The following is a 57,671-nucleotide window of genomic DNA, read 5'->3' as shown; positions in this document are numbered from 1 at the left end:
TTCCCGACTGGATTACCCCGGGGCCAATGGCCCGGCGGGGACCTGTTTGTCTTGTCTAATGCTGTTCCTGCGTTGTCGCTGGAGAGGACCGAGATGTCGCCCCACTACACCGACCAGGGCCGCTGCATGCCGCGCCGCCCGCCTCCCTGACCCACCTGTGGTCTGCTGGCGTCTTCGATACGCCCCGCCGGTTGTCGCAATGTCGGCCCGTCTGCCTCTGCTGCAATGGCTGGCCATGTGCTGCGGCGCGTCCCGACGCCTTTCTGTACCGAAAAAGCGGCAGTAATCCGTTTTATTTCGGCCCTTGAGACTTCAATGACCCCGAGGAAGCTTCGTCCTTTTCGTGGGCGGAATTCCTGTGGCGTTGTCGTGCTCGTCTAGTGAGTTTTTCGCGGTGAAGTGCCGGCATGCGTTCGCATGAACCGTCGCTCGCCTGTGTTCCACCAACAAGAGAATTGCCCTTGAATAGCGCCTCCCTCCACCAGTTTTCGACCCTGACGGTCATCCTGTTGATGATCGCTTTTTATGGCGGCACCTACCTGCTGACCCTGAGCATCCGCAAGAAGAAGGAAGACGCCGACGCCTTCATGGTCTCGAACCACCGGGTCGGCTTCGGCATCGGTGCCGCCAGCATGACGGCCACCTGGATCTGGGCCGCTTCTTTCTACGCCGCTGCCACTTCCGGCTATACCTATGGTGTGTCCGGCCCGATCCACTACGGGCTGTGGGGCGCGCTGATGATCCTGTTCATCTATCCGTTCGGCCGCCGCTTCCGGCGGCTGGCGCCCAACGCCCACACCCTGGGCGAACTGATCCACGCTCGCCACGGCTCCTCCAGCCAGCTGATCCTGGCGCTATCGAACCTGCTGGGCAGCATCATCAGCCTGATGGTCAACTTCACCGCCGCCGGGGCGCTGGTATCGGTGCTGTCGCCGCTGTCGTTCCAGGCCGGCGTCATCATCGCCGGTGTCGGGGTGCTGCTGTACACGCTATGGTCGGGCTTCCGCGCCTCGGTGCTGACGGACTTCGCCCAACTGGTGGCGCTGATGGCGATCGCCGTGGTGATCATCCCGGCGGTGTTCTTTGCCATGGGCGGGCCCACTGAACTGGTGGCCGGGCTCGACAACCTCACCGCCGAGCAGGCCAACTTCTTCTCGATGGACGCCATCCTCAATCAGGGCGCACCCTTCTTCGTTGCGGTGCTGGCCTATGCCATCGGTAACCAGACCATCTCCCAGCGTCTGTTCGCGGTGAACGAGGATCACATCAAGCCGACCTTCCTCACCGCCACCGTGGGCTACGGGGCCATCGTCATCGGCCTTGGCATGATCGGCCTGATGGCGCTGACCCTGGGGGTCGAGCCGCTCAACGGTGACATGAACAACCTGATCCCGCAGATGGTGTCCAGCTACCTGCCGCCGGTGTTCATCGCTGCCTTCTTTATTCTGGTGATCGGTTCGCTGTCCTCGACCGCCGATTCCGACCTGTCGGCACTGTCGGCGATCATGATGGCCGACGTCTACGGCAAGAACATCGCTCGAGGCAAGGCCGACCCCCGCCGCATGCTGCTGGTAGGGCGCATCACCATGATCGTGGCCACCGCCATCGGTATCGTCTTCGCCAGCTTCTCGCTGGATATCCTGGTGATGCTGGTCTTCGTCGGGGCACTGTGGGGAGCCATCGTCTTCCCGGTGATCGCCAGTTGCTTCTGGAGCCGGGTCACCAACGCGGCCTTCACCACCTCGGTGCTGGTGGCCATGGTGACCTTCTGCGTGGCGCGTTTTGAATGGCTGCCGATGACCGGTGTGGCCGGTCTTGGCTTCGAGTTCCTGGCCAGCATCGGTGGCGGCATCATCATCGCGCTGATGGTGTTCGGCTTCCTCGGCCGCGTGGCCGGCGCCGTCGCCGGGCTTGCTGCCTTTGTCGCCATGCTGGTGTTCGCCACCGGTTTCCTCAGGGAGTACACGGTGCTGCTGGCGTCGCTGACCGCCTACGGCACCAGCACCCTGGTGTGCGTGGTGATGAGCCTCGCCAGCCGCGAGCGGTTCGACTTCGACACCATCGCCGAGCGGGTCGGCAACTATGATGCCGCCGAGGCCGTGACGGTAGCCGACGAGCGCCCGTCCAAGTCCGCCCCGGCAGGGCTTGCGACCCAGCGCTGAACCCTTGTTTGACGGGCGCCGCAGGCTGGCGGCGCCCACCGACGGAGATTCCCCATGACTCTGCTTTTTGGCTTTTACGTATTGATCTGGCCTGCGCTCACCCTGGGCGTGCTGCTGCTGATCTGCCGCGCCGTTGCCCGCGATCGTCGTGAGGCGAAAAAGGGCCACCGCACCCTGGTGTGAGGCGCAACTCGCACTGACCCGTTGCGACACCTGCCCTTGATGCGAGGGACAGGCCGCAACCAAAGAAGCCGCCCCAAGGGGCGGCTTCTTTCGTCATGGCAGGCGGCAGGGCAGGGAGGTCGCGTCAGCGCCGCGCCAGGTAGCCCAGGTTGCCCGAAATGTTGCGACCGGCCTCGACCAGAATGCGCTTGTACTCCGAAGTCTTGTCTTGGTGGTAGCGGATGCTCGGGATCGACATGCTCAGGGCGGCGATGGCGCGCCCGGTGTGATCGAAGATCGGGGTGGCGAAGCAGCAGACGCCTTCATCCATCTCTTCGAGATCCTCGGACAGCTCGCTCTCGGCGATCTCGGCCAGCTCTTCGCGCAGTGCCGCTTCGGTGGTCACGGTGTTCTGGGTGCGTGGTTCGAACTTGACGTTCGCGAGCAGGGCGTCGAGCTGTGCTGGGGGCAGGTGGGCCAGCAGGGCCTTGCCGATGGAATTGGTGTAGGCCGGGCTACGGTCGCCGATGCGGGTGTGCATGCACAGGTTGAAGTGAGAGTTGTACTTGTGCACGTAGATCACTTCGGCGGTGGAGGTGTCCAGGGTGCCCAGGTGCACGGCTTCGCGGGTCAGCTCGGACAGTGCCGCCATGTCGGGATCGGCCATCTTGATCAGGTCGGCCTTGCCGAGCGCCGAACTGCCAAGCGCAAAGACCTTCATCGTCAGCCGGTATTTCTCGCTTTCCGGATTCTGGGCGACGTAGCCCAGGTTCTTGAGCGTCTGCACAAAGCGATAGGCGGTGCTCTTTGACATCACGGCGCGTTGGGACAGCACCGCCAGGCTGGATTCTCCGCCCTCATCCAGAGCCTCCAGGATCGCCATGACCTTGAGTACCGCTGTGACGTTGTCGACCTTCGCTTCAGTAGCCATAGGGCCAAGATTCCAGAAATTGTGAAATAGGGTTTTATCTCTTGGTTTCGAGTTATACGTCTTTTGTCGTATGTCTGCAATCTCCTACAACGGGAACCCGCGCAAAATCTACAAATTCGTTTTTAGAATAAGCTTATGATCAAACAGTATCTGAAATAGCGTTTTAAAAAATATGCATCGTTGCTAGCGTTGCTGAAACGCTATCCAAATATTTACAAATCGAGCTTCTGGCGACTGCCGCTAAATGCTTATTTACAGGCGCTGTGGGCGGGTTTGGCGACTTTTGCACGACACCTGATGACAAATATTGGCAATGGCGGCCGACGCTCCTCCCATGACAACCCATGAGGCAAGTCCATGTTTGACGATCTGAAAGGCAAGAAGATTCTGGTAACCGGCTCGACCGCTGGCATCGGACTGGAAGCCGCCAAGTCGCTGGCCAGCGCCGGCGCCAGGGTGGCGATCCATGGCAGCCGCCCTGCCGATACCGCCCAGGCGGTGCTGGAGCAGTTCGAGGCTGGCGCCGATGTGGCCTATTTTTAGGCCGATGTGCGCTCAAGCGATGCGTGCAAGTCGCTGGTCGAGTCCGCCGCGGAGCACCTCGGTGGCATCGATGTACTGATCAACAACGCCGGTGGCCTCGGGGGACGCAACGGACTCGAGAGCATCGACGATGCCTTCTTCGATCAGGTGCTGGATCTCAATATTCGCTCGGTGGTGATGGTGACCAAGTACGCCATTCCCTACCTGCGCCGGTCCGCCGAGCAGAGCGGGGAAACCAGCAGCGTGATCAGCACCGGCTCCATCGCCGCGCGTGAAGGCGGCGGTCCAGGTGCATCGCTGTACGGTGGCAGCAAGGCCATGGTCCACAACCTGCATCGCAACTGGGTCAAGGAGTTCACCAAGGACAACATCCGCTTCAACACGGTGGCGCCCGGGACCATCGATACCGCCTTCCACGAGGACAAGGACCAGGGCACGCGGGACAAGATCAGCGGCACCATCGCCATGGGGCGCTTCGGTTCCTCGGCTGAGCTGGCCCCGGCCTACGTCTTCCTGGCCTCCCACACGGCGAGCGGCTACGTCACCGGTCAGGTGCTCGACGTCAATGGCGGCCAGATGTGCCCCTGACGGCAGCCGCCCTCCAGGCCGAGTCGCCTTCGTCAGACGACGTGGCGACTCGGCGATCCGTCGCCCCCGCGTCGCACCGCCACCCACCGAATAGATGAAGTGAGTCGAGAACATGGATAACGCCTTGCTGTTTACCAAAAGCGAGATTCAGGAACTGCGCGAAGCGCTCGAAAGCAAGCGCCTGCCTGCGCTGTATCAGGAGCAGATCATTCTGGATCAGGTAAGACTGCGTCCATGTCTTGGCGAGCCCCCCCAGATCCCCGGGCAGGGGGAGGCGGGGGGCGCCGAGCACACCCGGCACAAGCAGAACTACCAGCAACTGCATCTTGCCTCGCAGTTGTGGCTGTTGACCGAACATCCCGACTATCTGGCCTTTGTCAGGTCGATGCTGCTGGGCTATGCCGACATCTACGAGTCGCTGCCGTCCCATGTGTCGAAGGACAGCAATCCGCCCGGTCGGCTGTTTCATCAGTGTCTGAACGAGAGCATGTGGCTGCTGTACGGCAGTGATGCCTACAGCAACGTGCGCGACGCGCTGAGCGAAGAGGAACGACGGCATATCGAACAGCGCCTGCTGGTGCCCATGGTCCAGTTAATCGCCGATCACAACGCCGACGACTTCGACGTCATCCACAATCATGGCATCTGGTCGGTGGCCGCAGGCGCCTTCGCCGGTCTGGTGCTGGGCGACAAGGAATTGGTCAATCGCTCCTTGTACGGTAACGCCGGCGACGGAGTGTCGGGCGGGTTCTACGCCCAGCTCGACCGGCTGTTCTCGCCGGACGGCTACTACCTGGAAGGGCCCTACTACCACCGCTTTGCCCTGCGCCCGATGATCCTGCTGGCCGAGGCGCTTTATCAGAGCGGCAACGACACCGGCATCTTCGGCTATCGCGACGGTATCATCGGCAAGGCGATCGCCTGTCTCAATGAGCTGACCTTCGAGGACGGACGATTCATCGCCATCAACGACAGCTCCAGGACGATGGGGCTTGCCGACGAGGGCGCCATCCTCGGAGCGATGACCCTGGTCGGTCGCTACCGTCAGAGCGATCTGCCGCTGGCCCTGCGCGAGATCCTGCTCGACCAGTCGACACCGCTTTCTTACCTCGCCACGCTGCCGCAACTCGCCAGCTACCTGGAGAGCGGCGGCCAGGCGCATGCCCCGCGCGACAGCCTGTTCATCACCGATGGCAGCGACGGCGGCCTGGGTGGCATCGGGGTGCTGCGCGCCGCCACCGAGGCGGGGCACGAGGCCATGGCCTATCTGACCTTCGGTCAGCACGGCAGCGACCCCAACTTGCACAGCGCCCTCGATCACGGCCACTTCGACGGCCTGCATCTGGGCTTCTACAACGGACGCCGCGAGACCCTCACCGACTACGGCTTCTGTCGTTGGGTCAATATCGAGCCCAAGTTCGGCGGGCGCTATACCGCCGAGAACAAGAGCTATGCCAAGCAAACGGTGGCCCACAATACGCTGGTTGTTGATGAGCAGTCCCAGCACGGCTTCAGCACCCCGCGGGCCTGTGACAATCATGGCAAGCTGGTGTTTTTCGAGACGTCCCGGCCGGAGGTTCAGGCCGTCAGCGCGCGCTTGAGCGGCTACTACGAAGGCGTCGAGCTGCAGCGCAGCGTGGCGCTGGTGAGCCTGCCCGAGATCGCTGAACCGCTGCTGGTCGACATCCAGTGCGCCGACAGTGACCAGACGCATCGCTACGACAGCCCGCTGCACATCAATGGCCAGCTGATGACCACACGGCCGACACTCGAGCCGGTCGCGGCGCCGGCGGCGCTGGGCAGCGCCAACGGCTACCAGCACCTGTGGAAGCTGTCCGAGAGCGCGACGATCGAGCCCGACCAATGTGCCCATGTCACCTGGCTTGACGGTGACACCTTCTCCACCGCCCACCTGGCGTCCAGCAACCGCTTCAGCGTGGGATACGGGCTGATCGGCGCGGCCGACCCCGACAATAACCTGCGCAACGAACCCTACCTGATGGCGCGTTCCTCGGGGCGTGGGCATATCTTCGCCACGGTCATCGAGACCCACGGCTACTTCAACGAGGCGCGCGAGATCTCGCGCGGAGCGCGGCCGAGCCTTGCGCGGGTGGCCATCGCGGCCGCCGACGAGACCCACCTGGTCGTGACCCTGACGCTGGATTCGGGCAAGGCCTATCACCTGGCCTGGGCGCGACAGCAGGGCGGTCATCACCAGGTCAACATCGACGGGAACAGCCTGGCCTGGGATGGCTGGGTCAGCCTCAGCGCCGTCGAGGACGCCTCCTGATGTGCGTCAGGAAATCTGACCGGCGAGACGCATCGCCGCGGCAACAATCAGTGAGAAGTCAGAAGATGTCGAAGACGATGATGGGACTACTGTGGACGCGGGACGACCTGGCGCGGATGGCCGAGCACGTCGGTAGCGCGAGCCGGCTCGGCGTGACCCTGGACGAGCTTGGCGAGCGGGTCGATGACGCCATGGCCGCAGGGATCGTGGTGCCCGGGCAGGGCGAAGCGGGCAGTTTCGAGCACAACACCCACAAGCACAACGGCAAGCTGATCGAGCAGGCCGCGCTGGTGGGGCGGGTGAGGGAAGATTCCGCCTGTCTGGACGTTGCCCGGGATCTGCTGCTTGCCTACGCCGAGATCTATCGGGGCATGCCCTATCAGGTGGCCAGGAACACCAACCCGCCGGGCAAGCTGTTCCACCAGATTCTCAACGAGCAGATGTGGCTGCTGGGGGCCTCGCTCGGCTATTCATTGCTGCGCGAAGACCTGAGCAACGACCAGCGCACACGCATCGAGCAGGGGCTTTTCGAGCCCATGCTCGAGATGTTCACCGTTACCTACGAGCACGACTTCGATCGCATCCACAACCACGGCCTGTGGGCGGTGGCCGCGGCGGGTATCTGCGCGCTGGTCATCGGCCGCCAGGACGTCGTCGACAAGGCGATCCTCGGCAATGATGGCAGTGGAGAAACCGGCGGCTTTCTGGCCCAGATCGACACTCTGTTCTCGGCCGATGGCTACTACGTGGAAGGGCCCTACTACCACCGCTTTGCCATCCACCCGCTGTGTCTGTTCACCGAGGCGCTGGCGCTGCATCGGCCCGAACTGGCGATCCATGAACGGTCGGACGGACGAATCGGCAAGTCCATCCGGGCGCTGCTGGCGACTGCCTACCCGGACGGGACCTTTCCCGCCCTCAATGACGCCTCGCGCACCATGGACATCGACGACGAAGGCGTACGGATCGCGCTGGCGGTACACATTGGCCGCCACGGTGCCGACCCGGAACTCGTCGCCATGGCGGCCCAGCAGCGTGGCACCTGGGCCCATGGTTTCGGCGTGGATCTGGCCGAGGCCGTCGCTCGGTCGTCGGCCTCTGCCACGATCCCCAGCGCACTTCTGAGTGATGGCGCAGGGGGACAGGCTCACCTCAAGCAGGGGGAGGGGGCGCAGCGCCACCATCTGGTGGTGGCGGCCGGCCAGCACGGCATGGGGCATGGGCACTTCGATCTGCTGGGCCTGTCCTTGTTCAGCGCTGGGCGCGAGCGCCTCAACGAGTATGGCTATTGCCGCTGGGTCAACGTGGAGCCCAAGTTCGGCGGGCGCTACCTGGCCGAGAACGAGGGCTACGCCAAGCAGTCCGTCGCCCACAATCTGGTGGTGGTGGACCAGGCCAGTCAGCACCGGGGCGACCATCGCCTGGCCGATCAGAGCGCCGGGCGCATCGAGCAGTTCATCGATCGCAGCGACGTGGATGGCGTCACCGCGGTGTGCTGCTCGACCGATGACGCCTATCCGGGAGTCAGCCTGCGTCGCCACTGCCTGCTGCTGACGACCGAGCTGAGCGAGCATCCGCTGCTGGTCGATATCGTCGAGGCCAGCGGCCATGAGCGTCACTGCTACGACTACGTGTTCAACTTCACCGGCCAGGTCATCAAGTGGTGGGGGGGCTACGCCGCCCGCGACACCCTCGAGGTGCTCGGAGAGGCCGATGGCTATCAGCACCTGTGGGTGGTGGGCGAGCAGCGGGGCTCCCAGGAAGGCCCCAGCAGCCACGCGATGACCTGGCTGGATGGCGACCGTTTCATCACCTGGCACCAGCGCTCGCAGCACCCGGCGAGCGCCATGCAGCTATTGGTCGGCGCCAACGATCCTGAGCGCAATCTGCGCCATGAGAAGAAGGTCATGGCGAGAAGCCACGCCGAGGCGACCGTGTTCGTCAATGTCTTCGAGCAGCACGGTCACTTTGATGAAGCCCATGAAGCCTGTCTGAATGCCAGGCCGACCCTCAAGTCGGTGGAGTTCGACCGCCTGGCCGATGAGCGGATCGAGGTAAGGCTTACCTTCCCCTGGAGGCGCGAGACGCTGGTCATCGACCCGAACGCTGCCTCCGGCTCCGACTACGTCAGTCTGAAGGGAGGGGGATATATGAAATGATCTTTCCATGTTGAGGCAACAACGCCTCGTTCCGTTCAGTAATACCTCGAAATAAAAGCGTTAATGGTTCGGAAAGCTGAAATTTCGGCTCTCCGGGCATGGCCTCCTTATGCCCGAAATTCAGACAACGCCATGTCCCGGAAGTGATTGGCTCCAGTTTTCCGAGTGGAAGTACAACGACAACACGAGTTCGCCAACATGAGTCTAGATATCGATACGATCATCATGGGGGTCTATTTCCTCTTTCTGATTGCGATTGGCTGGATGTTCAGGACCTTTACCTCGAATACCAGTGATTACTTTCGCGGCGGCGGCAAGATGCTGTGGTGGATGGTCGGCGCCACCTCCTTCATGACCCAGTTCAGCGCCTGGACCTTTACCGGTGCTGCCGGCAAGGCCTATGACGATGGCTTTGCGGTCGCCATCATCTTCATGGCCAATGCCTTTGGCTATCTGATGAATTATCTGTATTTCGCACCGCGCTTCCGTCAACTGCGCGTGATCACCGTGATTCAGGCCATTCGTCTCAGGTTCGGCAAGGTCAACGAGCAGGTGTTCACCTGGTCAGGCATGCCCAACAGCGTCATCTCGGCGGGCATCTGGCTCAACGGTCTGGCGATCGTGGCCTCGGGCCTGTTCGGCTATGACATGGAGACCACCATCATCATCACCGGTCTGGTGGTGCTGTTCATGTCGGTGACGGGTGGGTCCTGGGCAGTTATCGCCTCGGACTACATGCAGATGGTGATCATCATGTCGGTGACCATCACCTGCGCCATCGTCGCCGTCTATCAAGCCGGTGGTGCCACCAATATCGTGGACAACTTCCCGGTCGACTTCTTTATCGGCGACAACATCAACTATCTGTCGATCTTCGCGATCTGGGGTTTCTGTATCTTCATCAAGCAGTTCAGCATCACCAACAATATGCTGAACTCCTATCGCTACCTGGCCGCCAAGGACTCGAAGAACGCCAGGAAGGCCGGCCTGCTGGCCTGCGTGCTGATGACCATGGGGCCCTTCATCTGGTTCATGCCGAGCTGGTTCATGGCCAGTGAAGGCGTCGATCTGGGGGCGCTGTATCCCGAAGCCGGCGCCAAGGCGGCCGACTTCGCCTACATGAGCTTCGTCGAGCTGTACATGCCGGCGGGTATGCTCGGGCTTCTGATCTCGGCGATGTTCGCCGCCACCATGTCCTCCATGGACTCCGGTCTGAATCGCAACTCCGGCATCTTCGTCAAGAACTTCTATGAAGTCATCCTGCGTCCCAACGCCAGCGAAAAGGAGCTGGTACTGGTCTCCAAGATCTCGTCCACGGTGTTCGGTCTGGCCATCATCGGTTTTGCCCTGTTCATCAATTCGCTCAAGGGACTCAGCCTGTTCGACGCCATGATGTACGTCGGCGCCCTGATCGGCCTGCCGATGACGATTCCCGCACTGCTCGGCTTCTTTATCCGCAAGACCCCGGACTGGTCGGCCTGGGCCACCCTGATCGTCGGCGGCATCGTGTCCTACCTGGTCGGCGTGGTGATGACGGCGGAATTCATCCAGAACACCTTCCAGCTCGACACCGCTCTGACCGGACGTGAATGGGCCGATCTCAAGGTCGCGGTGGGCATCATCTCCCACGTCGTGATCACCGGTGGCTTCTTCGTCTCGACCTGCCTGTTCTACCGCGGCCACAGCCCCGAGCGTCAGGTCGAGGTCGACACTTTCTTCACCAACCGCGACACCCCGGTGGTCACCGGAAAGGACGAACAGGTCGAGGTGGACAACCGTCAGCGCAACATCCTTGGCTACCTGATCATCGTTGCCGGCCTCGGCGTGACCCTGATGTTCCTGCTGCCCAATCCGTTGTGGGGACGCGTCACCTTTGTGGTGTGCGGCGGCATCATCCTGGCGATCGGTCTGGTACTGATCGGCTCCATTCAGAAGACCACCAACAGCAGCAAGAAGGAGGAATACGCCTAGCACCCTTGAAGACACAACAAGCAACAAGGAGATCCATCATGCCACTCAATATTGACCACAGCAGGAAGACCGGACTTCTGCTGTCGGCGGTCCTGGACCCGAGCCTCTGCGAGGCTCGGTACCCCGCCCAACACTTTCTCGAGACGCCGGACCATGGCCACTTTCGCTTCCCTCAAGAGGGTAGGCCGTTATCCAGCGGGCCTTGTATCGATCGTCTGAACATCGGCCCCTGCGGGGCGCCAGATATGTTCAGGACCGATGGGCCGTCTCTGCCGAAAAAGTCGACGTCAAAGCAACAAGTACAATGAGTGAACCAATGAGCAAGAAATTTATCCTCGGTGTTCTGTCTTCCGCTGCGTTCATGTCCACCAGTGTCATTTCTACCAGCGTTGAAGCGATCACCCTCGACTATCGACACGAGTACAAGCATCACACCGAACAGCACGCCAACCGGGTCAAGGTCAGCGATTCCATGGGCATCTTCTACTACGGACTTGAGGCCAAGTTCGCTGGGCAAAGCGAAGATGATGGCACCCAGGGCGCCTTTTCCGACCTAGGCCGTGGTGACAGCGAGATCGACTGGGGCATCAAGTACCCCCTCGATGAAAACTGGTACATCCAGCCCGGCATGCCGATCACCTTCGGCGACGGCAACAACAGCCTCAAGCCGCAGTTTCGCATCGGCTATCGTGCCAGCAGCCTGCCGCTGACCACCACGCTGCGCTATCGCCGTCAGTACACCAGCTACAGTGACGACGATCGCGAAGACTATGTGCAGAACAAGATCACCTTTGTGATGAGCTATAGTCCCGGGGATTATCGCTACTGGCTGGAGTTGAACTACAACCACAACGAGGACCGGGACATCTTCGACAACGGCCGGGAGGCCTACGATGCGATCTTCGGGGCCGGACGACGCTTCGGCTCCTGGATGCCGTATTTCGATCTGTCAGATGTCGGCGTCAGCTCCGATTCCGATACGCGTCAGCTACGTACTCGGGTGGGCCTCAAGTACTACTACTGAAACGCTGCCGGGCGAAGTGAGCACTCGCTTCGCTCGATCCTCGATCATGACCGACAACAAGGCGGCCTTCACCTCGCAAGGCCGCTTGCCGTCCAGGGCCGGCCCTGTAGAAGAGCCTGTCCTCCGGGACCGGACATTCTGCGGAAGTTTCGGCTCGGGCGGCCTCTTTTTTCGCGGAGAATCACCCGATGCCTACCCTCGACAGGGTCGCGCTGTTGCTCGCCTTGATGGTCATCGTCGGCACGGTGATCGCCTATCGCCGCCGCGCCGAGACGCCGGACGGCTTCGTCCGCGGAGGAGGGCGGGTGCCCTGGTGGATGGCGGGCAGTACCGCCTTCATGACCCAGTTCTCCGCCTGGACCTTTACCGGCGCCGCCCAGAAGGCTTACGAGGACGGCTTTTCGGTGCTGATGATCTTCTGGGGCAACGCGCTTGGGTTTCTGCTGGCGGCGCTCTATTTTGCACCACGATTTCGGCGTTTGCGGGTGTCCACCTACTCCGAGATCATTCGGATGCGCTACGGCAGGTTCACCCAGCTCTTCTATGTGGTGAGCCAGATCCTTCTCACCCTGATGACCGCCTCCATCGCGCTCTATGGCGTGTCACTGTTTCTCGGCGCGGTGTTCGATGTTCGGGTGGCCTTCGTCACCCTGGTGATCGGTGCTGTCATCATCTGCGTGACGCTGATCGGCGGGGTCTGGGTGGTGTCCGCCAACAACTTCATCCAGATGGTCCAGCTGGCGGTGCTGACCTTCGTCATCGGTGGCTTTGGCCTGTGGCTTGCCGCCGATACCGACATGAGCGTGATCGGCGACGGCCGTGACTTCTGGATCGGCGGCGACGACTACAGCCTGGGCATCATGGTCGTGTGGTCGGCGGCGATGATGGTCAAGCAATGCATCAGCATCAACAACGCCACCTCCAGCTATCGCTTCCTTACCACCAATGGTGATCGCGATGCGCGCAAGGCCGCCTCCCTGGCCTCGATCCTGTTCGTGGTGGGGCCGGTAAGCTGGTTTATCCCGCCCTGGCTGATCGGGCAGGCGGGCATCGATCTGGCCGCGCTCTATCCGGCGCTTGGCGAGGACGCCGCCAACGCCGCCTACGTCCACTTCATCCGTGACTTTCTGCCGCCGGGGGTGCTGGGGCTGGTGGTGGCGGCGATGCTGGCGGTCACGGTGGCGCCGATCACCACCTCGCTCAACCGCGACGCCGGGGTGATCATCAGCCTGCTGACGCCGCTGCTGGGGGCGAGCGAACGGCTTGGCCAGCGCCTGGTGGCCATCGGGCGTAGTTTCGGGGTGCTTCAGGGCAGCATCATCGTGACGTTGGCCATCGCCCTGGGCCAGGTCCACCACCTCAGCCTGTTCGACATCATGGTGATGTTCGGAGTGATCTTCCAGATGCCGCTGGCGCTGCCGGCCATGCTGTCCATCGCCAGGACCGGCGCCCCTGACTGGGCCGGTTGGGGCGGGGTGCTGGTGGGTATCCTGGTGACCACCACGAGCTATCTGTGGCTCGACGTCGAGGCCCTGGGCCAGTGGCTCGGCCTGCCGTCGATCCATCCCTCCCAACTGGTCGATATCAAGCTCGCGGTCTCGCTGATGCTGCAGGTCGTCAGCGTGGTGGGTTTCGTCTATCTGGCGCGTTTCGTCCATGCACCGCCCAGAAGCGCCGCCCGCCAGGCAGAGGTCGACGAGTTGTTTGCCCGGCTGGAGCGCCCGGTGGCCGCGGACACCACGCCGGACAGCGGTGGGCCGTCGCGCAAGCTGGCGCCGCGACTGGTGCGGTACGTCGCGCTGGTATCGCTGCTGTTGGCGGTACTCGCCGATACCTGGCTCGGCGCCGGCTTCTTTATGATCGTGGCCGTGTGTCAGTTGGTTGTCTCGCGACTGCTGAAGCAATAGAGGTTATCGCCAGGCCATCACGAGCAAATTTCATCCGGCTGGCCAAGACGTCGCCGGGGGAAAACTGGATAATGCGCCCCAAAGGCGTTGTCGGTGGCGAGTGTCCGGCGACCCAAACCCATTACTCCGGTGCTGACTCCATGGAAATCAAGGTCAATTTTCTCGACAACCTGAGGCTCGAGGCCAAGTTCGACGACTTCACCGTCGTCACCGACCAGCCCATCCGCTACAAGGGTGACGGCTCGGCGCCGAGCCCCTTCGACTATTTCCTGGCGTCGTCTGCCCTGTGTGCCGCCTACTTCGTCAAGGTCTATTGCGTCGCCCGGGATATCCCCACCGAAAATATCCGGCTGTCGCAGAACAACATCGTCGACCCGGAAAACCGCTACAACCAGATCTTCAAGATCCAGGTAGAGCTGCCCGAAGACCTGTCCGACAAGGACCGCCAGGGCATCTTGCGCTCTATCGAGCGCTGCACCGTGAAGAAGGTGGTGCAGACAGGCCCCGAGTTCCAGATCGAGACGGTGGAGAACCTCGACGAGGACGCCCAGGCGCTGCTGATGGCGGAGCCGGAAGAGGGCCAGAGCACCTGGATCGAGGGCAAGGACCTGCCGCTGGAGCAGACCATCGCCAACATGACCGGAATGCTTGCCGAACTCGGCATGAAGGTCGAGATCGCCTCCTGGCGCAACATCGTGCCCCACGTCTGGTCACTGCATATCCGCGACGCCGCCTCGCCCATGTGCTTCACCAACGGCAAGGGCTCGACCAAGGAGAGCGCTCTGTGCTCGGCGCTGGGCGAGTTCATCGAGCGCCTGAGCTGCAACTTCTTCTACAACGATCAGTTCTTCGGCCAGGAGATCGCTTCGAGCGAGTTTGTCCACTATCCCTGTGAAAAGTGGTTCAAGCCCGGGCCCAATGACGAGCTGCCCAAGGGCATCCTCGACGACTACTGCCTGGAGATCTTCGATCCCGACGGCGAGCTTCAGGGCTCGCACCTGATCGACACCAACTCCGGCAATGTCGAGCGCGGCATCGTCGCGCTGCCCTTCATGCGCCAGTCCGATGGCGAGGTGATCTACTTCCCCTCCAACCTGATCGAGAACCTCTACCTGTCCAACGGCATGAGCGCCGGCAATACCCTGGCCGAGGCCCAGGTGCAGTGCCTGTCGGAGATCTTCGAGCGCGGCGTGAAGCGCCAGATCCTCGAGCAGGAGCTGGCCCTGCCAGACGTGCCCGAGGAGGTGCTGGCGAAGTATCCGGACATCGTCGAAGGGGTGAAGGCGCTGGAGGCCCAGGGCTTCCCGGTGCTGGTCAAGGATGCCTCCCTCGGAGGCCAGTTCCCGGTGGCCTGCGTGACCCTGATGAACCCCAAGACCGGCGGCGTGTTCGCCTCCTTCGGCGCCCACCCGAGCTTCGAGGTCGCCATCGAGCGCAGCCTGACCGAGCTGATGCAGGGGCGCAGTTTCGAGGGGCTCAATGACTTCATGCCGCCCACCTTCAACTCGCTGGCGGTGACCGAGCCCAACAACTTTGTCGAGCACTTCATCGACTCCTCTGGGCTGGTGTCCTGGCGCTTCTTCAGCGCCAGGCCCGACGTCGAGTTTGTCGAGTGGGACTTCTCCGGCAGCAACGACGAGGAGGCGGCGACCCTGTTCGGTATCCTCGAGGAGATGGGCAAGGAAGCCTACATGATGGTCCACGAGGACCTGGGCGCGCCGGTCTGCCGCATCCTGGTGCCGGGCTATTCCGAGGTCTATCCGGTCGAGGACCTGGTGTGGGACAACACCAACATGGCGCTGGACTACCGCGAGGACATCCTCAATCTGCATCGTCTCGACGACGACCAGCTCGCGGATCTGCTCGAGCGGCTGGAAGAGAGCCAGATCGACGAGCACATGGACATCATCACCCTGATCGGTATCGAGTTCGACGAGAACACCGTGTGGGGCCAGCTGACCATCCTCGAGCTCAAGCTGATGCTCCACCTGGCGCTCGGCCAGCACGAGGAGGCGCTGGATCGGGTCGAGATGTTCCTGCAGTACAACGACAACACCGTCGAGCGTGGCCTTTACTACCAGGCGGTGCGGGCGGTGCTGGAGATCACCCTGGACGACGAGCTAGAGCTCGACGACTTCCTCTACAACCTGCGCCGCATGTTCGGGGACGAGACCATGGACAGCGTGGTCGGTGTGGTCAGCGGCGAGTTGCGCTTCCCCGGCCTTACCCCGACCAGCATGGCGCTCGAAGGGCTGGAAAAGCACCAGCGCCTGATCGAGAGCTACAAGAAACTGCACGCGCGCAGGGCTCAGCTGGCCAAAGCCCAGAGCTGATCAGCCCAGCCCAGCCACCGGCGCCGGTGTAACGGCCAGGCCCTGTGACGGCCTTCAATACCAACGCCCCCGACGGACTTCGTCGGGGGCGTTTTCGTCTGCGCTTCGTACAACGCTCGGGGACAGACGCCCCTGTCTCGCCAAGGTGCTGATGTTCCGGCATATGGGCCGCTTTCCTGGCGCGCTGGACGGCATCTGAGCGATGGATACCAGGCTAGAACTTTGGTCTAGAATCTTGAAATAAATCCGCGTCGTTTCTTGTTGGTGAAAAAATAGCTGCTATTTTTCATTTTCGTGAAGTCAAAGCGTTTTACGCCAGCTATTGCTCGAAGTCGGCGGCGTTGTCGCGGGGGCCGGGGTTGCGGCTTGGCGGCGTGTCACCGCCTTCGGGTGTCATCCACCAAGGAGTTTTCGATGACCCAACAATCGATAACGAATGTCGAAAGCCATCCGCCAGCGGGACCGGTCAGCCGCATCTTCGGCCAGTATGATCGCTCGCTGTTCTGGCCTGTGCTGCTGATCTACGGCTTGATCATGGCTTGCGCGCTGTTCTTTCCGACCCTGATCGGTCAGGTGTTGTCCTCGACCCGTGACTTTCTGATCTTCAACTTCGGCTGGGGCTTTTTGCTGGGGATGGGGGGTGCGCTGCTGTTCTGTCTCTACCTGGTGATCAGCCCCTATGGTGATCTGAAGCTTGGCGCCGACGATGAGGTGCCGGAGTTCTCCTACGGCGCCTGGATCTCGATGCTGTTCAGCTGCGGCTTTGGCATCGGCTTTGTGTTCTTCAGCGTGGCCGAGCCGTTGACCCACCTCTATCAGTCCTCCCACGTCATCGACATGGGGGCGACGGGAGAAGCCGCCGGGGTCGCCAAGGCCGTCCAGCTGACCTTGCTGGACTGGGGCATGCACGGCTGGGCGGTGTTTGCCATCGCCGCCTGGGCGATCGCCTTTCCGGCCTACCGCCTGGGCCTGCCGCTGACGGTGGCCACCGGTCTCTACGGCATCCTGGGAGAGCGCTGCAACACCAGTGTCTGGGGGCGCCTGGCCAATGCCCTGGGGATCATCGGCACCATCGGCGGCAATGCCACCATGATCGGGCTCGGGGTGGCCTCCATCAACTACGGTCTGGCGACCTTGTTCGGATGGGACCTTGGTCCCGTTGGCCAGGCCCTGGTGATGATCGTGGTGATCGTGGCCTACGTGATTTCCGCAGCCACCGGCGTCGAGCGCGGCATCAAGGTGCTGAGCCAGGCCAATATGGTGATGGCTGGGGCGATTCTGCTGGCGCTGCTGTTCTTCGGCCATGCGCCCACTCAATATCTGCTGAACCTTGCCACCCAGCAGGTCGGCGACTACTTCGGCGAGGTCTTTGCGCTGCAGTTCTGGAGCGATGCCGGCAACTTCGAGCAGCGTGAATGGCTCGGTTGGTGGGTCGTGTTCTACTGGCTCTGGTACATCTCCTACATCCCTTTCTGCGGCGGCTTCATCGCGCGGATTTCCCGCGGCCGGACCCTGCGCGAGTTCATCGTCGGCGTGATCCTGGTGCCCATGCTGCTGGCAATCGGCTGGTTCAGCATCTGGGGAGGCTCCGCCGGCTACGTCGAGGTCACCGGTATCGCGCCTCTATGGGAAGGCGTGCAGCAAAAGCCCGAGTCGGGGATCTATGCCCTGCTCGAGAGCATGCCGGGTGGCTGGTGGCTGAGTCTGGGGGTGCTTTTCAATATCGTCATCTTCGCGGTGACGACCTCCGATTCGGCGTCCTTCTTTGCCGCCATGCAGGTCTCCAACGGCGATGAAAACCCCAAGGTGTCGATGCGCCTGCTGTGGGGCGTGGTGATCGGGTTTACCGGCATCATGTTCCAGTTGACCGGTGGCTTCGACGCGATCAGAAGCCTCGCCATCGTGGTCGGCGCTCCCTTCTTCGTGGTGGGTATCGCCTACATGGTGTCGGTCTACCGGATGCTCAAGTCCGCCAAGAAAGGCGGTGTGCACAACGACAGGATCGGCGTCTTCTACCGAGGCATGGTGCCTTACAAGATCGGCCGCCAGGGAGCCAATGGCGAGAGGCATAGTGATGATCGAGCTTGAACCCCGTGTCGTCGTCCTTTACCGCCAACCATCGAGGAGGAGTGTCTGATGTCAGTACTCACGCCGTTCGACCCCAGCTATGACCCGTTGAAAGACGCCACTCCCGGTGTCGGGCGGGACTACGCGCCGAGCTACTGGCGCCATCACGCCGGGCCTCCACCGCAGGACGACGGCCCGGTGGATCGCGACATGGACGTCGACGTGGTGCTGATCGGCGCTGGTTTTACAGGCCTTGCCACTGCGCTCTTTCTGGCGCGTGAGTACGGCATCAAGGCGACCGTGCTGGAGGCCAACCAGATCGGCTGGGGTTGCACCAGCCGCAATGGCGGCCAGGGGCATCTCGCCTGGGGCCGCCTGAGTCGCAGCCAGTGGGTGAAGCGCTGGGGCCAGGACGTCGCCCGGCGTCTTCACGCCAATAGCCTCGAGGGCTTCGAGGTGTTCCAGTCGATGGCCGAGGACCCCGAGATCGACTGCGAGCCGCAGAACCACGGCAACCTGTTGATCGCTCACAGCGCCAAGGCACTCGATGGACTCAAGGAGGAGTCACGGCTGTGCAATCGGCTGCTGGGCTACCCGACTCGAGTGCTCGGCCGCGATGATGTGCTCGAGGGTTACATCGGCGACCAGGAGGCCCAGGGCGCCATGCTGGAGCCGGTGGGAATCGCCGTTCAGCCGCTCAAGCTGGCCTACGGCTACGCCCGGGTGGCACGGCGGCTCGGAGCCAGGATTCACACCGCAAGCCCCGTCCAGGGCTGGACCACCGAGGGTGGGGTGCATCACCTCAGGACCCCGGGGGGTGTGGTGCGGGCGCGTGCCGTGGGCATCGCCACCGCGGGTTATACCAGCCCCCAGCTGCACCGAGTCACGGCCTACCGCAATATGCCGATCATGGCCAACTCGGTGTGGACCCGGACCTTGACCGACGACGAGGTCGAGGCCTGCGGCTTTCGTTCCACTGTGCTGACCACCGATACCCGCAAGCTGCGCTACTACTATCGCTTTCTGCCGGAAAGGCGCCTGCAGATCGGCACCCGTAGCGCGATCAGCGGTGCCGACGCCCAGAACCCGCGCCACCTCAAGGTGGTCCACGATGCCATCGCACGAAAGTTCCCGGCCATCGCCGGTATCGAGACGCCCTGGTTTTCCCACGGCTGGATGGATATCTCCCACGACATGATGCCGAGGATCGTGCAGCCGGACCCCGGCAGCAGCATCTTCTACGCCCAGGGATACAGCGGCAATGGCGTGGCATTTTCTGCCTACGCCTCAAAAAAGATGGCGGCGCTGATCGCCGGCGAATCGCTCAAGGAGGCCGACCTGCCGATCTTCAATTCGCCCTTGCCCGGGCACCCGCTGAGGCCGGTGCGTCGTCTGGGCCAGCGTGCCCTTTACCGGTACTTCCAGGTGCTCGACAGCCTGCGATAGCCATGGCAATGGAGGGCGCCGCTTAGGCCTGGCGTCCTCTTCACCACCAGGATTCACGACGACCGCTACACACAGCGACCGCTACACACAGCGGCCAACATGTCCCGACAGGAGACACACCCCATGACGACAATGACAAACGAGACACTCAATCGCCTCTTCGCGGCCTTCAACGCCCACGATATCGACGCGGTGATGAGCTACTTTGCCGACGATATCGTCTTCGATACCGTCGCCGGGGACCAGGCCCATGGCACCCGCATCGTGGGCAGGGAGGCCGTCAAGGCGGCCTTCGAGAACACCTGGGGGACCATGCCTGACGTGCAGTGGATCAACGGCAGGCACTATTTCGTCACGGGCGGTGTCGCCGACGGTGGCAGCGATGGGCCAGGCGCTGGCGGCGAGCGTATCGTCTCCGAGTCGACCTTCGTCGCCACCCAGCCAGACGGCAAGCGAGTCGAGGCGGACGGGGTCGATCTGTTCAGCGTGCGAGATGGCAAGATCACCCGCAAGCAGGCGTTTCGCAAGCAGCGTCCCGCCTTTGACCCTAGTTGACGGCTTAGTCGTCGTGCGATGCCTTAGCCCCCGTGCGATGCCTTAGCCCCCGGGCGATGCGTCAGAGCCCGAGCGACGCGTGAGTGCAGCAGGCCAGGGAACGCCGGCGTTTATCACCTCGGCATCCGATCCCGGTCGAGCCTCTGGTAGTCTAGGTCCACGCCAATAATGATGGGAAAAGCGATGGCCAGGACGAAGGACGCCAGCAAGGAGGCCAGCAAGGAGGCCACCCGGGATACCCGCGAGGGTCAGGACGCCCTGCGGCTCGGTCAGCAGATCCGCGATCTGCGCAAGGCGCGTCAGATGACGCTGGCCGAGCTTGCCGAACGGGTCAACCGCTCGGTGGGCTATCTGAGCCAGGTCGAGCGGGGCGCGTCGTCGCTGCCCATCGGCGTGCTGCAGGCGATCAGCGAGGCGCTGGGGGTGCGGGTGAGCTGGTTCTTCGAGGCCGACAATGACGTGCCCGAGCACGAGCGGGACGTGATCGTGCGCGCCTCCGGCCGCCGGGCCATGGAATTTTCAGGCATCGGCGTCCGTGAAGAGCTGCTGTCGCCGCGTCTCAGCGGCCAGTTGATTCTGATCATGACGCGGCTGGAACCGGGCGGCAGCGGCGGTGAGGTGCCCAGGCAGCGCAAGGGCGAAGAGGCCGGCTACGTCGAAGCCGGGCAGCTCGAACTCACCATCGGTGATCAATGCCATCTGCTGGAGGCGGGCGACAGCTTCTCCATCACCGGCGATCAGCCCCACCTTATCCGCAACCCCGGCGATATCGAGACCCGGGTGGTCTGGGTGATGACCGGGGTCGACTATTGAGGCTTGTCTGAAAAGTACCTGCGCTCGGTAATACGGCGTTAAAAATCGGCTGGTGCGTCAGTCCGGTCAATATGCTCGTTTACACCCCGTAAACTGCGCTGTCGCACCGATTTTTGCCTTGTCTAACCTTCGCTCGTCGACTTTTCGGACGACGCCGAAGGCGCCCGGAGCGGTCTCCGGGCGTTCACTCCACGCGTTCTCTCCAGGCAGACTTTTCGGTGGCCGGCGAGGCCTTCAGGCGGGCAGTCGGTTCACCGGCCACAGCACCTTCTCGCCACTGGCGAAGCGCACCGCTTCCTCGGCCACCTTGCGCTTGAGCTCTTGCGCGGCGTCTTCTGAATACCAAGCCATGTGCGGGGTGATCAGGCAGTTGTCGATGCCCCTGAGCGGGCTATCGGCGGGCAAGGGTTCCTGCTCGGTGGTGTCCAGGGCGGCGCCGGCAAGCCTGCCTTCCTTCAGGGCCTGGGCCAGGGCCGTCTCGTCGATGATGCCGCCACGGGAGGTGTTGATCAGATAGGCCGAGTCCTTCATCCGCTCCAGTGCCGCGGCGTCCACCAGATGGCGGGTTTCCTCGGTCAAGGGGCAGAACAGCCCGATCACGTCGGCCTCCCGGAACAACTCATCGAGTTCCAGGCAGCGAAGCTGGTCGGTGCCGTCTTCGGCGTTGGGCTGATGGTAGCGGTCGTGGGCGATGACATTGAAGCCCAGCGCCGCCATCTTGCGGGCGTAGAGCCGGCCGATGCGACCCAGGCCGACCACCCCGGCGGTCATCCGGGTCTGGCGTCGGATCGGCATGGCATCGGCGTACTCCCAGCGTCCGGCCTGGCAGCCGGCGTTCATCGGCACCAGCTTGCGAATCAGCGCCAGGCTCAGGGCCAGGGCGTGATCGGATACCTCGTGCATGCCGTAGTCCGGGACGTTGCAGACCTGGACCCCGGCGGCGCTGGCGGCCTCGAGGTCGACGTTGTTGACGCCGACCCCGTAGCGCACGATCTGCTTGAGATCGGGCAGGGCCTCGAATACCCGGCGGGTGAAGGGGGCGTACTGGTTCAGGGCGATATCGACGCCCTGGAGCTGTTCGATCAGCGCATCTTCGCTTTGGCATTCAAGCAGCGGGACATCGAAGCCCACGCGCTTGAAGATCTCGGTTTCCACGTCGTGGTTGGCGTGGTCGAGGTCGGTAAAGACGATCTTCATGCAAGTCTCCTGTCAGCGGCCGAGGTAGCCGCCATCGACGGGCAGGGTGACACCGTGGACATAGTCCGAGGCAGGGGAGGCCAGAAACAGCAGCGGTCCTTTCATGTCTTCGCCATTGCCCCAGCGCCCGGCGGGAATGCGTGCGGTGATCTCGGCGTTGCGGCCCTCGTCGGCCAGCAGTGCGCTATTCATGTCGGTGGCCATGTAGCCCGGGGCGATGGCGTTGACGTTGATGCCCTTGGCCGCCCATTCGTTGGCCAGGGCCTTGGTCAGCTGCATCACGCCGCCCTTGCTGGCGGCGTAGGCCGGCACCGTCATGCCACCGAAGAACGACAGCAGCGAGGCGATATTGATGATCTTGCCCTGGCCGTCGGGCCCTTCGACGTTACGCTTAAGCATATGCCGGGCGGCGAGCTGACACAGCTCGAACACCGCCGTCAGGTTGACCTCGAGCACCGCCTCCCAGTCATCGGCGGGGAAGTGCTCGGAAGGGTGGCGGCGCTGGACGCCGGCGGCGTTGACCAGGATGTCGAGGCGACCGCCGAGCTTGGCAAGGGCAGCGTCGAAGCCCTCGCTGCGCTGCTGGCGGCTAGCCAGATCGACGACCACGCCATGACAGGCGCTGGTCGACGTGGACAGGCCCGAGGCGACCTCATGGACCTTTTCCGACGAGCCCAGGATGACGACCTCGGCGCCTGCCTCGAGCAGGGCTTCGGCCATGCCGAGGCCGAGGCCCCGGGTTCCGCCGGTGACGATGGCCTTGCGGCCGTGTAGATCGAACAGCTTCATGATTGGCAGTCCACCAGAACCTTGACGGTGTTGAGGGAGGGCGTGGCGATCATCTCGAAGACACCGGCCGCGTCGGACAGCGGCACCACCTGGGTGATGGTCTGGCGCAGTTCATCGGCCAGGGTGTCGGCTAGAGTCAGGGCGTCGCCGAACTGCTTGTGGGTGTAGACCCGGGAGCCGATCAGGGTCAGCTCCTTGAAATTCACGTCGATCAGATTGACCGCGTGGGCCGCCTTGTGGGTGGCGGTCAGGCAGATGGTACCGCCGACGCGTACTACCTTGGTCATCTCCAGCGCCGCGCTCTCGACGCCGGAGCACTCGAACACGGCGTCGGCGCCGTCGCCGCCGGTGGCGCTGGCCACCCGCTCGACCAGGCTCTCGCTGCGCACGTCCACGGTATCGAAGCCGAGCTGGCGACACAGCCCCAGGCGGCCTTCGTCGACATCGGAGACGATCACCCGGGAGGCGCCGGCGTGGCGCAGCACGATGGCGGTCAACAGGCCGATGGGGCCGGCGCCCATCACCACTGCGCTGTCGAGCAGCGCAAAGCGTGCCTGGTGCAGGGTCCTGACCACCACCGCCAGAGGCTCCACCAGCGCCGCCACCTCATCGGACAGGCTGTCCGGCACCTTGAACAGCACGCTTTCGTCGATCCACTGATGGTCGGTCATGCCACCGTCACGATCGATGCCGATCAGGCGCAGGTTGGCGCAGACATGCGGGGTGCCGTTGCGACAGGGATGGCAGTCGCCGCAGGAGATCAGCGGGTAGGCCACCACTCGGTCGCCCACCGCGAAGCGCGAGTCCGGCGGCGTCTGCTCCACGCGGCCGACGAATTCGTGGCCCAGCACCAGGGGCGCTTGGGCGCGCGGGTGCTTGCCCGAGTAGATGCCGATGTCGGTGCCGCAGACACCGCAGTAGAGCATGCGAACCTTGACGGCGCCGGCCCGCTCGGTGGGCTCCGGCACCTCGGTGACCTCGACCTGGCGGGGGCCGGTATAGACCAGTGCTTCCATGGGGGTTCCTCGTGTCGTCGGGGCGTTGTGAAGAGGGAGAATTCAGGCGCTGTGCTGCTGGCGCTCGGCACCGCTGTCGCTGCCGAGCCGTGCACCGCCGGTGCGATGGGGGGCCATCCGGTCGCGGTCGAACTCGACCCCGATGCCGGGGCTGTCCGGGGCCACCGCGCGACCCTGGTCGAGGACCAGCGGACGTCGGGTGTAGTGATCGATGGGGAAGGAGTGGATCTCCATCCAGCCGGCGTTGGGCTGGGCCGACACCAGGCTTACGTGCAATTCCTGCATGCCGTGGCTGCAGATGGGCAGGCCGTAGTGGCGGCTCTGGCGGGCGACATCGAGCCAGCCGCTGATACCGCCGCAGTTGGAGGCGTCGGGTTGGATGAAGGATAGCCGCGCTTGTTCGAAGGCGTAGCCGAATTCGTGAGAGGTGTGCAGGTTCTCGCCCATGGCCAGGGGCATGCCGGTCGCCTCGGCGATGCGGGCATAGCCCTGGTAGTCATCGGGAAGGGTGGGTTCCTCGAACCAGGTGATGTCATAGGGCGCGAAGGCCCTGGCAGCCTCGATGGCGCCATCGACGCTCAGCGCGTAGTTGGCGTCCACCATGAAGGGACGTTCGGGGCCGATCAGCTCGCGTACCCGCGCCACCCGCTCGACATCCTCGGCAAGGGTCGGGCGGCCGACCTTGATCTTGATGGCCTCGGCGCCCTGGTCGAGGTAGCCCTGAACGTTGGCAAGCAGCCGCTCGAGGGAGAAGTTGAGGTCGATGCCGCCGAAGTAGGCCTGGCACTGGCGGCCCTGGCCGCCGGCCATCTGCCATAGCGGCTGGCCGAGGCGGCGGCCCTTGAGGTCCCACAGCGCGATATCCAGCGCCGAGATGGCGAAGGCGGCGATGCCGCCGCGGCCCACGTAGTGGATATGCCATAGCATGTCGTCGTAGCAGCCGGCGATGTCACCGGCGTCACGCCCCAGCAGCATCGGCGCCAGGTCGTGCTCGAGCAGTGCCAGGATGGCGTGTCCGCCGCGCCCGCCGGTATAGGTGTAGCCGGTACCGCTGTGGCCATCCGCGGTGGTGACGGTGGCGGTCACGACCTCGAAGTCGGTGTGCACGCCATGCTTGGCATCGCCCATGGGCTCGCTCAGCGGCAGTCGGTAGAGGTCGAGCTCGATGGAGGTGATCGTCGACATGGGAGGATTATCCTGTGTTGCGTGTGCGCGTGATCTGCACCTGGATCGCGATCACGACGAAGAGAAAGGCGCCGCGGATGACCATCTGCCAGTAGGCGCTGAGGTTGAAGGTGCCGAGTCCGTTTTCGAAGTTCAAAAGGTTGAAGATCAGACCGAGCATCAAGGCGCCGATCAGCGTCGCCACCAGCGACCCCTTGCCGCCGGTCAGCAGGGTGCCGCCGACGACGACGGCGGCGATGGCGGTCAACTCCCAGCCTAGTCCCTCCAGCGGCTGGCCGGCGCCAAAGCCCGAGGCCAGAAAGACCCCGGCGAGCCCGGCACAACCACCGCTGATCAGGTAGGCCAGGGTCTTCGCCTTGCGTGCGGGCAGGCCCATCAGGTGGGCGGCTTCCTCGTTGTCGCCCACCGCGAGCATGGTGCGGCCGATGGGGCGTTGTTCCAGCAGCCACCAGAGACCGGCGCCGACCACCAGGGTGATGGCGAAGCTCCAGGGCAGCAGGCCGCCGATCGACTCCATCCCCAGTCGGGTAAAGCCGCTGGCCCAGTCCACCGGCACCGTCTGGTTGCCGCTGATGATCAGGGCGGTGCCCTTGGCCGCCAGCAGGCTCGCCAGGGTGGCGATAAAGGGAGGGATATGCAGACGCGTGATCATCACGGCATTGACCAGACCCGCCGCCAGTCCGGTGGCGAGCCCCGCCAGGAGCGCCGGGACCAGGCCGTAGGGGCTTACGTAGGCGGCGGTGACCGAGGACAGCGCCGCCACCGTGCCTACCGACAGGTCGATGCCGCCGGTGATGATCACCAGGCACATGCCCAGGCTGATCAGCACGAACATGGCGTTGTAGTTGAGAAAGGACGAGAGATTGTAGGCGCTGCCGAAATTGTCGTAGCGGATCAGGCCGAGGCAGACCAGTGCCAGCAGGATCACGCAGACCCCGGTGGCCTGGCCATTGTCGGCAAGGTGCTGGCGCCAGGAGACGGTGGTCATGTCAGTGGGCTCCTCTGGGCGTCTGGAGATACACCGCCAGCACGATGATGGCGGCCTTCACCACCAGCGCCACCTCGTCGGCGACGCCGTTGGCGAGCAGGGTGTAGCGCACCAGCTGAATGATCGCGGCACCGAGGATGACCCCGGCGATGGGGGCCTTGCCGCCCTTGAGCAGGGCGCCGCCGACCACCGCCGCGGCGATGGCGTCGAGCTCCATCAGGTTGCCGTTCTTGGCCGCGTCCGAGGCGGAATTGATGGCCACGGTGATCAGCCCGGCGAGGCCGGCGAGCAGGGCACAGCTGGTGTAGGCTGCGAGCTTGACGCGGGTCACCGGGACCCCGGCCATGCGTGCCGCCTGGGGGTTGCCGCCGGTGGCCAGCAGGTAGCGGCCGTAGCGGGTGCGGGCGATGACCCAGGCCACCACCAGGGCGATGACCACCACCAGCCAGCCCTGGAAGGGCAGGCCGAGTAGCCGACCGGCGCCGAGGAACTCGAAGGCGGGATTGTCGAAGGTCTGCAGGTTGCCGTTGGTCAGCACCTGGGCCAGACCGCGGCCGGAGATGAACAGCACCAGGGTGGCGATGATCGGCTGCACGCCGAAGCGACTGACCAGCACGCCGTTGAACAGCCCACAGGCCACGGCGACCGCCAGGGCCACGACGATGGCCACCAGGGTCATCGCCAGCGGCGCCTGCTGGCCGAACTCCGACAGAAAGATCAGCGGCGCCAGGGCACCGGCCAGGGCCATCACCGCGCCCACCGACAGATCGATGCCACCGGTGGCGATGACCAGGGTCATGCCGATGGCGACGATGGCGATGGTCGACACCTGGGAGACATTGACCGACAGCGTCTGCCACTCGAGAAAGTTGGGGGTGATCGCGACATTGAACAGGATCAGTGCCAGCAGGGCGAAGAGCAGCGCCAGGCTGCGGGGATTCACCGGCATGGCCTGGCGCCATCGCGGGCTGGCCGACCGGGGCGTCGCCTGACGGGAGGAGTGGAGCGACGTCATGGTGCGGTCTCCTGGTGGTCGGTGGCGGTAGCAGACGGTGCAGCGTCGTCACGCGCCGCGCCGTCGGCTCGGTCGTGCTGGGCGGTGGCGATGGCGGTGACCAGGGCGTCTTCGCTGAGCCCGGGGTTGTCGAGCACCCGGGTCGAGTGGCCTTCGTGCATGATCACCACCCGCTGGGCGCCCTCGGCGAGTTCCTCGAATTCCGAGCTGATCATCAGCACCGCGCCGCCCTGGGCCTGATAGTCCTGGACGATGCGCTGGATCTCGCGCTTGGCGCCGATATCGACGCCACGGGTCGGCTCGTCGAGGATCAGCAGTCGCGGCTGGGTCGCCAGCCAACGCGCCAGCAGTACCTTCTGCTGGTTGCCGCCGGACAGCTGGCCGATGGGTTGTTCCATGGAGGCGGTCTTGATCTTGAGCGCCTCGATAAAGTGTGCGGCGAGTTCGCGCTCGCGCCGCCTTTGAATGACGCCACGACGGCTCAGCGTACCGAGCAGGGGCAGGGTCATGTTCTCGCGCACGCTCATCTCGGGGATGATGCCCTCGACCTTGCGGTCTTCGCTGAGCAGCGCCACCCCCGCAGCGATGGCGTCGCGGCTGTGGCGGGGGGCGTAGCGCTGGCCGGCCAGCCGCATGCTGCCCCGGGTGGTGCGATCGAGCCCGAACAGGGCGCGGGCAAGCTCGCTGCGACCGGCCCCGAGCAGACCTCCGAGGCCGACCATCTCGCCCTGATGCACCTCCAGCGAGGCGCCTCGCAGGCCCTTGTCGGTGGCCAGGGACTCGACCTCGAGCAGCGTCTCGTCGGTGTCGAGTTCCATCTCACGAAAGCTGGTGGTGCCGCTTGCCTGGATGTCCGAGGCCTTGCGGCCAAGCATGGAGGCCACCAGCTCCAGGCGTGGTGTCTCGCTGAGGGTACGCTGCTCCACCGTGGCGCCGTTGCGCATGATGGTGGCGCAGTCGCACACCGCGTAGAGCTCCTCGAGGAAGTGCGAGACGAACAGCACCGAGGTGCCCTGGGACTTGAGCAGCCGGATGACCTCGAACAGCCGCTGGACCTCGCGTTCGTCCAGCGAGCTGGTCGGCTCGTCCATGATCACCAGCCTGACCTGCTGGGACACCGCTCGGCCGATGGCCACCAGCTGCTGGATGGCGGTGGAGTACTCGCTGAGCGGACGGCGGACGTCGATGTCCAGCCCCAGCTCCTCGAGCACCGTGCGGGCCCGTCGATGGGCCTGGGGCCAGTCGATCCCGCCCCACCAGTGAAGCGGCTCGAAGCCCATCATCATGTTCTCGGTGACCGAGCGCAGCGGCACCAGGTTGAGCTCCTGGTAGATGGTGGCAACGCCAGCCTGCTGCGCCCGGCGCGGGCCGGAGAAGGCCACAGGCTTGCCGTCGAGCAGGATCTGGCCGCTGGTCGGTGTGTAGACCCCGGTCAGAACCTTGATCAGGGTGGACTTGCCCGCCCCGTTCTGGCCGATCAGGGCGTGCACCTCACCCGGCGCGATCGTGAGTGAGGCGCCGTCGAGGGCGACGGTACCTCCAAACCGCTTGTGGATGTCGCGCATGTCGATAAGCGCTGTCATGACGTGGTACCTGGTTGGAATGTCAGGTCGGGATCAACCGGCGTGGCTCAGCTCAATAGGCGTCGTCGATATGCTCGGCGGCGTTGTCTTGGGTGAAGACACGGTCCTCGACGCGCACCCAGGGCTCGATGGTCTCGCCGGCGGCGTAGCGGTTGAGCACGTCGCAGGCCATCGGACCAAAGCGCGGCGACGACTCGACGCTGACCCCGAGCTTGCCGTCGAGGATCGCCTGCAGGGCGTCGCGGGTGCCGTCGATGGAGACCAGCAGCACGTCCTCGCCTGGGGTGCGTCCGGCCAGTTCCAGCGCCTGGATGGCACCGATGATCATCTCGTCGTTGTGGGCGTAGACCACGTTGACCTCAGGATGGGCCTGAAGCAGCGTCTCCATCACCTGGCGGCCGGTATCGCGGGCGAAGTCGCCGGACTGGGAGGCGATGATCTCCATGTTGTCCTGTTCGGCGATGACCGCATCGAAGCCTTCCTTGCGGTCATTGGCCGAGGAGGCGCCGGTGGTGCCCTCGAGCTCGATGATGTGGGCCTGATCGCCTTCGAAGTTATCGACCAGCCACTGGGCGGCGATGCGCCCCTGCTCGATGAAGTCGGAGCCGAGGAAGCTGACATAGTGCTCACCGGCCTTGGCGACCTCGTCATCGACGATACGGTCGACCAGGAACACCGGGATGCCTGCCGCACGGGCCTTCATCACCGCCGGGATCAGCGCCTTTTCCTCGCGCGGGGGCAGGAAGATCGCATCGACGCCCTGGGCGATCATGCTGTCCACGTCGGCGACCTGCTTGGCGGCGGAACCGGCCGCGTCGGTCACTGTCAGCTGCCAGTTGCACTCGGGGGCAATATCCCGAAACGACTGGGTCTCGGCGATGCGCCAGGGGTTGTTGCTTTCCATCTGGGCGAAGCCCACCCGGTAGCTGTCCTTCTGTTCCAGCGGCGGCAACTGCTGGGCCCAGCCGGGCATGGCGGAAAGTCCCAGCAGGGCGGCGGTGGCAAGCCCCGCCAGGCGGCGGGCGCGGGGGTGACGGGCAGTCGGGGAGTGGTGGGTCGAAGGCATCGTGTTCTCCTGGGCTATTGTGCTTGTTGTCAAAAGAGCACCGCGTCGGCAGTGCTCCGTGCTGCAGGGAGGGGGCGTTCAATCGCCCCAGTTGACGTACATCGTCTGCTTCTTGAAGTAGGCGGAAAAACCGTACTTGCCGTCCTCGCCGCCGACGCCGGAGTGGCCCCAGCCCGAGTGATAGGCGTGGACCTGCTCGCCGTTGGCGCGATTGAAGTAGATCTCGCCGAAGCGCAGCTCCGAGGGCAGCCGCATCAGCCGCTTGAGGTCGCGGGTGAAGACATAGGCCGAAAGGCCGTAGGAGGTGTCGTTGGCGAAGGCCAGGGCCTGCTCGAAGTCGTCGACCCGCTGGATCGGCACCACCGGTCCGAACACCTCGTCGTCGATCAGCGGTGAGCGATTGTCCCGGGTCTCGACGATGGTCGGGGCGATCCAGTAGCCCTTGGCGTAGTCGCCTGAGTCGAGCGGGCCGCCTTCGAGCAGCACGCTGTCGCCCTGGGCGATACCGCGCTGGACCATGGCGGCGACCTTGTCGCGTTCGCCACGGCTGACCTTGGGGCCCATGTCGGGGTCATCCAGCGGATTGCCGATGCTCAGTGCGCGCGAGGCGGCGATGAACTTGTCGATGAACTCGTCGGCGATCTGGCGATGCAGGTAGATACGCTCGCTGCAGGTGCAGATCTGGCCGCAGTTGGTATAGCGCGCGGTGACGGCGGCCTTCACCGCGGCGTCGACGTCGGCGTCTTCCATCACGATGAAGGGCGCCTTGCCGCCGAGCTCCAGCCGCACGATCTTGAGTTCCTCGGCGGCGCTGCGAAAGATCTGGCGCCCCGCCCGGGTGCTGCCGGTCATGGTGATCAGGTCGGTGTCGGGGTGCTCCACCAGCGCCTGGCCCACCACCGGTCCCTGGCCGGTCACCACGTTGAAGACGCCGGGCGGAAACCCGGCGCGCTCGGACAGCGCCGCCAGATAAAGTCCGGCGAAGGGGGTGATCTCGTGACCCAGGAGGATAAAGGTGTTGCCCGCCACCAGGGCGGGGCCGGCCTTGCGCGTGGCCAGGGCCGCCGGATAGTTCCAGGCGGTCAGTCCGGCGACCACCCCGAGCGGCAGCGAGCGAATCTGAATTTCCTCGTGGCGATTGTCCGAGGGCAGAATGTCGCCTTCGATGCGTCTGGCCCACTGGGCGCTGTAGCGCAGAAATTCGCTGCAGGCGCCGACCTCGCCGCGAGCCTGGGACAGGGGTTTGCCCTGCTCCAGGGCAATCAGCCGGGCGAAGGGTTCGAGATGGCGATCGATCTCCTCGGCCCAGCGGGTCAGCAGCTTGCCACGCTCGTTGGCCGGTCGCCTGGCCCAGTCGGACTGAGCCCTGGTGGCCGCGGCGACGGCGGCGTCCACGGCGGCGGCGTCACCGGCGGGGACCTGGCCAAGCAGCGCCTCGCTGGCCGGGTTGTCCACCTCGATGGCGTGGGAGCCGGCATGCTCAAACCAGCTACCGTCGACCCACATGCGGCCTTCCAGGGGGGGGGCACCGAACTGTTGGAAATCCATGGGGCGTCCTCTGTTGGGTAAGGCCATAACGATGATTGGGTAACGCCAGAACAACGTTGGGGTGGTCAGAACGTCTGTTGGATAACGCTGAAATGACGTTTGGTACGACCATATACTGTTGATGGTCGAGGTGGCTGGCAAGCGTAAGGTACTACGACCATTGTCTATATTTTCTTCAAGTTTATGAAATATAGAGATTTTACGGGTTGTTATGGCGATATTGGCCATTGGTTGTAGTTGTTGGTCGAGAATTTAATGATTAGTTTGGTACGACGATAAACGAGGTGTTGTATGAGCGGACGCAGTGCGGACTCGATCACTCTGGATATTGAGCGCTCCATCGTTGCCGGCGAGCTGGAGGAAGGACGTCCGCTGCCCGCTGAGCGGGCGCTGATGGAGCAGTACGGCGCCAGTCGCACCGTGATTCGCGAGGCGATCACCGCGCTCACCGCCAAGGGATTCTTGAAGAGTCGTCCGCGCTATCGCCCGATCGTCTGTCGCCCGGATGCGAGTTCGGCGATGCAGGCGGCGGGAGGGGTGATCAAGCACCTGCTCGATAACTCCCGAGGCGTACATGACCTCTACCAGGTGCGGGTGTTGTTCGAGCGGGTGCTGGTGCGGGACGCCGCCACCGGGGCGGGCAAGGACGACCTCAAGCGGCTGAAGGATGCACTGGACGACAACCAGGCGGCGATCTGCGATTCCGAGCGCTTCTACGCCACCGACGTGGCCTTTCACCGGGTGCTCTACACCATCTCGGGCAACCCGGCCTATCCGGCCATTCACGCAGGCTTTGTCGAGTGGCTGGCGCCCCAATGGAGCCGGATGCCACGCAGCGAGCAGCGCAATCACGACAACTTCCTGGCACACCAGGCGATCTACGAGGCCATCCTGATGCGTGATCCCGACGCGGCGGAGCGCGCCCTGGTCGATCACCTCGAGGCCTCATGGGAGTTTGTGCGCAGCACCTTCTTTGCAGGAGAGAACGAGTGAGCGACGTCGATCATATTGTTGTCGGGGGCGGGGCCGCCGGGTGCGTGGTAGCCGCCCGCCTGGTGCGCGAGCAGGGTGCCAGGGTGCTGCTTTTGGAGGCGGGCTCGTCCCACCACCACCCGCTGCTCGACATGCCCCCGGGCATCTTCAAGATGATCAATGGCTCGAAGTTCATGCGCTATCACCAGACCGAGCCGCAGGCTCATCTGGGGGGACGCGTCCACGACATTCCCCAGGGCCACGTGCTCGGCGGCGGCACCTCGGTCAATGCCCAGGTCTACATGCGCGGGCGGCCCGAGGACTACGACGACTGGGATCGGCGACTCGCCGGCAACGCGGCGAGGGCCGACTGGTCCTGGCAAGGGGTGCTCGAGCACTTTCGCCGGATGGAGGACAACGACCGCCTGGTCAATGATCGCCACGGGCGCGGCGGGCCACTCAAGGTCTCCGACCCCGGTCATGTGGATGTGGCCTCGCGCTGGTTTATCCAGGCCGCCCAGGCGGCGGGGCTGCCCTACAACGGCGACTTCAATGGCGAGCGTCAGACCGGGGTCGGCTTCTATCAGTTCATGAATCGGGCGGGCAAGCGCTGCTCTGCTGCCTACGCCTACGTGGAGCCGCTGCGCGAGCACCCGGGGCTCGAGGTCGCGCTCGACTGCGAGGTCCAGCAGGTACTGGTCGAAGACGGACGCGCCGTGGGCGTCGAGTACCGCGACCGCAAGGGCAAGGTGCACCGGGTGCGCGCGCAGGGCGAGGTGATCCTGGCGGCGGGTGCGCTGGTGACCCCGAAGCTTCTGATGCTCTCGGGTATCGGGCCGGCCGAGCAGTTGGCGCAACACGACATTGCGGTAAAGGCGGACCTGCCGGGGGTGGGGCAGAACCTGATCGACCATCCCGAGGTGCCGATCACCGCCTACGCCAGGACCCCGTGTGGCTACTATCGCCAGGGCGTCGGCTGGCGGATGCTGGCCAACGGGCTCCAGTTCAAGCTGTTCGGCAGTGGCCCGGTGACCTCGGCCGGGGTCGAGGCGGGCGCCTTCGTCAACCCCGTCGATCCTCAGGCGGCACCGACCATCCAGGCCTTCTGCGTACCCATCGTCTATCTGGACCGGGATACCCGGAACGCGCTCAAGGACGACTACGGCCTGACGGTGACCACCGTGGTGGTCAAGCCCAAGGCCAGAGGCAGCGTTTGCCTGCGCTCGGCCGACCCCGGCGACATGCCGCGGGTGTCGCCCAACCTGCTCGGCCATCCCGACGACATGCAGGCGATGGTGGAAGGGCAGAAGTTCTTTCTGCGCGCCTTCGAACAGTCACCGCTCAAGGAAAACCTGCACGGTGTGGCCTTGCCCTTCGCCGGAAGCGGCGCCAGCGACGATGAGCTGCTCGAACACTGCCGACGCTTCGTCAAGACCAACTACCACCCGGCCGGAACTGCGGCCATGGGTGCCGATGACGACCCCATGGCGGTGCTCGACGCACGACTGCAAGTTCGTGGGGTGCGCGGGCTGAGGGTCTGCGACATGTCCGCGGTGCCCGATATACCCGCCGGCAACACCACCGCCCCGGCGATGATGCTGGGCAGCCGCTGCGCCGACTTTATCGGCGAGGATGCCGGCCTGGGCCAGGACGCCCGGCGCGACGCTGCAGCGCCCGAGGTGAAGGCCACCGGGGCGGCGATGCATTGATCTACTGAACGGATTTTCAAGCACCGACAGCAACCGACAGCAACCGACAGCAACCAATAGCAACAATGAAAAAGGAGCATCCGATGACACGCCTTACTCTCCTTCCGCTGACCCTGAGCGTAGGTCTCGCCGCTGCAGCCAGTGCTGCCCAGGCTGCCGACACCGTCCAGTGGGCCCATGTGTACGAACCCTCCGAGGCCTACCATCACTGGGCCGAGTGGGGCGCCGAGCAGATCGCCGAGCGCACCGACGGTCGCTACGAAGTGGAGGTCTTCCCCGCCTCGACCCTGGGCAAGGAGGTCGAGATCAACCAGGGGCTGGTGCTCGGCACCGTTGACATCATCTACACCGGCCAGAGCTTCGCCGCCCAGACCTACGGGCCGCTGGCGCTGTCCGACGCCCCCTTCGTGTTCCGTGACTACGAGCACTGGAAGGCCTACGCCGACAGCGAGCTGTTCGCGGAATTCGCCGACGGCTACCGTGATGCCTCCGGCGGCAACGTGATCCTGGGTGACTGCTACTACGGCCAGCGCCACGTGACCTCCAATACCCCCATCGTCGAGCCCGCCGACATGGAAGGCCTCAAGATTCGGGTGCCCAATGCGCCCATCTACAGCCTGTTCCCCCGTGCGGTCGGCGCCCAGCCGACACCGGTGGCCTTCTCAGAGGTCTATCTGGCCCTGCAGCAGGGGGTGGTGGACGCCCAGGAGAACCCCTTGCCGACCATCCGCGCCAAGAAGTTCTACGAGGTCCAGGACTACATCAACCTGACCGGCCACGTGACCGGCTCCAACCTGATCGTTGCCGGCGGTCCCTTCTTCAACGGCCTGTCCGAGGAGGATCAGCAGATCTTCCGCGAGGTGCTCGGCGAGGTGGCCAGGAAGGTCTCCGACGATGTGCGCGAGCAGGAGCTGGCATCCATCGACTGGTTCAAGGAGCAGGGCGTGGAGGTGCTGGAGGTCGAGCGTGAGGCCTTCCGCGAGAAGACGTTGCCGGTGCTCAACGGCGACGAGGCGACCTGGACCCAGGAACAATTCGATCGCTTGCAGGCGCTGTAACGCCTCGGGAATAACGCTATGAACCACACTGACAGCGAGGCTCTGGGCCCCGCACGGGCATCCCGGGAGGATGCCCGTGAGGGGCCGCAAGGCCCGGATATCGACTTTGACGACGACGGCCCGACCTTCGCCTGGCGCGACATCGGGCTTGAGGACGCGCTCACCCTGGTGGTCTTCTGGACCATGGCAGCGGTGGTGTTCGCCCAGTTCTTCAGCCGCTACGTGCTTGGCTCGCCGCTGGGCTGGACCGAGGAGGTCGCCCGCTATCTACTGATCTGCGTCGGCTTTCTGGCGGCGACCGTGGGGGTGCGCAAGCGCAGCCACATCCGCCTCGAACTGCTGTATCGCTACCTTCCCCTGCGTGCCTCGGCGGCGATGATCTGGCTGGTCGACCTGGGCCAGCTCGTCTATTTTGTGCTGCTGGGGTGGGTCACCTGGAAGATCCTGCCGCTGATGAGCGCCCAGAAGATGACCTCGATGGCGGTCGGCATGGACACACTCTACAGCGTGGTGCTGTTGAGCATCGCCATCATGGCGCTGCGTCAGGCCTGGCAGCTGGTGCGGGCGAGCGGTCCGAAACAGTGGCTGGCGGCGCAGCGAGCTGACACCACCGGCGAGGAGGCATCATGACGCTACTGGTCCTGTTCGGCGGCCTGCTGCTGATGCTGGTGATGGGCTTTCCGGTGATGGTGGCGCTTGGCGCCTCGTCGCTGGCGGCGATCCTGGTCGATGGCAGCGTCCCCGACTTTATCGTGCTGCACCGTATGGTCGGTGGCATGGACAGCTTCCCGCTGCTGTCGATTCCCTTCTTTGTCCTGGCCGGTGCGCTGATGAACTCGGCCGGTATCACCAGTCGCATCTTCGATTTCGCCAGGGCCCTGGTGGGCTGGATGCCCGGGGGGCTCGGCCACGTCAACGTCGGCGCCTCGGTCATCTTTGCCGGCATGTCCGGTGCCGCGGTGGCCGACGCCGGTGGGCTCGGCGCGATCGAGATCAAGGCGATGCGCCGGGCGGGCTATGACCCTGGCTTTTCGGTGGGCATCACCGCTGCCTCGTCCACCATCGGGCCGATCATTCCGCCTAGCCTGCCGCTGGTGATCTACGGCGTGATGGCCTCGGCCTCGATCGGTCAGCTGTTCGCCGCCGGCCTGGTGCCGGGACTGTTGATGGCGCTTTCGCTGATGCTGATGGTGGCCTGGTACGCGGTGCGTTATCAGTATCCGCGTGACGTCGGCTTCGCCCTGGGCTGGATCGCCTTGACCTTCCGTCGTGCCTTTCTGTCGCTGCTGACCCCGGTGATCATCGTCGGCGGCATCGTGCTTGGCATCTTCACCGCGACCGAGGCCGCCATCGCCGCGGTGATCTACGCCATGCTGCTGGGGGCGGTGGTCTATCGCACCCTGACCTTCAAGAGACTGCTGGCGGTCACCATGGAGACCATCGAGACCACCGGGATCATCATGATGATCATCGCCGCCTCGTCGATCTTCTCCTGGCTGCTGACCAGTCACCATGTGGCCGAGAACTTCGCCAACTGGATGCTGGCGGTCACCTCCAACCCCACCATCATCCTGCTGTTGATGACGCTGATCCTGTTCGTGGTGGGCTGCTTCATGGAAACCATCGCGGCGATCACCATCCTGGTGCCGATCCTGCTGCCGATCGCGGTTAACCTCGGCGTCGACCCGGTGCAGTTCGGTATCGTCATGGTGCTGAACCTGATGATTGGCCTGCTGACGCCACCGGTGGGACTGGTGCTCTACGTGCTCTCGCAGGTGTCCAAGGTGCCCTTCGAGCGCTGCGCCTCGGCGACCCTGCCGTTCCTGATCCCGTTGTTGATCGTGTTGATGCTGGTCACCTTCGTGCCCTCCATCTCGCTGTGGCTGCCGACCTTGATCTATCGCTAGGCGCTGTCCGAAAAGTCGACGAGCGAAGGTTAGACAAGGCAAAAATCGGTGAGAAAGCGCAGTTTACGGGGTGTAAATGAGCATTTTGACCGGGCTGGCGCACCAGCCGATTATTAACGCCGTATTACAGAGCGCAGGCACTTTTCAGACAAGCCCTAGCATCGAGCAGGCAAGGGGACACGTTGCGCCCCTGACCACCAACGCCCCCGACGTCTTCGTCGGGGGCGTTTGCTTGAGGGGGGACGATGGTGCGTCCTCCTGCCTATCGCCCCATCCAGCCGCCGTCCACGGTCATCACGCTGCCGTGCATATAGTCCGAGGCGCTGGAGGCCAGAAACACCACCGGTCCCTTGAAGTCAGCGGCGTCCCCCCAGCGACCGGCGGGGATGCGCGCGAGGATATCGCGGGAACGCTCGGGATCGTCGCGCAGAGCCTGGGTGTTGTCGGTGGCGATGTAACCAGGAGCGATGGCGTTGACGTTGACCCCTTGGGCGGCCCATTCGTTGGCGAAGGCCTTGGTCAACTGGGCGATGCCGCCCTTGCTGGCGGCGTAGCCGGGCACGGTGATGCCGCCCTGAAACGACAGCAGCGAGGCGGTGAAGATCACCTTGCCGCTGCCTCGCGCGACCATTTGCCTGCCGATCTCCCGGGTCAGCACGAAGGGGGCGCTCAGATTGACGTCGATGACCCTGTCCCACAGCGCATCGGTGTGTTCGGTGGCGGGGGCGCGTTCGATGGTGCCGGCGTTGTTGACCAGGATATCGATACGCCGGTCGGCAAGCTGCTCAACCATCGCCATCAGCGCGCTGCGGTCCGAAAGGTCGCAGGCGATCCCTGTGCAGTCTCGCCCCAGGGCGCGCACTCGCTCGCCCAGGTCGCCGCCGTCGGCGGTCATGCTGGTGCTGACGGCGATGATGTCGGCACCGGCTTCGGCCAGGCCCAGCGCCATGGCCGCGCCGATGCCGCGTCTCGCGCCTGTCACCAGGGCGGTCTTGCCGTCGAGTGCAAAGGTCGTCAGTACAGCCATCGAAAATCTCCTGAGTGATCGGACAGGCATGTATAGCAACGGGGGGTATCAGCCTAGTGGGCATCCCGGGCGCGGGAAAGGCCGGGGAGGGGCATCGTGCGGATGGCAGTGCTCCGTCTCGACCACATCTTGTATCTTTTAAAGACAAATTCTTTCTTATTAGACCTATGTCTAAGGGGCAGGCATGTTGATCGATCCTGAGTGAAGGTGGTTTTTCAAATAATTGAAAGTAAAGGATTAAGTGTTATGTTCCGGGTTCTCGAAGTGGTCTCGAGTGCCGTGTTCAGGTCAAGATGAAAGCCAAGTTGTAAAAAGTTGTTTGAAAAGCTTTCCGGCGCTTCCTATAGTGACTCCGTCAACGAACAACCCAGTTTGCCAGCGATAGGCGGAGCCCATGAGCATCATCAACGATTACCCCCACGCAGAGCTGTCCAACCTGACCCGCGAGCGACTGATGCGGGCTTCGACGGCGTCGCTGCACACCCTGCTGCACAAGCGGGGTCTGAAGAACACCTATATCCAGAACGTCGGTCGCATGAACAAGAGCCAGGTCAAGATGGTGGGGCAGGCCTATACCCTGCGCTATATCCCGGCCCGCGAAGACCTGGACGTGGTGGCCGCCTTCCGTGATCCGGAGCACCCCCAGCGTCTGGCGGTGGAAAGTGTGCCGCCTGGCCGCGTACTGGTGTCCGACTGCCGTCAGGACGCCAGCGCCGCGAGTGCCGGCAGCATTCTGCTGACCCGCCTGCAGGTGCGCGAGTGTGCGGGCTTCGTGTCGGACGCCGGTGTGCGTGACTCGGAGTACGCCGAGAGCATGTCGATGCCGGTGTTCTGCACCAAGCCCAGCGCCCCGACCAACCTGACCAAGCACCACGCGGTGGATATCCAGCAGCCCATCGGCTGTGGCGGCGTGCCGGTCTATCCCGGCGACGTGCTGGTCGGTGACGGCGACGGCGTCATGGTGGTGCCGCTCGAGCTGGCCGACGAGATCGCCGAAGAAGCCAGTGGCATGGAGGCCTTCGAAGCCTACGTGCTGGACAAGGTCAACAACGGCGCGGCGGTCATCGGTCTTTATCCGCCGAACGAACAGGCCCAGGAGGAATACCAGGCCTACCTGCGCGAGCAGAAGTCTCGCGGCTGAAGCAGGAGTCGCGCGGCCAGACAAGCGCCGCCTCATCTATCCCCACACAATCACAAAATAATTCCAGGAGTCGCCATGTTTGCTCTCACTCCCCTCAACGCCACCCTCAGCACGACCCTGCGCAAGCGCCTGATCAAGGGGGCGACCGGCGCTACCCTGGCCGGTGTGGCGCTGGCCGCGGTCGTCGCCGTGCCCACGGCCCAGGCCGACTTCCCCCAGCGTGACATCCGCATGATCGTGCCCTGGCCCGCCGGCGGCGGCGCGGATGCGATCTCGCGCAAGATCAGCAATCTGGCCGAGCAGTCGCTGCCGACCTCGATCTACGTCGAGAACATCGGCGGGGCGGTGACCGCCACCGGCCTGATGCAGTTGGCCAAGGCGCGTCCCGACGGCCACACCATCGGTGTGCTGACCTACGACAGCGTCGTCACCCTGCCGCGGGGCAACATGGTGCCCGGCTACTCGCTGGACAAGCTCGAGCCGTTCGCCCGTGTGACCCAGGAAGCCGACGCCATCGTGGTATCCAAGCAGTCGGGCTTCACCTCCTACGAGGAGCTGATCGAGGCGGCCAGGGAAAATCCCGGCACGGTGCGCATCGGTGTGGCGCCCCAGGGCTCTGGTCCCTACCTGGCGGTACGTCGCCTGGAGGCGGCCACCGGGGTCACCTTCAACGTGATCTCCTATCCGGGGTCGTCCACCGCCGAGGCCGAGGCGCTGCTGTCCGGCGAGATCGACGCCGCCATCTCGAGCCTGGGGGACTTCTCCGGAATCCTGTCCTCGGGTGATGCGCTTGGCGTGGTCGAGCTGTCCGGTTCGCAGAACCCGGCCTATCCCGAGGTGCCGCCGATCTCCGAATTCGACGTGGATCTCGAGACCGGCAGCTTCATCGTGCTGGCGGCGCCGGCCAATACCCCGGAAGACGCCATCGAGACCCTGGAGTCGACCTACCACGAGGCTTATCAGAGCGATGAGTTCCAGCAGTGGGTCACCAGTATCGGTGTCACCCCGGGCTGGCTCGGCAGCGAGGAAGTCAACGAGTGGATCGGCAGCTACCAGGAGCGGACCTTCGCCGCCATGGATGAGCTGGACCTGTAAGTCCGGGGTGCAAGGTCCGGGGCGGAAAGTCCGGTGAAAAGTCCGGTGAAACATGTCTGAGCTTCACGCAGCGACCTTCCGCTTCCTGCCTCCATCTGGAGCGGGCGGGTAGAGCACCTGCCTCTGCCGGCCCGCTTCACTTCCCTTCCAACGAACACTGTGTTGTCGGTCTCCCGTCATTGGGGGCCGAGAGAGGTTTCGCATGTCTCGTTCATCTTCATCTCTGCTGGCGCGTGCGCTTGGCCTTGGCCCTGGCTCCAGTGCTGGCGCGATCCGTTTCCACGGCGTGCTGGCGCTGCTGGCCCTGGGCTACTTGATCGGTGGCCTGGCGATGGGGCCTCCGCTGGAGGCCGGCAAGCTGACGCCATCCTTCTTTCCGTTGCTGATCGGTGTGCTGGCCACCGTGCTGTGCGTGCTGCAGTGGTGGTCGTCGGTGCGCAGCGCCGGTGCCCTGGATCGGGACAACGCGGCCGATGAAGGCGATAGGCCGAGGGCCCGTCGTCTTTCGCCGGAGCTGACCCTGATGCTGGCGACTCTGGTCTATGTCCTGGTGTTTCAGTCACTCGGCTATGTGCTGTCCACCCTGGTCTATGTACTGGGCGTGATGCTGTTGTTCTCGGGGCTCGACAAGTGGTTGAGCAAGGCCCTGATCGCGCTGGCCATTACCGCGGTGGGCTTCGTGCTGTTCAACCAGGTCTTCAACGTCCGTCTACCGACACTCTGGGGGTGAGCCATGACGACTGATGCAACCCGCTCGGCGCTCGCTGCCGGGCGACACGCCGGGGGTGACCCATGGACTTCCTGACCCAGGTGCTGGCGAGCTTCGGTTTGCTGCTCAATCCCACGGTGCTGTTCTATGTGGTGGCTGGCTTTCTGATCGGCACCGTGTTCTCGGCGATTCCTGGCCTGACCGCGACCCTGGCGCTGGCGCTGCTGCTGCCGCTGACCTACAGCCTGGACGTGACCACGGCGCTGATGGCCTGTGCCAGCATCTATATGGCCGGCATGTGTGGTGGCAGCATCACCGCTACCACCATCAATATTCCCGGTGCTCCCTCGTCGATGATGACGGCGCTGGAGGGCTACCCGATGCAGCAGCGCGGCGAAGGGCCTCTGGCGCTGGGCCATGCCTCCTTCGCCTCGATGATCGGCGGCGTGTTCGGGGCGGTACTGCTGGTGCTGCTGGCGCCCTTGATCGCCGACCTGTCGCTGCTGGTGCAGACCACCGGCAAGTGCGCGCTGATCCTGTTTGCGCTGATCGTCATCGTCATCGCCCAGCGGGGCAATGTCCGCCGTGCGGCTATCGCCGCCTGTCTGGGGCTGATGCTTGCCACCGTGGGGCTCGACGCCATGGTGCCGGTGGCCCGGTTCAGCTTCGGCATGGGTGACCTGGCGGCGGGAATCGACCTGATGCCGGTGATCATCGGTACCTTCGCCATCAGTGAGCTGTTGACCCAGCTTGCCGAGAACGACAAGGCCCAGGCCATTCGCGATAAGCTCAAGGGAGTGGCGAAGATTCGTCGCCGCGACTTCATCCCGTCGCGTTCGGCGATCCGTCGTATCGGCGCGGCCTGCTATCTGAAGTCTTCCACCATCGGCTATCTGGTAGGCACGCTGCCCGGAGCCGGGGGCTCCATGAGTGGCTTTCTGGCCTACGTGGAAGCGGTGCGTACCTCGCGCGAGCCGGACAGCTTCGGCAAGGGCAATCCCCAGGGGATCGCGGCGGCGGAAAGCGCCAACAACGCGGTCTGCGGCGGCGCCCTGGTGCCCATGTTGACCTTCGGTATCCCGGGCGACCCGATCACCGCCATCGTGCTCGGTGTGCTGGTCATCAACGGCATCCAGCCGGGGCCGCAGCTGATGGAATCCCAGGCCGGGCTGATCGCGCCCATGCTGGCGGCACTGATCTTCAGCGCGCTGATCCTGATTCCGCTGACCATGTACCTGCTCGGGCCTTACTTTATCCGCATCGTGCGCATTCGCCGTGATGTGCTGTTTGGCTCGATCGCCATGCTGGCGGTGGTGGGCAGCTACGTGGCCACCTACTCGACCTTCCAGATGATGATGACGCTGGTCATGGGGGTACTGGCCTTCTACCTGAGAAAGCACGGCTATCCGGTGGTAACGCTGCTGCTCGGCTTTATCCTCGGCCCGGGCCTCGAGGAGTACCTGCGCCGTTCCCTGACCCTGTCCAACGGTAACCTGACGGTCTTCGTGACCCAGCCAGACAGCCTGTTCTTCATCGTGCTGACCGGGGTTTTCGTGTACTTCCTGGCGATCCGCAAGCCGGTGCAGTTGAAGGGTAGCCAGAACACGACCTGAGGCCCGTACAGATTCCAGAGCAGGAAACTTCAGCGCCTGTCCGACGGCACATCGCCCGGGTCAGGCGCTTTTTTTGGTTCATGACGCCGAGCGGAAGGGGCGGGCGAGTGGCCTGGTTGCCCACGATCCTCCATGAAGTCTTCGCTCGCTCCCTCCGCGTCAAACCAGTCGTCCCAGGTCTTGTCGGCAGGAGTGCGAGCGCCTCTTCGAGCTGTGGAGACGATACCGCCTCTATTTGCGTCTTCGGCAAAGGCGGCTGCCTCTGGTAGGCGTACCGCCTGGGAACGGTTGGATGGAAAGACGTAGCCTCTGCGCATCGTCGCGAGCCTCTTGTATGTAAAGGATGTGCCTAGCCTAGGCGAGCTTGCTCCTTGAAGGCATCTCCGGGGTGTCTCAGGGGCATCTTGGGGGCATTTCTGGGCAGACGCGACAAGTCGGGGCCCGCTGGAGAGTAGATCGACACCATCAAAAAAGGCCCTCGCCGGTGGCGAGGGCCTCGTTGATGGTGCGCCAGGGACGCCGGTGGGCTGGCGTCGCCTGTTGTAGAGAAGTAGAGAAGGAGAGAAGGAGAAAAAGAAAGAACGCTGGGCTAGCGCTTGCCGTTCACCTGGCGGGTCAGCCCCAGAGGGTTGTCGGCCTTGAGGCTGTCCGGGGCCAGGGCCTCGGGCATCGCCTGGTAGCACACCGGACGCAGGAAGCGCTGGATCGCGGCGCTGCCCACCGAGGTGGTGCGCGAGTCGGAGGTCGAGGGCCAGGGGCCGCCATGGACCATGGAGTGGCACACCTCGACGCCGGTGGGCCAGCCGTTGAACAGGATGCGACCGGCGCGACGCTCAAGCAGCGGCAGCAACTGGTCGGCCAGCGCGTAGTCGGCTTCCTCGAGGTGGACCGTGGCGGTCAGCTGGCCTTCCAGCGCGGTCAGCACCTGCTGCATCTGTGCTACCGAGTCGCACTCGACGATCAGCGCGCAGGCTCCAAAGACCTCGTCATGCAGAGCGGCGTTGCCGATGAAGTCACTGGCGCTGGTGCGCAGCAGGTGCGGCTGGCAGGGGCAGGCAAGATGGCCGGTGGCCTTGCCCTTGGCGACCAGGCTGACGCCCGGCTGGTCGACGAGTTGGGCGACTCCCTGCTCGTAGGCGGCGTGGATGCCGGGGGTAAGCATCAGCTGTGGGGCGGCTTCGCGTACCGCGGCACCGGCCTGCTCGACGAAGCGCTCAAGCGCGGCGCCGGACAGTGCCAGAATCAGCCCCGGGTTGGTGCAGAACTGACCGGCGCCCATGGTCAGCGACGCGACGAAGGCGTCGCCCAGGGCCTCGGCGTTGGCTTCCAGGTGCTGCGGCAGCAGCAGCACCGGATTGATGCTGCTCATCTCGGCGTAGACCGGGATCGGCTGGGGGCGTGCCTGGGCGGTGCGCAGCAGGGCGGTGCCGCCGTTGCGCGAGCCGGTGAAGCCCACCGCCTGGATGCGCGGGTCCTTGACCAGGGCCTGGCCGAGCTCGCTGCCGCTGCCGTAGAGCAGCGAGAACACGCCCTCGGGCATGTTGCTGCTCTTGGCGGCCTGCTGCAGGGCGCGCCCGACCAGCTCCGAGGTGCCGGGGTGGGCGGAGTGGGCCTTGACGATCACCGGGCAGCCCGCGGCCAGCGCGGCGGCGGTATCGCCGCCGGCCACCGAGAACGCCAGCGGGAAGTTGCTGGCGCCAAACACCGCCACCGGACCCAGCGGCACCTGCTGCTGGGCGAGGGAGGGGCGTGGCATGGGCGCGCGCTCGGGCAGGGCGTCCTCGATGCGCACGTCGAGATAGTCACCGCTGCGCAGGACCTCGGCGAACAGTCTGAGCTGTCCGCAGGTGCGGCCACGCTCGCCTTCAAGACGTGCCCTGGGCAGGCCGGTCTCGGCCATGGCGCGCTCGGTCAGGGTATCGCCGAGGGCATCGATATTGTCGGCTGCCGCCTCGAGAAAGGCCGCGCGGTCTGCAAGCGGCAGGCGGCGGTAGGCCAGGAAGGCGTCCTCGGCCAGCTGGCAGGCGCGCTCGACCTCGGCCTGGCCCGCCAGGGGGTAGGCCGGGGCAAGGGTCTCGCCGGAGGCGGGGTTGACCGCCGAGATGGTGCGTCCGTCGGTGGCACCGGCCACCGAGGCGAAGCCGATCAGATGATGACCTTCGAGTGTCATGGGGACTCCTGTTATTGCGCAGTGAAGATGATGAAAGGTGGCAAGGGGCGGCCGCTGCCAAACCGGGGTCGACGCGCACGAACGCCGAGTAGGGGAGTGGATAGCGAAGCGGCCGGAAGCATGTCCGGCCGCTCGGGGCTCAAGGGGTAGACGTCGATAGCGCCGTCACGCCGGTGGCCCGGGATGCTGCGATATGCCTCAGGGGCACATCTGGCCGCCGTTGACGTCGATCACCTGGCCGGTGATGTAGCCGCTGGCAGCGTGGGAGGCCAGGAACAGGAAGGACGGTGCAACCTCCTCGGAGGTGCCAAGGCGACCCATGGCGATGGTGGAGGCGATCTTCTCTTTCACCTCAGCGCTCTTGTCGGCGTGGAAGGCGGTGTCGATGGTGCCCGGTGCGACGATGTTGAAGCGCACGTTGTCCTTGGTGAATTCCTTCACCCAGTTGCGATGCAGGTTGTGCAGCATGGCCTTGGAGCCGCCGTACAGGGAGGCGCCGAGGCCACCGCCTTCGCGACCGGCGATGGAACCGGTGCTGATGACGCTGGCGGTCTCGCCGCGCTTCTCGGCGGAGGCCTTCAGGTGCGGCATGGCGAAGCGGGTGGTCATGATCACCGAGCGCAGGTTCAGGTCCATCACCAGGTTGAAGTCGTCGTCCTCGAGGGACTCGAGGCCCTTGCGCACGCCGAGGCCGCCGGCGTTGTTCACCAGCACGTCAAGGCTGCCGAACTGATCGACAAATTCGTTGACCAGGGTCTCGCACTCGCCGCTCTTGGTCAGGTCGCGCTCATAGTAGGCGAAGCGCGCACCCTCGGACTCCAGCTGGGCGATCAGCTCCTCGGCGGCGCTGTCCTTCTGGCTGCTGTTGATGCCGACGATGGCACCCTGGCGGGCGAAGGCCACCGCGGCGGCACGACCGATGCCCTTGGTGGAGCCGGTGATAAGGACGGTCTTGTCGTTGAGATCGGCGAACATGAAGTGCTCCTGAACGAATCGGGCCTGCAACAGGCCGCATCATGGATGTTGATAGGAGAAAGGAGGGCGCAGCGCGACCAGCCTGGGATTGTGGGATAAACCTTAGCCTAGCGCTTGATGGACTTCAAACAAATACTAACAAGTGGTCATGGTACTTTGGTCTTGTGGGCAGGGAGCTGCTGTCAAAGAGAACTTTGGAAAGCTCGGTGCTTACGATTGAGGGTTTTGTTAAATCTTTGTAAATAAAAGGTTTTAGCGGGGTGTCGGCGATCGATTTTTCCTCTCGACAGGTGGCGGTGACGGCTCGTCTACGGGGCCCGTTAGCATAAAGTATAAGTTGTAATAACTTGTCTAGTTGGCGCCGTGGCGGCACTCTTGCAAGCGTTCTTTCCGGTGGCGGGTCGCCACGACCTTGACCGGATCCCCAGACGCTCGACGACAAGAGAGATAACTCATGCGAACGCTCCCACGCCTGCTTTGCGCCTCCCTGCTGGTGGCCACCTCCACGGTTGCCGTCGGTGACGACTATCCCTCCAAGCCGATCACCCTGATCGTGCCCTGGTCCGCCGGTGGCGGCACCGACGCCGTCGGTCGTCAGTTTGCCGCCGGTCTGCAGGAAGAGCTGGGGCAGCCGGTCAACGTGGTCAACCGTACCGGTGGCTCCGGTGTGGTCGGCCACATGGCGATGAAGATGGCGCGTCCCGATGGCTATACCCTGGGCCTGGGCACCGCCGAGATCGCGACCTATCGCCATATCGGCACCGCCGACCTGTCCTATGAGGACTTTACCCCGATCGCGCTGCTCAACCTCGATTATGCGGCCTTCACTGTCAACGCAGAGTCGCCCTGGCAGAACCTGGATGACGCCCTGTCCGACCTGGCCGCGTCACCCAACGAGTACACCGTATCGGGTTCTGCGCCAGGTGCTGCCTACCACCTGTCGTTCGCCGGCTTCCTCGACCAGCAGGGCATCGATCCGAATACCGTCAATCTGGTACCCAGCGAAGGCGCCGCGCCGGGCCTGCAGGAGCTGGCGGCGGGCGGTGTCGACATCGTCTTCTCGTCGCTGCCGGAAACCGAGTCCATGCGTGAATCCGATCGCGTCCGCACTCTGGCGGTGCTGTCCAGTGAACGCGAAGAAGCCTTCCCGGATATCCCGGCGGCCGGCGAGGTGACCGGTGATGACTGGTCCCACGGGTCCTGGCGTGGGCTGGTCGGCCCCGAGGGCCTGCCTGAAGACGTCTCCGAGCGCCTGTTGAGCGCCGCCGAGACGGTGTGGAACTCCAAGGACTTCCAGTCGTTCATGGAAGGCCGCGGCTTCGGCGCCGTGTGGGAAGGACCGGAAGGCTTCGAGGCATTCATGGCCGAACAGGATGCCAACAACGCCTCCATCATCGACAAGCTTGGCCTGGCCCAGTAACCGAGAGTCCAGTAACTGAAGGCCCAGTAACCGAGGGCCCAGTAAACGAGAGCCCAGTGACAGACCGCTCGGTGACAGAAAGCTCACCGAGCGGTCGACTGGCACAGTCTGCAATACACCCGATTGAGCGCCGCGTCCGCGGCGCATAGACAAAGGTGCGGTAACGCCCGGGAGATCGTCATCATGCGTACCAGTGACGCGGTATCGGGAACCATGGCGGCGGCCCTCGGGGCCGCCCTCATCGTCGCTTCCGCGGACTTGAGTCCGCTGCCGCGCCAGGTCTATGGCGCCGGCACCTTCCCCAAGGTGGTGGGGGCCCTGCTGCTGTTGATGGGAGGGCTATTGGTGCTCAAGGGCCTGCGCCAACGCCAGCCCTGGGCGCGCTGGACCTCCAAGGTAACCGGCCGAGCGTTTGTGCTGGCGCTGGCGGCGGTGGTCGCCAGTGTCATCGCCTACGTGGTGCTCACGCCGCTGCTGGGTTTTCCGATCGTTGCGGTGGCGCTTCTGACGCTGTTGTTTCGCGCCTATCACCGTCGTGGTTGGGGGCGTGCGCTGTTGATCGCGGTGATTGCCACGACCGTGATCTGGATGCTGTTCGCACAGCTTCTGCACGTGCCGCTGGAGGCAGGACTGCTTGAACGGGTGCTCTACTGATGAATGAATTGATGCAAGCCGCTGCCATGGTGCTCGACGGCGAGGTGCTTTTGGTGATTGTCGCCGCCTCGCTGTTCGGGCTCTTCATGGGGGCCATCCCTGGTCTCACCGCCACCATGGCAACCGCCTTGCTGGTGCCGGTGACCTTTTTCATGGAGCCGCTGCCGGCCATCGCCGCCATCGTCTCCGCCACCGCCATGGCGATCGTCGCCGGTGACATTCCCGGTGCCTTGCTGCGCATGCCGGGGACGCCAGCGTCGGCGGTCTACGCCGACGAAGCCTACCTGATGGGCAAGAAGGGCAAGCTCGGCCTGGCGCTTGGTATCAACGTCACCTGCTCGATGCTCGGTGGCATCATCGGGGTCGCGGTGCTGGCGCTGTTTGCCCCGCGGATCGCCGAATTTGCGCTGCAGTTCACCAGCGACGAGTACTTCTGGCTGGCGCTGCTGGGGCTGTCCTGCGCGATCCTGGTCGCCGGCGGTGATCCGCTCAAGGGCGCCATCTCGATGCTGATCGGCCTGTCGCTGGCGATGATCGGCATGGACAGTGTGTCCGGCCAGATGCGCTTCACCATGGGCAGCTATGACCTGCTCGCGGGGATCTCGTTGCTGCCGGTGCTGATCGGCCTGTTCGCCATCACCGAACTGCTGCGCAGCCTGCCCAACGCCGGGCAGCGCGCCTCCAGGGTGGAAACGCCCAAGGGCAAGCTGCTCGACGGCGTGGCCCGTACCACCTGGCGCTACAAGGGCGGCGTCGCCCGTGGCGGGCTGCTCGGCACCATGATCGGTGCACTGCCGGGTGCCGGCGCCGACATCGCCTCCTGGATCAGCTACGCCATCAGTCGCAAGCTGTCGCGGGAGCCGCAGAAGTACGGCACCGGCCATCCGGAAGGGCTGGTCTCGGCCAGCGCCGCCAACAACGCGGCCCTGTCCGGCGCCTATATCCCGGCCCTGGTGTTCGGCATTCCGGGGGATACCGTCACCGCCATCATCATCGGCGTGCTGACCACCAAGGGCATCACCCCGGGCCCCGACGTCTTCACCGAGCAGGGGGCTCTGGTCAACGCCATCTTCATGGTGTTCGTGCTGGCCAACCTGTTGCTGCTGCCGCTGGGGCTGATGGCGATCAAGGGCGCCGGCAGGCTGCTGGCCGTGCCCACTGGCGTTCTCTACCCATTGATCCTGATGTTTTGTATCGTGGGGGCCTTCTCCGCCAACAACAGCATGTTCGATGTCTGGGTGATGCTCGGCCTGGGGCTGGTCGGCGTATTCCTGATGGAGAACGATTTCCCGCTGGGCCCGCTGATTCTGGCCTTTATTCTCGGCCCGATCATCGAGAGCAACTTCATGCGCTCGATCCTCAAGTCAGACGGTGACCTGATGGCCTTCGTCGACCGGCCCATCGCCATGGTGCTGGCGGGGCTGGCGATCCTGACCTGGACCCTGATCATCGCCAACGGCGTGTGGAAGGGCCGCAAGGCCGGCAAGGGCGGCGGAGTCTCCACCGAGGCGTCCTGAACAGCGAGTAGTGGTGATCCGCCCGGACAGGGCAGGAAGAGGTGAGAGGCGCCCTGTGTGGCCTAAAGGCCCAATGCGGGGCGCCTTTTGCAGTGGTAAAAGGGAGGTGGCGCCTGATGGTGAAAGCCAGGCGGCTTCCAGGGAACAGAGAACCGGAGCAAGGCAAGATGGCACAAGACGAAAAATTTTCACTGGCTTCGGCGGTCTACGAGAAGATTCTGGAAGCGATCATCGAGGGCCAGTATCCGGTCAACAAGAAGCTGCCGACCGAAGCGCAACTGTGCCAGCGCTACGAAGTGTCCCGGCCGGTGCTGCGTGATGCCCTGGCCCGGCTCAAGGAAGACGAACTGGTGGTGTCCCGGCGGGGCTCCGGCAGTTTCGTGATCCGTCAGCCCGACAGTGCGGTGCTCAAGTTCGCCCCGATCTCGAGCATCGCCGATATCCAGCGCTGCTTCGAGTTTCGTACCAATGTCGAGGCGCGGGCGGCGCACCTGGCGGCGTTGCGACGCACCCAGGACCAGCTCGACCAGATCCGTCGCTGCTACGACATCATCGATGAGGCCAACGCCCGCCACGATCTGGCTACCGACGAGGACTATCGCTTCCACCTGGCGATCACCGAGGCGGCCAGCAACCACTACTACATCACCGTGCTGAAGTCGCTCAACGAGAGCATCAAGGAAGGCATGAACCTGACCCGGGGGCTGTCTTTGATGGCCTCTCAGGAGCGCTTGAAGCTGGTCCAGGATGAGCACCTGGCGATCGTCGAGGCGATCAGCGACAAGGATGGTGAGCGCGCCGAAGCCGCCATGCGCGCCCATATCGACAACGCCCGGCATCGCATGTTCGAGGGGAGCCACTGAGGGGGCGAGCTTCCCCCACGCCGTCTCTTGTTGTTGCGACCGAGAAGGGCAAGTACTGCACCTGGATGCGGGTGTCACAGATCGGGAATCAATCTTTTGCCAAGGTTGGATACTTCGTCTGTCTCGTAGCCGAGACGGCCATAGAACTCAAGCACGCTTTCATTTGACGTACGAACGACGATGTTGATCTTCGGGCAGCCCATGGCCTTGAGAGCATCTTCGACCCTTTGCATCATCAGTTTTCCATAGCCGAGCCCCTGGATAGTCGGCGAGACAGCCAGGTAGTAGACGGAGCCTCGATGCCCGTCGTACCCGGCCATGGCAGAAGTCATCACCTCTTTTTCGACAATGCCCACGAAAAATAACTCAGGTTGGACGCTGAGCTTTCTGGAAATATCCGTGTCAGGATCGTTCCAGGGGCGGGTCAGTCCGCACTTTTGCCATAGCGCAATAGTAGCGCTCCTGTCAGCTTCTCGAAATGCTCTTATCTCCACGGTTTCGCCTATATGACAGTGTCTTGCCGAAGGTTTTTCGGCCAGAAGTCGTGTGCGGCAGTAGCGTCGAGCCGAACGACATGTGGTCAAGCTAGCCGGGGCGCGGCGGTCATGTCCAGATGGCACGCCCGAGTCCAATCGTATCCACCAGGCGGCTGACAGTCAGTCGTTTTCCCAAGGCTCGTTGCCGCCAGAGGGGATCTTGCCGACGCTGGTGAATCTCGAGGTGGCTCAGGCCAAGTTCGTGGCACTCGCTGTGATCGGTCACCCGGCCAGCGAGCGACCCCCGTCGACGATGCTCGTCGACCTCGATGGTGTTCCCCTCACGCACGTCTTTACAGGATAAGCCCCGCCGAGGCGGGGCTTATCTCTTTACAACGGTGTACAGCGGTGGCTTTCGTACTCGCAGGGCTGCTGCGGGTCGCTGCGGGGGTCAGTAGAACAGCAGCGGGTCGAGGATGCCCTGGGGATAGGTCAGGGTCAGAAACTCTGCCATGGCCAGCAGGAATGCCAGTACCCCCAGCGCCATCAGCACCGCGACCCAGGGCTTGAGCTTGGCGATGGCCAGCAGGAACACCAGGGTGAACAGAGTGGCCGTGGTGATGAAGCCCAGCGTCAGCATGGCGGCGACGAGGGCAAAGAAGCCGACCAGCCAGATGGCTTCTCGGGCGAAGGTCTGACGCTCCCAGCGGGGGCGACGTACCACGCTGCGGACGATCTCGGCCAGGCAGGCGAGGGCCATGATGGCAATCGCGAGCCGTGGCATGATGCCGCCGATCAGTGACAACTCCGAGACGTTGACCCAGGCGCTGGCCGCCAGCGCCAGCAGGGCTCCCAGCAGCACGATATCGATGATCCCCAGACGATGGGATTCAGCGTCGGGCTTTGGCTCGGTGGCCGCGGCGCCCACCGACATCGGCTGACGCCGCTTCTTGATCTGCTTGCCGATCACCGGAATGAACATGGCGGCAAGAATCATGGCGCCGATGATCAGCACGCCGGGGCGCAGGAAGGCGTCGGTGCCCTGGAACTGGACCGCCTGGTAGAAGTAGGCCTCGGCGCCCGGTGCCAGCACAAAACCGATCAGGAAGGCCGGACGTGACCAGTTGGCCTGCTTGAACAGCACGCCCAGCACGCCGATGGCACCCAGTGCGAGCAGATCGCCGGTGGCGCGGGTGGCCTGGAAGGCGGCGAACATGATCAGCACCGTGATCAGTGGCGCCAGGGTGGCAAAGGGCACCCGGGTCAGGTTGGCCACGGGCCGGGCCAGGATCAGGCAGAGCGCGGCGCCGAGGATATTGGCGAGGGCCAGCGACCAGATGATGGTGTAGGTCAGGTCCAGATGGGTCTCGATCATGCCGACCCCCGGCTGCAGGCCGAGCAGCAGCAGGCCGCCCAGGAACACCGCCGCAGTGCCTGAACCGGGCACCCCGAACAGCAAGGTCGGCACCATCGCGCCACAGGCGCAGGCGTTGTTGGCCGACTCCGGGGCGATGACGCCGCGAATATCCCCCTTGCCGAACTCGGAGCTGTCCTTGGCCGATTGCACCGCATGGCCGTAGGTCAGCCAGTCCACCACCGAGCCAGCGAGCCCCGGAATGGTGCCGACCAGGCTGCCGATGGCGGCGCAGCGTGCGACCAGCCCGCGCTGCTGGCCGACGTCCTGGATACCGCGACGCCAGCCTTCGCCCAGGCGGCAGGGCTTCTCGGCGATGGCGCCTCGCTTGACCAGCAGATCGATGATCTCCGGCAGGGCGAAGATGCCGAGGCCGACGACCACCAGCGGCAGGCCATCGAACAGGTAGTCGATGTCGAGGTTCAGACGAAATTCTCCGGTGGCCGGTGCCATGCCGATACCCCCCACCAGCAGACCCAGGCCACAGGCGGCCAGACCCTTGAACAGGTCGGCTCCCGACAGCACCGCCACCATGGAAAGCCCGAGCAGGGTCAGCATGAACAGTTCCGATGACGAGAACGACAGCACCAGCGGTCTTGCGATCAGGATAAAGCCGGTCAGTACCACGGCACCGATCAGGCCGCCGATCATCGATGACAGAAAGGCGCTGGACAGGGCCCGTGCGGCCTGGCCTTTCTTGGCCAGGGAGAAACCGTCGATGACGGTGGCCTGTGACGCGCTGGAGCCGGGAATGCCCAGCAGCACGGAGGCGAAGGTGTCGCCGGTGGGGATGACCGCCACCAGGCCCATCAGCATGCCGAGTGCGACCGTGGGCTCCATGCCGTAGAGAAAGGGCAGCAGCAGCGACATGCCGGCGATGCCGCCGAGGCCTGGAATGATGCCGACGACCAGGCCGACCAGCACCCCCAGCGTCATGAACAGCAGATGGGACAGGGTAAACAGCTGTCCCAGGCTGGAAAGAAGGATATCAAGCATGGCGTGTGGCTCTCGAGTTGTTGGTGACGCCCGAGGGCGTCTTGTTGAAGTCGTTGAGCCAGGAAGCGCCGGCCGTCGCGGCCGGCGCTTCCCGAACGGTGTCAGATCCTGGCGTTGTGCTTCTCCTCGAGCCACTTGGCCAGCCACTCACGGGTCGCCTCATCGATCGACATGGCGTCTTCCAGGTGGCGCTGGATGACGTCACCGATGACCGGGGTATAGGGACCGAGCTGGGCCTCTGCGTCCTGCTTGAACTCATCGGTGGCGACGAACTCGCGGGCTGCGTCACGGTAGGCGTCGACCAGCTCCTGAGGGGTGTCCCTGGGCACCATGATCAGCTTCTGCAGGGCGAAGCCAGAGGCGAAGAACTTACGAAACGCCTCATAGGCAGGCCCGGAGGGTGCCTCGCCGTGACGCGCCTGGTAGACCTCGTTGAAGGTCGGCAGGTCGGGGAAGGCCGGGTCGCGAACAATCTTGCCGTCGTCGTCGAGCAGGCCCAGCGAGAACAACGGCACTGCCTTGCCGGACTCGACCAGCGGGGTGACGTTGCTCAGGTAGGCCGAGCTGGTCTGGAAATCGATGTCCGCTTCGCCGCGTTCGAAGGCCAGTCGTCCCTCGCCGCGGCTGCGCATGCCGAACACCGCCTGGACGTCCGCTCCGAGCAGGTCGAGGGCGATCAGCACGGGCAGCTCGAGACCGGTGGGGTTCTGGGCGGCCAGCTTGACCGGCTGGCTGAGCAGGGCATCGATCGCCGCGTCGGCGGTGTCGCCAAGGCTCGGCTGGCCATAGACCACCCCGCCGGTGGGGGTCGCCAGGATCGGCGTCCATTCGCTGTAGTCATAGCGTACGCGGCGATCATCCAGCATCGCCGGGTACTGGGTGGAGGCCGAGGTGCCGAGCCAGTTTGAACCGTCGGCCTTGGCGCGCATGGCGAAGAGGTTGGCGCCATTGATCGAGCCGCCTCCCGGGACGTTGTCGATCATGATGGTCGGCTCGCCGGGGATATAGTCGCTGAGCCAGGGCGAAAAGAAGCGTGCCCACACATCGGTGCCGCCGCCGACGCCGAACGGCACGGTCCACTTGATATTGGCGGGTACCTCGACATCTGCGGCCTGGGCATTGCCGGCGAGGCTGGCGCCTGCGATGGCGATGCCGAGTGCCGCGGCCCTGGTAACGCGGGACAAGGCGAGGCGTGATGCGGTGAACGAGGAAGGTTTACGGGTCATCATGGCGTGTCTCCTGACGGTCGTTGTGACGATTATTATGTCGGTTGGGGAGGTGGTGATTGTTATGGCGGTTGTGGTTGTCGGGCGCGGCGGCGCTCGGCGCAGCCGGCAGCGTCCTTGTCGGTGCAGATCAGTCCGGGCCGGGGCGGCTGGAAGGCGTGCCGGGCAGAGTAGGGTCGGGCAGGGCATAGAACAGGGTGCCGCTCATGATCTTTCTGGCGGTGCGGATCAATGAGGCCCGGGCGATATCGCCGGGGTCGCCGTCGCGGTGCTCCACCTGGAGGTCGATGAACCCTGACGGGTGCTCCAGGCTGACGGCCGCCTTGAGGTCACCGGCCTTGAGCTGCCCTGCATCGATGGCGATGCGATTGGCGACGGTGCCAGGGACGCTGACGGCGCTCGCCACAGCGATGGCACCGGTGACAGCGATCGCCTTGTGACAGCGATGGGGGACAAAGTAGCGGGTGCACAGGGTGCGCTCGGCATCCTCGGCGGGCGAGGCCAGTACGGGCTTCGGTAGCACGCTGTCGCTGACGTCACCAAGCCCCATCAGCTCTCCTGCATGACGACGGATCCTCTCCAGACGCTTGAGCAGGTCGCTGTCGGCGTCCAGCTCGAGCGGCGTCTCGCGGCCACTCAGTCCAAGCTCTCGCGCGTCGATCATGATGATCGGGGTGGCCGCATCCAGGCAGGATACGGTGACACCGTCGATGGTGTCGGCGGCCTGGCCGGTCGGGAGTAGTCCCGACGTCTTGGTTCCGACGATGTCGAGAAAGCTCAGTTGAATGGCGGCGGAACTGCCGGGGACACCGCTGATGCGAGTGTCGCCGTCGTAGCGGACCTGGCCGGCGTCGGTGGGTACGTGGCACTCGATCAGTCGCTGGGTGTTGAGGTTGCGTACCCGCACCAGGGTGTAGTCCGGTTGCGGCTCCACCAGGCCGGACTCGATGGCGTAGGGGCCGACGGCAGACAGCATGTTGCCGCAGTTGGGGTTGAAGTCGACACGGCGGTTGAGTACGTCCACCTGGGCGAACAGGTAGTCCACGTCGGCGTCCGGGTGGCTGGAGCGCTCGACGATGGCCACCTTGCTGGTCAGCGGGTCGCCGCCGCCGATCCCGTCGATCTGCAGGGCGTGGCCGGAGCCCATCAGGCTGATCAGGATTTCCGCCCTGGCGGGCTCGTCGTCGGGGAGGTCGCTCATGCGCAGGAAGGGCCCGCGGGAGGTGCCGCCGCGCATGATCATGCAGGGGATGCTGTTCATCATCGTGATGCCACGCCGTTGTTGGAGGTCGTGGTATCAGCTTGTCAGGCGTCTATTGATGCTTCAAATGCAAAGTTTGGCGTCTATCAATGCGAAATGAGGATTAATGCGCTATGGTTATTAGTCCAAAAGCCTTCATGCAAGAGTGACCCGATGCAGCACCGTCTTGAATTTCTCGATCTGCAGGCCTTCATCCAGGTCGCGGAGCTGGGCTCCTTCCATGAGGCGGCTCAGCGCCTGCACCTGTCGCAGCCTGCGCTGTCACGGCGAATCCAGAAGCTCGAAGAGTTGCTGGAGGTGGGCCTGCTCGAGCGCACCACCCGGCGTACCCGGCTGACGCCGATAGGCGCCGACTTTCTGCCTCGGGCGCGACGGATGATCGAAGAGTACGAGTCCTCGATCCTCGGTATCCGCGAGCTGGCCACCCACCAGACCGGCACCGTGACCATCGCCTGCCTGCCGACCGCTGCCTTCTACTTTCTGCCAAGCGTGATCAGGGGGTTCAGCGAGGCCTGGCCGGGCATCCGTATTCGTATTCTGGATGTCAGCGCCAACGAGGGTCTCGAGAAGGTCATCAGCGGCGAGGCCGACTTCGGCATCAACATGTTCAGCGCCCAGCGGCCCGAGGTGTCTTTCACCCAGTTGATGAGAGACCCCTTCGTCTTGGCGCTGCGCTCCGATCACCCGCTGGCGGCCAGGGAGCAGATCGAGTGGTCAGACCTCGAGCAGGTGCGGCTGATCACCGTCAGTCGCGACAGCGGCAATCGCACCCTGCTGGACAATGCGCTGTCCGCCGAGGGCATCCACCTCAACAGCTTCTACGAAGTACAGCATCTGTCGACCTCGCTGGGGCTGGTGGAGTCGGGCCTGGGAGTGGCGATTCTGCCGCGCATGACCATGCCGGGCCCGGATCACGAGATCCTGTGTTCGCGGGAGCTGCCGGAGCCACGCATCCAGCGCACCATCGGCCTGGTACGCAGCAACGTGCACAGTATCTCGGGCACCGCCCAGCTGTTTATCGATCTGCTGCTGGAACAGTGGAAGCATTCGTAGGCGCAGCGAACCGCATAGCCATCTATCGCCGATTCAGTATGGATTCAGGTTCTTGCGCTACAAACAGAGGGACACACCCAAAACGGAAGGATGACGTCATGCGCAGCACACTGATGGTGGTCGCTCTTGGCCTATTGTCGACCCAGGCATTGGCAGGTCCCGGCCACGCTCAATCGGACGCCATGGACCCCGATCAGGCGGATCGCACCATCGCCGTCGAGGCCGGCGATATCTGGTTCGACCCGGAAAGCTTGAGCGTTGCCCCCGGGGAGGTGGTGGCCTTCGAGGTCACCAACAGCGGTCAGCTCGAGCATGAGTTCGTGATCGGCTCCGCCGAGGCTCAGAACGAACACCGCAAGATGATGCGTGAGATGGCCTCGGGAGGAGGGCATGGCATGCAAGGTGACGGCCACGACATGAGTCAGATGCAAGGCGCCATGGACATGCCGGCGGTGACTCTGGCGCCGGGAGAGACCAGGACGCTTGTCTGGCAGGCGCCGGAGCAGGGGGCATCGCTGACCTTCGCCTGCAATGTACCCGGACATTTTGAAGCGGGCATGCATGGCACCCTGAGTGTGGGAGAATAGGCGGCAAGCCTGGGACGGGGCCACCCCGTCCGGCTCGAGTGAGGCGTGGCATGCCTGGGCCCGCTGGCAGGGAGATGATGGTGATGAAGCTGTTGCTGGTCGAGGACGATGACCTGCTCTGCGAGAGTCTGAAGGATACGCTGGATGATCATGGCTATCGCGTCGACGTTGCCGAGCGACTGAGCGTGGCAAAGGCGCTGTTGCACAGCGAAGAGTATGCACTGATGATCCTGGATATCGGCCTGCCCGATGGTTCGGGGCTCGACTGGCTCGAATTCCAGCGTGAACACGGCCTAGGCCTCCCGGTGCTGATCCTGACGGCTCGCGATGCCTGGCAGGACAAGGTGGACGGCCTTCGTCGGGGGGCTGATGACTACCTCACCAAGCCCTTTCACGAACAGGAACTGCTGGCGCGGATACAGGCGTTGCTGCGGCGGCGTACCGAATTGACGGCGCGGCTGATCGTCAATGGCATCCGCCTTGACGAGGA

The 57,671-nt window shown here is 64.2% G+C and carries 45 protein-coding genes and 1 pseudogene (1 of these 46 only partly in view); 29 read left to right on the top strand and 17 right to left on the bottom strand.

Annotation, left to right across the window (positions count from 1 at the left end; translation table 11 throughout):
* Positions 1 to 512: 512 nt before the first annotated feature.
* Together EBB56_RS00350 and EBB56_RS21965 are read left to right on the top strand one after the other, a co-directional pair.
* Positions 513 to 2,162, top strand: a complete 1,650-nt coding sequence (locus EBB56_RS00350; RefSeq protein ID WP_375037759.1) for a sodium:solute symporter family protein — start codon at positions 513 to 515, stop codon at positions 2,160 to 2,162.
* Positions 2,163 to 2,216: 54 nt separating this feature from the next.
* Positions 2,217 to 2,345 carry a putative transporter small subunit gene (locus EBB56_RS21965; protein ID WP_213228344.1) on the top strand — a complete coding sequence of 43 codons (129 nt, stop codon included), beginning with the start codon at positions 2,217 to 2,219 and terminating at the stop codon, positions 2,343 to 2,345.
* A gap of 124 nt (positions 2,346 to 2,469) precedes the next feature.
* Here EBB56_RS21965 and kdgR read toward each other — a convergent pair whose 3' ends face one another.
* Positions 2,470 to 3,255 (bottom strand): DNA-binding transcriptional regulator KdgR, encoded by a 786-nt coding sequence (kdgR, locus tag EBB56_RS00345; RefSeq protein ID WP_108449877.1) that lies wholly within the window; start codon positions 3,253 to 3,255, stop codon positions 2,470 to 2,472.
* A gap of 357 nt (positions 3,256 to 3,612) precedes the next feature.
* Between kdgR and EBB56_RS00340 the strand changes: the two are divergent.
* From EBB56_RS00340 to EBB56_RS00290, 11 genes and pseudogenes are all read left to right on the top strand, one after another.
* Positions 3,613 to 4,386 (top strand): annotated as a pseudogene (locus tag EBB56_RS00340) (SDR family NAD(P)-dependent oxidoreductase).
* A 112-nt stretch (positions 4,387 to 4,498) separates the two neighbouring features.
* The gene (locus EBB56_RS00335; RefSeq protein ID WP_124802298.1) at positions 4,499 to 6,676 is read left to right on the top strand and encodes a heparinase II/III family protein; all 2,178 of its coding nucleotides are present in this window, start codon (positions 4,499 to 4,501) and stop codon (positions 6,674 to 6,676) included.
* A 65-nt stretch (positions 6,677 to 6,741) separates the two neighbouring features.
* Complete coding sequence (locus EBB56_RS00330; protein WP_185696353.1) at positions 6,742 to 8,835, top strand: heparinase II/III family protein; 2,094 nt, start codon at positions 6,742 to 6,744, stop codon at positions 8,833 to 8,835.
* 198 nt (positions 8,836 to 9,033) lie between these two features.
* Entirely contained in the window at positions 9,034 to 10,806 is a 1,773-nt protein-coding gene (locus EBB56_RS00325; protein WP_124802294.1) for a sodium:solute symporter family transporter, read from the top strand.
* A gap of 316 nt (positions 10,807 to 11,122) precedes the next feature.
* Positions 11,123 to 11,830, top strand: a complete 708-nt coding sequence (locus EBB56_RS00320) for an oligogalacturonate-specific porin KdgM family protein (RefSeq protein WP_162816532.1) — start codon at positions 11,123 to 11,125, stop codon at positions 11,828 to 11,830.
* 188 nt (positions 11,831 to 12,018) lie between these two features.
* The gene (locus EBB56_RS00315) at positions 12,019 to 13,737 is read left to right on the top strand and encodes a sodium:solute symporter family transporter (protein ID WP_124802292.1); all 1,719 of its coding nucleotides are present in this window, start codon (positions 12,019 to 12,021) and stop codon (positions 13,735 to 13,737) included.
* 140 nt (positions 13,738 to 13,877) lie between these two features.
* Entirely contained in the window at positions 13,878 to 16,070 is a 2,193-nt protein-coding gene (locus EBB56_RS00310) for an OsmC domain/YcaO domain-containing protein (RefSeq protein WP_124802290.1), read from the top strand.
* 414 nt (positions 16,071 to 16,484) lie between these two features.
* Positions 16,485 to 18,158 (top strand): BCCT family transporter, encoded by a 1,674-nt coding sequence (locus EBB56_RS00305; protein WP_124802288.1) that lies wholly within the window; start codon positions 16,485 to 16,487, stop codon positions 18,156 to 18,158.
* Positions 18,159 to 18,206: 48 nt separating this feature from the next.
* Entirely contained in the window at positions 18,207 to 19,583 is a 1,377-nt protein-coding gene (locus tag EBB56_RS00300) for an FAD-binding oxidoreductase (RefSeq protein ID WP_108131703.1), read from the top strand.
* 123 nt (positions 19,584 to 19,706) lie between these two features.
* On the top strand, positions 19,707 to 20,138 hold the full coding sequence (locus EBB56_RS00295; protein ID WP_124802286.1) for a nuclear transport factor 2 family protein: 432 nt from the start codon (positions 19,707 to 19,709) through the stop codon (positions 20,136 to 20,138).
* A 183-nt stretch (positions 20,139 to 20,321) separates the two neighbouring features.
* Positions 20,322 to 20,951 (top strand): helix-turn-helix domain-containing protein, encoded by a 630-nt coding sequence (locus tag EBB56_RS00290; RefSeq protein ID WP_185696352.1) that lies wholly within the window; start codon positions 20,322 to 20,324, stop codon positions 20,949 to 20,951.
* A gap of 234 nt (positions 20,952 to 21,185) precedes the next feature.
* Here the strand turns inward: EBB56_RS00290 and EBB56_RS00285 are convergent, their stop codons facing one another.
* The 9 genes from EBB56_RS00285 to EBB56_RS00245 all read right to left on the bottom strand — a co-directional run bounded on the left by EBB56_RS00285 (position 21,186) and on the right by EBB56_RS00245 (position 31,338).
* Positions 21,186 to 22,148, bottom strand: a complete 963-nt coding sequence (locus tag EBB56_RS00285) for a C-terminal binding protein (protein WP_124802282.1) — start codon at positions 22,146 to 22,148, stop codon at positions 21,186 to 21,188.
* 12 nt (positions 22,149 to 22,160) lie between these two features.
* Positions 22,161 to 22,937 (bottom strand): SDR family NAD(P)-dependent oxidoreductase, encoded by a 777-nt coding sequence (locus tag EBB56_RS00280; RefSeq protein WP_124802280.1) that lies wholly within the window; start codon positions 22,935 to 22,937, stop codon positions 22,161 to 22,163.
* A complete protein-coding gene (locus tag EBB56_RS00275; protein WP_124802278.1) occupies positions 22,934 to 23,953 on the bottom strand; it encodes a zinc-binding dehydrogenase in 1,020 nt (339 codons plus the stop codon). Before EBB56_RS00275 ends, EBB56_RS00280 begins: the two co-directional genes overlap by 4 nt.
* Positions 23,954 to 23,995: 42 nt before the next feature.
* Entirely contained in the window at positions 23,996 to 25,138 is a 1,143-nt protein-coding gene (locus EBB56_RS00270; RefSeq protein ID WP_124802276.1) for a mandelate racemase/muconate lactonizing enzyme family protein, read from the bottom strand.
* A 7-nt stretch (positions 25,139 to 25,145) separates the two neighbouring features.
* The gene (locus EBB56_RS00265) at positions 25,146 to 26,126 is read right to left on the bottom strand and encodes an ABC transporter permease (protein ID WP_124802274.1); all 981 of its coding nucleotides are present in this window, start codon (positions 26,124 to 26,126) and stop codon (positions 25,146 to 25,148) included.
* A gap of 1 nt (position 26,127) precedes the next feature.
* Entirely contained in the window at positions 26,128 to 27,141 is a 1,014-nt protein-coding gene (locus EBB56_RS00260) for an ABC transporter permease (protein ID WP_221621125.1), read from the bottom strand.
* Complete coding sequence (locus EBB56_RS00255; protein WP_221621124.1) at positions 27,138 to 28,724, bottom strand: sugar ABC transporter ATP-binding protein; 1,587 nt, start codon at positions 28,722 to 28,724, stop codon at positions 27,138 to 27,140. Before EBB56_RS00255 ends, EBB56_RS00260 begins: the two co-directional genes overlap by 4 nt.
* Before the next feature lie 52 nt (positions 28,725 to 28,776).
* Positions 28,777 to 29,790: an ABC transporter substrate-binding protein gene (locus tag EBB56_RS00250; protein ID WP_124802272.1), complete on the bottom strand. Its 1,014-nt coding sequence runs from the start codon at positions 29,788 to 29,790 to the stop codon at positions 28,777 to 28,779.
* Positions 29,791 to 29,868: 78 nt separating this feature from the next.
* Positions 29,869 to 31,338: an aldehyde dehydrogenase family protein gene (locus EBB56_RS00245; RefSeq protein WP_221621123.1), complete on the bottom strand. Its 1,470-nt coding sequence runs from the start codon at positions 31,336 to 31,338 to the stop codon at positions 29,869 to 29,871.
* A gap of 291 nt (positions 31,339 to 31,629) precedes the next feature.
* On the opposite strand from EBB56_RS00245, the gene EBB56_RS00240 reads away from it, so the two are divergent.
* The 5 genes from EBB56_RS00240 (at position 31,630) to EBB56_RS00220 (ending at position 36,984) form a co-directional block, all read left to right on the top strand.
* Entirely contained in the window at positions 31,630 to 32,331 is a 702-nt protein-coding gene (locus EBB56_RS00240; protein ID WP_108131711.1) for an FCD domain-containing protein, read from the top strand.
* Positions 32,328 to 34,019, top strand: a complete 1,692-nt coding sequence (locus tag EBB56_RS00235; RefSeq protein ID WP_221621122.1) for a GMC family oxidoreductase — start codon at positions 32,328 to 32,330, stop codon at positions 34,017 to 34,019. Before EBB56_RS00240 ends, EBB56_RS00235 begins: the two co-directional genes overlap by 4 nt.
* Before the next feature lie 83 nt (positions 34,020 to 34,102).
* On the top strand, positions 34,103 to 35,077 hold the full coding sequence (locus EBB56_RS00230; RefSeq protein ID WP_231498535.1) for a sialic acid TRAP transporter substrate-binding protein SiaP: 975 nt from the start codon (positions 34,103 to 34,105) through the stop codon (positions 35,075 to 35,077).
* A gap of 18 nt (positions 35,078 to 35,095) precedes the next feature.
* Positions 35,096 to 35,707, top strand: a complete 612-nt coding sequence (locus EBB56_RS00225) for a TRAP transporter small permease (protein ID WP_124802268.1) — start codon at positions 35,096 to 35,098, stop codon at positions 35,705 to 35,707.
* Complete coding sequence (locus tag EBB56_RS00220; RefSeq protein ID WP_108131714.1) at positions 35,704 to 36,984, top strand: TRAP transporter large permease; 1,281 nt, start codon at positions 35,704 to 35,706, stop codon at positions 36,982 to 36,984. The genes EBB56_RS00225 and EBB56_RS00220 overlap by 4 nt, the downstream gene beginning before the upstream one ends.
* Before the next feature lie 262 nt (positions 36,985 to 37,246).
* Here the strand turns inward: EBB56_RS00220 and EBB56_RS00215 are convergent, their stop codons facing one another.
* Entirely contained in the window at positions 37,247 to 38,011 is a 765-nt protein-coding gene (locus tag EBB56_RS00215) for an SDR family NAD(P)-dependent oxidoreductase (protein ID WP_124802266.1), read from the bottom strand.
* Positions 38,012 to 38,405: 394 nt separating this feature from the next.
* On the opposite strand from EBB56_RS00215, the gene EBB56_RS00210 reads away from it, so the two are divergent.
* The 4 genes from EBB56_RS00210 to EBB56_RS00195 all read left to right on the top strand — a co-directional run bounded on the left by EBB56_RS00210 (position 38,406) and on the right by EBB56_RS00195 (position 42,569).
* The gene (locus EBB56_RS00210) at positions 38,406 to 39,152 is read left to right on the top strand and encodes a ribonuclease activity regulator RraA (RefSeq protein WP_045994114.1); all 747 of its coding nucleotides are present in this window, start codon (positions 38,406 to 38,408) and stop codon (positions 39,150 to 39,152) included.
* 75 nt (positions 39,153 to 39,227) lie between these two features.
* The gene (locus EBB56_RS00205) at positions 39,228 to 40,247 is read left to right on the top strand and encodes a tripartite tricarboxylate transporter substrate binding protein (RefSeq protein WP_083970552.1); all 1,020 of its coding nucleotides are present in this window, start codon (positions 39,228 to 39,230) and stop codon (positions 40,245 to 40,247) included.
* Positions 40,248 to 40,449: 202 nt separating this feature from the next.
* Positions 40,450 to 40,977 (top strand): tripartite tricarboxylate transporter TctB family protein, encoded by a 528-nt coding sequence (locus EBB56_RS00200; RefSeq protein ID WP_045994115.1) that lies wholly within the window; start codon positions 40,450 to 40,452, stop codon positions 40,975 to 40,977.
* Positions 40,978 to 41,039: 62 nt separating this feature from the next.
* Positions 41,040 to 42,569 carry a tripartite tricarboxylate transporter permease gene (locus tag EBB56_RS00195; RefSeq protein WP_124802264.1) on the top strand — a complete coding sequence of 510 codons (1,530 nt, stop codon included), beginning with the start codon at positions 41,040 to 41,042 and terminating at the stop codon, positions 42,567 to 42,569.
* 589 nt (positions 42,570 to 43,158) lie between these two features.
* On the opposite strand, the gene EBB56_RS00185 is transcribed toward EBB56_RS00195, so the two are convergent.
* Together EBB56_RS00185 and EBB56_RS00180 are read right to left on the bottom strand one after the other, a co-directional pair.
* Positions 43,159 to 44,739: an aldehyde dehydrogenase (NADP(+)) gene (locus EBB56_RS00185; RefSeq protein WP_045994117.1), complete on the bottom strand. Its 1,581-nt coding sequence runs from the start codon at positions 44,737 to 44,739 to the stop codon at positions 43,159 to 43,161.
* 198 nt (positions 44,740 to 44,937) lie between these two features.
* The gene (locus EBB56_RS00180) at positions 44,938 to 45,714 is read right to left on the bottom strand and encodes an SDR family NAD(P)-dependent oxidoreductase (RefSeq protein ID WP_045994118.1); all 777 of its coding nucleotides are present in this window, start codon (positions 45,712 to 45,714) and stop codon (positions 44,938 to 44,940) included.
* A gap of 454 nt (positions 45,715 to 46,168) precedes the next feature.
* On the opposite strand from EBB56_RS00180, the gene EBB56_RS00175 reads away from it, so the two are divergent.
* From EBB56_RS00175 to EBB56_RS00160, 4 genes are all read left to right on the top strand, one after another.
* Entirely contained in the window at positions 46,169 to 47,134 is a 966-nt protein-coding gene (locus EBB56_RS00175) for a tripartite tricarboxylate transporter substrate binding protein (RefSeq protein WP_045994119.1), read from the top strand.
* 183 nt (positions 47,135 to 47,317) lie between these two features.
* Positions 47,318 to 47,788, top strand: a complete 471-nt coding sequence (locus tag EBB56_RS00170; RefSeq protein WP_052704466.1) for a tripartite tricarboxylate transporter TctB family protein — start codon at positions 47,318 to 47,320, stop codon at positions 47,786 to 47,788.
* Positions 47,788 to 49,305 (top strand): tripartite tricarboxylate transporter permease, encoded by a 1,518-nt coding sequence (locus tag EBB56_RS00165; protein WP_045994120.1) that lies wholly within the window; start codon positions 47,788 to 47,790, stop codon positions 49,303 to 49,305. The genes EBB56_RS00170 and EBB56_RS00165 overlap by 1 nt, the downstream gene beginning before the upstream one ends.
* Before the next feature lie 167 nt (positions 49,306 to 49,472).
* Entirely contained in the window at positions 49,473 to 50,168 is a 696-nt protein-coding gene (locus EBB56_RS00160) for a FadR/GntR family transcriptional regulator (RefSeq protein ID WP_045994121.1), read from the top strand.
* Positions 50,169 to 50,242: 74 nt separating this feature from the next.
* On the opposite strand, the gene EBB56_RS00155 is transcribed toward EBB56_RS00160, so the two are convergent.
* The 4 genes from EBB56_RS00155 to EBB56_RS00140 form a co-directional block, all read right to left on the bottom strand.
* Complete coding sequence (locus EBB56_RS00155; protein WP_045994122.1) at positions 50,243 to 50,662, bottom strand: GNAT family acetyltransferase; 420 nt, start codon at positions 50,660 to 50,662, stop codon at positions 50,243 to 50,245.
* Between the two features lie 433 nt (positions 50,663 to 51,095).
* The gene (locus tag EBB56_RS00150; protein WP_045994123.1) at positions 51,096 to 53,054 is read right to left on the bottom strand and encodes a tripartite tricarboxylate transporter permease; all 1,959 of its coding nucleotides are present in this window, start codon (positions 53,052 to 53,054) and stop codon (positions 51,096 to 51,098) included.
* 101 nt (positions 53,055 to 53,155) lie between these two features.
* A complete protein-coding gene (locus EBB56_RS00145; RefSeq protein WP_045994124.1) occupies positions 53,156 to 54,283 on the bottom strand; it encodes a tripartite tricarboxylate transporter substrate binding protein in 1,128 nt (375 codons plus the stop codon).
* A gap of 127 nt (positions 54,284 to 54,410) precedes the next feature.
* A complete protein-coding gene (locus EBB56_RS00140) occupies positions 54,411 to 55,544 on the bottom strand; it encodes a 4-oxalomesaconate tautomerase (RefSeq protein WP_045994125.1) in 1,134 nt (377 codons plus the stop codon).
* Between the two features lie 150 nt (positions 55,545 to 55,694).
* Between EBB56_RS00140 and EBB56_RS00135 the strand changes: the two genes are divergently transcribed.
* The 3 genes from EBB56_RS00135 to EBB56_RS00125 all read left to right on the top strand — a co-directional run.
* A complete protein-coding gene (locus EBB56_RS00135; RefSeq protein WP_045994126.1) occupies positions 55,695 to 56,594 on the top strand; it encodes a LysR family transcriptional regulator in 900 nt (299 codons plus the stop codon).
* Positions 56,595 to 56,692: 98 nt separating this feature from the next.
* Entirely contained in the window at positions 56,693 to 57,181 is a 489-nt protein-coding gene (locus EBB56_RS00130) for a plastocyanin/azurin family copper-binding protein (RefSeq protein ID WP_045994127.1), read from the top strand.
* Positions 57,182 to 57,231: 50 nt separating this feature from the next.
* Positions 57,232 to 57,671, top strand: the 5' portion of a protein-coding gene (locus tag EBB56_RS00125) for a response regulator transcription factor (protein ID WP_240184300.1). The gene runs 256 nt beyond the window's last position; the window shows 440 of its 696 coding nt (coding positions 1–440); it begins with the start codon at positions 57,232 to 57,234; the stop codon falls past the right edge of the window.

It is taken from the genome of Halomonas sp. YLB-10, assembly GCF_003856855.1.
GTDB lineage: Bacteria > Pseudomonadota > Gammaproteobacteria > Pseudomonadales > Halomonadaceae > Halomonas > Halomonas litopenaei.
This window is presented reverse-complemented; position numbering and strand designations above follow the sequence as displayed.

Bases quoted from the DNA above. Each gene is read 5' to 3' on its own strand.
- EBB56_RS00350 (WP_375037759.1), top strand. From the start codon at position 513: ATGATCGCTTTTTATGGCGGCACCTACCTGCTGACCCTGAGCATCCGC.
- EBB56_RS21965 (WP_213228344.1), top strand. From the start codon at position 2,217: ATGACTCTGCTTTTTGGCTTTTACGTATTGATCTGGCCTGCGCTCACC.
- kdgR (WP_108449877.1), bottom strand. From the start codon at position 3,255: ATGGCTACTGAAGCGAAGGTCGACAACGTCACAGCGGTACTCAAGGTC.
- EBB56_RS00335 (WP_124802298.1), top strand. From the start codon at position 4,499: ATGGATAACGCCTTGCTGTTTACCAAAAGCGAGATTCAGGAACTGCGC.
- EBB56_RS00330 (WP_185696353.1), top strand. From the start codon at position 6,742: ATGTCGAAGACGATGATGGGACTACTGTGGACGCGGGACGACCTGGCG.
- EBB56_RS00325 (WP_124802294.1), top strand. From the start codon at position 9,034: ATGAGTCTAGATATCGATACGATCATCATGGGGGTCTATTTCCTCTTT.
- EBB56_RS00320 (WP_162816532.1), top strand. From the start codon at position 11,123: ATGAGCAAGAAATTTATCCTCGGTGTTCTGTCTTCCGCTGCGTTCATG.
- EBB56_RS00315 (WP_124802292.1), top strand. From the start codon at position 12,019: ATGCCTACCCTCGACAGGGTCGCGCTGTTGCTCGCCTTGATGGTCATC.
- EBB56_RS00310 (WP_124802290.1), top strand. From the start codon at position 13,878: ATGGAAATCAAGGTCAATTTTCTCGACAACCTGAGGCTCGAGGCCAAG.
- EBB56_RS00305 (WP_124802288.1), top strand. From the start codon at position 16,485: ATGACCCAACAATCGATAACGAATGTCGAAAGCCATCCGCCAGCGGGA.
- EBB56_RS00300 (WP_108131703.1), top strand. From the start codon at position 18,207: ATGTCAGTACTCACGCCGTTCGACCCCAGCTATGACCCGTTGAAAGAC.
- EBB56_RS00295 (WP_124802286.1), top strand. From the start codon at position 19,707: ATGACGACAATGACAAACGAGACACTCAATCGCCTCTTCGCGGCCTTC.
- EBB56_RS00290 (WP_185696352.1), top strand. From the start codon at position 20,322: ATGGCCAGGACGAAGGACGCCAGCAAGGAGGCCAGCAAGGAGGCCACC.
- EBB56_RS00285 (WP_124802282.1), bottom strand. From the start codon at position 22,148: ATGAAGATCGTCTTTACCGACCTCGACCACGCCAACCACGACGTGGAA.
- EBB56_RS00280 (WP_124802280.1), bottom strand. From the start codon at position 22,937: ATGAAGCTGTTCGATCTACACGGCCGCAAGGCCATCGTCACCGGCGGA.
- EBB56_RS00275 (WP_124802278.1), bottom strand. From the start codon at position 23,953: ATGGAAGCACTGGTCTATACCGGCCCCCGCCAGGTCGAGGTCACCGAG.
- EBB56_RS00270 (WP_124802276.1), bottom strand. From the start codon at position 25,138: ATGTCGACGATCACCTCCATCGAGCTCGACCTCTACCGACTGCCGCTG.
- EBB56_RS00265 (WP_124802274.1), bottom strand. From the start codon at position 26,126: ATGACCACCGTCTCCTGGCGCCAGCACCTTGCCGACAATGGCCAGGCC.
- EBB56_RS00260 (WP_221621125.1), bottom strand. From the start codon at position 27,141: ATGACGTCGCTCCACTCCTCCCGTCAGGCGACGCCCCGGTCGGCCAGC.
- EBB56_RS00255 (WP_221621124.1), bottom strand. From the start codon at position 28,724: ATGACAGCGCTTATCGACATGCGCGACATCCACAAGCGGTTTGGAGGT.
- EBB56_RS00250 (WP_124802272.1), bottom strand. From the start codon at position 29,790: ATGCCTTCGACCCACCACTCCCCGACTGCCCGTCACCCCCGCGCCCGC.
- EBB56_RS00245 (WP_221621123.1), bottom strand. From the start codon at position 31,338: ATGGATTTCCAACAGTTCGGTGCCCCCCCCCTGGAAGGCCGCATGTGG.
- EBB56_RS00240 (WP_108131711.1), top strand. From the start codon at position 31,630: ATGAGCGGACGCAGTGCGGACTCGATCACTCTGGATATTGAGCGCTCC.
- EBB56_RS00230 (WP_231498535.1), top strand. From the start codon at position 34,103: ATGACACGCCTTACTCTCCTTCCGCTGACCCTGAGCGTAGGTCTCGCC.
- EBB56_RS00225 (WP_124802268.1), top strand. From the start codon at position 35,096: ATGAACCACACTGACAGCGAGGCTCTGGGCCCCGCACGGGCATCCCGG.
- EBB56_RS00220 (WP_108131714.1), top strand. From the start codon at position 35,704: ATGACGCTACTGGTCCTGTTCGGCGGCCTGCTGCTGATGCTGGTGATG.
- EBB56_RS00215 (WP_124802266.1), bottom strand. From the start codon at position 38,011: ATGGCTGTACTGACGACCTTTGCACTCGACGGCAAGACCGCCCTGGTG.
- EBB56_RS00210 (WP_045994114.1), top strand. From the start codon at position 38,406: ATGAGCATCATCAACGATTACCCCCACGCAGAGCTGTCCAACCTGACC.
- EBB56_RS00205 (WP_083970552.1), top strand. From the start codon at position 39,228: ATGTTTGCTCTCACTCCCCTCAACGCCACCCTCAGCACGACCCTGCGC.
- EBB56_RS00200 (WP_045994115.1), top strand. From the start codon at position 40,450: ATGTCTCGTTCATCTTCATCTCTGCTGGCGCGTGCGCTTGGCCTTGGC.
- EBB56_RS00195 (WP_124802264.1), top strand. From the start codon at position 41,040: ATGGACTTCCTGACCCAGGTGCTGGCGAGCTTCGGTTTGCTGCTCAAT.
- EBB56_RS00185 (WP_045994117.1), bottom strand. From the start codon at position 44,739: ATGACACTCGAAGGTCATCATCTGATCGGCTTCGCCTCGGTGGCCGGT.
- EBB56_RS00180 (WP_045994118.1), bottom strand. From the start codon at position 45,714: ATGTTCGCCGATCTCAACGACAAGACCGTCCTTATCACCGGCTCCACC.
- EBB56_RS00175 (WP_045994119.1), top strand. From the start codon at position 46,169: ATGCGAACGCTCCCACGCCTGCTTTGCGCCTCCCTGCTGGTGGCCACC.
- EBB56_RS00170 (WP_052704466.1), top strand. From the start codon at position 47,318: ATGCGTACCAGTGACGCGGTATCGGGAACCATGGCGGCGGCCCTCGGG.
- EBB56_RS00165 (WP_045994120.1), top strand. From the start codon at position 47,788: ATGAATGAATTGATGCAAGCCGCTGCCATGGTGCTCGACGGCGAGGTG.
- EBB56_RS00160 (WP_045994121.1), top strand. From the start codon at position 49,473: ATGGCACAAGACGAAAAATTTTCACTGGCTTCGGCGGTCTACGAGAAG.
- EBB56_RS00150 (WP_045994123.1), bottom strand. From the start codon at position 53,054: ATGCTTGATATCCTTCTTTCCAGCCTGGGACAGCTGTTTACCCTGTCC.
- EBB56_RS00145 (WP_045994124.1), bottom strand. From the start codon at position 54,283: ATGATGACCCGTAAACCTTCCTCGTTCACCGCATCACGCCTCGCCTTG.
- EBB56_RS00140 (WP_045994125.1), bottom strand. From the start codon at position 55,544: ATGATGAACAGCATCCCCTGCATGATCATGCGCGGCGGCACCTCCCGC.
- EBB56_RS00135 (WP_045994126.1), top strand. From the start codon at position 55,695: ATGCAGCACCGTCTTGAATTTCTCGATCTGCAGGCCTTCATCCAGGTC.
- EBB56_RS00130 (WP_045994127.1), top strand. From the start codon at position 56,693: ATGCGCAGCACACTGATGGTGGTCGCTCTTGGCCTATTGTCGACCCAG.